Origin of the sequence: uncultured Eubacterium sp. (assembly GCF_934295145.1) — a bacterium.
Lineage (GTDB): Bacteria > Bacillota > Clostridia > Lachnospirales > Lachnospiraceae > Eubacterium_I.
This window is the reverse complement of sequence record NZ_CAKRAS010000019.1, coordinates 1-48,511: the sequence shown is the minus strand read 5'-3', so window position 1 is coordinate 48,511 and position 48,511 is coordinate 1. Positions and strand designations below refer to the sequence as shown.

Here is a 48,511-nt window from a genome sequence, read left to right as displayed (position 1 = left end):
TAGTACGATGGTCGTTCGAAGGAACTTAATGAGAGCGAGCCGTAAGGCGAAGGTCGAATTTAGTGAATCGAACTTCCGTATGAACAAAAGTGAGAAATTGAATAGTGACGGCAAGATATGGTCTCAACTGTATGAAGTTTTGAAGGTATATATCTTCAATAAAATATAGGGATATAGTTCAGTTGGTAGAACGTTGGTCTCCAAAACCAAATGTCGAGGGTTCGAGTCCTTCTGTCCCTGTGATGAAAAGACATTCAGAGTATTCTGGATGTCTTTTTGTTTTAGCTGTCTTTTGTCTAAATAAAAAAATATATGAGAAAGAAATATATGCTATTTCTTACTTTTGTTTTAAACTTTATGAAAATTTCTTCCATAAAAGGCTGACATGTTGTATCATAAAAATAGACTGGAATAAGTCTGAGATATGAAAATAGACAAAGGAGAAGACGGATGTACGACGAAGAAAACAAATTTACTGAGGAAAGCAAAGCAACCGAAGAAAACAAAAACACTGAGCCGTATCAGTATGGAGAACCATATCAGTATGGACAAAATGCACAGTCAACAAATACTGAGTATACTCAACAATATCAGGATACCTACAGAAATATTCCACCGGAAGAACCGGCAGGATTTGCAATCGCATCCCTGGTACTTGGAATTATTTCCCTTGTATTATCATGCACAATGATCAATATCATTACTGGTATTTTAGCCTTGGTTTTTGGTATTGTTCATATGGTAAAATATCAGAGCCGCAAAGGTATGGCAATCGCCGGTATTGTTTTAGGTATCATTTCCATTGTGATTATGATTATTCTGATCGTAGTGGGGGTTGCTGTGATGGCTACACCAGAATGGCAGACGATGATAAATGAGTTATAAAAGCAACTCAGATCATAAAAAATAAGTAAAAATCGTTTCAATCCTATGTAATAAGAAGCATTTTTCCTGAAACAAGGTTGACAACCGGTAAGCGAATACTTATAATTGCATTGTTAAAATTTATTCAAAATACAAAATGCAAAAACTATGATGAAGAGAGTACGCTGACTGGGAACATCGCAGAGAGCCGGGAGGGTGGAAGCCGGTATCAGTACCGTTCAGTGGAAAATCACTTCTGAGTTGCAGTTCTGAAACGGAAAGCATGGCATGTATGAGTTCGTGATTCTATGAAATGATACAGGTATCATAAATGCTTTTTAACTGAGTAAGAGCTGACGGTGTTTCCACCGTTACAGGGAACTGGTATCCGGCAAATGTGTCGCGTACTTCGAACAGGTGGTTAAAACGATTGTTAAAAGCTTTCGTCCTTTTCGGGACGAAGGCTTTTTATTTTGCAGGAAATTCTATACAATTTTCTGTAAATTATAGAAAAAAGAAAGTTTGGTTTTCTATAATAAATGCGTTCCTGGGAGAATCATAAATGAGCAGAGACAATCTGCAAAGAAACATGAAAGAAATATAACATGAAATGAGGAGAACAGAATGTACGAAAAAGTTTCAACAAATCTGAATTTTGTGGATCGTGAGAAAAAGACAGAAGAATTCTGGAAAGAAAATGACATTTTCCGCAAAAGTATGGAAAATCGCAAAGAAGGTGAGACATACACTTTCTATGATGGACCGCCAACAGCAAATGGTAAACCACATATCGGGCACGTTCTGACACGTGTTATCAAAGATATGATCCCGCGTTATCAGACCATGAAAGGAAAAATGGTTCCGAGAAAAGCTGGATGGGATACCCATGGACTCCCGGTCGAGCTGGAAGTAGAGAAACTGCTTGGCCTTGATGGAAAAGAGCAGATCGAAGAATACGGTCTGGATCCATTTATCAAAAAATGTAAAGAGTCTGTATGGAAATACAAAGGCATGTGGGAAGATTTCTCCGGAACCGTTGGCTTCTGGGCAGATATGGATAACCCATACGTTACCTATGACAATAACTTCATTGAGTCCGAGTGGTGGGCACTGAAAAAAATCTGGGACAAAGGTCTGTTATACAAAGGTTTCAAGATTGTTCCTTACTGCCCACGTTGTGGTACTCCGCTGTCATCCCATGAGGTAGCACAGGGATACAAAGATGTCAAAGAACGTTCTGCAGTAGTTCGTTTCAAAGTAAAAGGCGAGGACGCATATTTCCTGGCATGGACTACAACTCCATGGACACTGCCGTCCAACGTAGCTCTTTGTGTAAACCCGGAAGAGACTTATGTGAAAGTAAAAGCTGCTGATGGATATACTTATTATATGGCAGAGGCACTGTGCGACACTGTTCTTGGCAAACTTGCGGATGAAGAGTCCGGTACAAAAGCATACGAAGTACTTGAGACATACAAAGGAAAAGACCTTGAGTATAAAGAGTATGAGCCATTATTTGACTGCGCGGTAGAGATCTGTGAGAAACAGCACAAAAAAGGCTACTTTGTTACATGCGCAGATTACGTTACACTGACCGATGGTACCGGTGTGGTTCATATCGCACCTGCATTTGGTGAAGATGATGCCCAGGTAGGACGTAGATATGACCTTCCGTTTGTTCAGTTGGTAAACGGCAAAGGTGAGATGACAAAAGAGACACCGTATGAAGGTGTATTTGTAAAAAAAGCTGATCCGCTGGTATTAAAAGACCTGGAAGAAAAAGGACTGCTCTTCGACGCACCGAAATTTGAGCACAGCTATCCGCATTGCTGGAGATGTGATACTCCGCTGATCTACTATGCAAGAGAATCCTGGTTCATCAAAATGACAGAAGTCAAAGATGATCTGGTTCGCAATAACGCTACGGTAAACTGGATTCCGGAATCCATTGGAAAAGGACGTTTCGGCGACTGGCTGGAGAATATCCAGGATTGGGGTATTTCCCGTAACCGTTACTGGGGAACACCGCTGAACGTATGGCAGTGCGAGTGCGGTCATATGGAATCTATCGGAAGCCGTGCAGAGCTGGCTGAAAAGAGTGGAGATCCGAAGGCTGCAGAAGTAGAACTTCACCGTCCATATATTGATGCTGTAACCATCAAGTGTCCGCACTGTGGCAAAGACATGCACCGTGTACCGGAAGTTATTGACTGCTGGTTCGATTCCGGAGCAATGCCGTTTGCACAGCATCATTATCCGTTTGAAAATAAAGAAGTATTTGAGCAGCAGTTCCCGGCTCAGTTCATTTCAGAAGCTGTAGACCAGACCCGTGGATGGTTCTACTCCCTGATGGCAGAGTCCACACTGTTATTCAACAAAGCACCATACGAGAACGTTATCGTTCTGGGACACGTTCAGGATGAGAACGGACAGAAGATGAGTAAATCCAAAGGAAATGCTGTTGATCCGTTTGATGCACTGCAGAAATATGGCGCAGATGCGATCCGCTGGTATTTCTACATCAACTCCGCACCGTGGCTGCCGAACCGTTTCCACGGAAAAGCCGTTATGGAAGGACAGCGTAAGTTCATGGGAACATTATGGAATACTTACGCATTCTTTGTTCTGTATGCAAACATTGACGGGTTTGATGCAACAAAATACAATCTGGAATATGATAAATTATCCGTTATGGATAAATGGCTGCTGTCCAGACTGAATTCTACCGTAAAAGCAGTAGATGACAACCTTGGAAACTACAGAATCCCGGAAGCTGCAAGAGCACTGCAGGATTTCGTAGATGATATGAGTAACTGGTATGTAAGAAGAAGCCGTGAACGTTTCTGGGCAAAAGGCATGGAGCAGGATAAGATCAATGCATATATGACACTGTATACTGCACTGGTAACCATCTGCAAAACAGCCGCTCCGATGATCCCGTTCATGACAGAAGATATTTACCAGAACCTGGTAAGAAGCATTGACAAAGACGCTCCGGAAAGTATCCATCTGTGTGACTTCCCGGTAGTTGACGAGGCAATGATCAATCCGGAACTTGAGAAAAACATGGCAGAAGTACTGAAAATCGTTGTACTTGGCCGTGCGGCAAGAAATAGTGCAAACATCAAAAACAGACAGCCAATCGGCGATATGTATGTCAAAGCACCGTTTGAAGTACCGGAGTTCTTTGTGGAGATTATCGAGGATGAGCTGAACATCAAGAAAGTAAGCTTCATCGAGGATGTCAGCGCATATACAAATTACAGCTTCAAACCGCAGCTTCGTACCGTTGGACCGAAATACGGTAAATTCCTTGGCAAGATCAAAGCAGCTCTGGAAAACATCGACGGACACGCAGCTATGGCACAGCTGAAAAAAGAAGGTTCCATCACCTTATCTGAAGTGGACGAGAGCATCGTTCTGACAGAAGAAGATTTATTGATCTCCGTAGCTCAGACAGAAGGATTTGCTACTGAGACAGGAAATGACATCACTGTTGTACTGAATACAAAACTGACACCGGAACTGATTGAGGAAGGCTTTGTCCGCGAGATTATCAGTAAGGTACAGACAATGCGTAAAGAGGCTGGATTTGAAGTTATGGATAAAATCGTCCTTTCCTTCAAAGCAGAGAAAACAATCTGTGACGTATTTGCAGCACACAAAGAAGAAATTCAGAGTGAAGTACTTGCTGTAGATATCAAAGAAGGCGCATTAGAAGGTTACCAGAAAGAGTGGAATATCAACGGTCACAAAGTTGAGTTAGGAGTGGAGAAACAGTAATGAAGAATATTTTATTTGACAAAAAAGAATTCATTAAATGCGTAAAAGACAATGTGAAAACACTTTACCGTAAAACCATGGAGGAGGCTTCCGAACAGGAAGTCTTCCAGGCGGTATCCTATGCGGTAAAAGATGTTATCATTGACAACTGGCTTGCTACCCAGCAGACGTTTGATAAGGAAGATCCGAAAATGGTATATTACATGTCCATGGAGTTCCTGATGGGTCGTGCCCTTGGTAACAACCTGATCAACCTGACTGCATATAAGGAAGTAAAAGAAGCATTGGATGAGATGGGATTTGACCTGAATGCCATTGAGGATCAGGAGCCGGATCCGGCACTTGGAAATGGTGGGCTGGGTCGTCTGGCTGCATGTTTCATGGAGTCACTGGCTACTCTGGGTTATCCGGCATACGGCTGCGGCATTCGTTACCGTTATGGTATGTTCAAACAGAAGATCAAGGACGGTTATCAGGTAGAGGTACCGGATAACTGGCTGAAAAACGGCTATCCGTTTGAACTGCGCAGACCGGAGCATTCTTTTGAAGTCAAATTTGGCGGTTATGTACAGGCAGAGCCAGCTGAGAACGGACATACAAAATTCGTTCAGAAAAATTATCAGTCGGTACTGGCTGTTCCATATGATATGCCGATCGTTGGTTACAACAACAACATGGTAAACACTCTGATGATCTGGGATGCTGAGCCGATGGAGTGTTTCGAGCTGGATTCCTTCGATAAAGGTGATTACAGAAAAGCCGTTGAGCAGGAAAATCTTGCAAGAAACTTAGTAGAGGTTCTGTATCCAAACGACAACCATATCCAGGGTAAAGAGCTGCGTCTGAAACAGCAGTATTTCTTCGTATCTGCAAGTGTACAGCGTGCCGTAGCCCGTTATAAAAAATATCATCCGGATATCCACAAACTTTCTGAGAAAGTAACCATCCAGATGAATGATACCCACCCGACCGTAGCTGTTGCAGAGCTGATGAGAATCCTTCTCGATGACGAAGGACTGACATGGGATGAGGCATGGGCGATCACAACAAAAACATGTGCATACACAAACCATACCATCATGGCAGAAGCTCTGGAGAAATGGCCAATCGAGATCTTCTCCCGTCTGCTTCCGCGTATTTACCAGATCGTTGAGGAGATCAACCGCAGATTCCTTCTGGAGATTGAGGAGGAGTATCCTGGAAATCAGTATAAAAAAGACAAAATGGCGATCATTCATGATGGTCAGGTCAAAATGGCACACCTTGCCATTGTTGCAGGTTACTCTGTAAACGGTGTAGCGAGACTGCATACAGAAATCCTGAAAAAACAGGAATTAAAAGATTTCTACGAGTTATTCCCGCAGAAATTCAATAACAAGACAAATGGTATCACACAGCGTCGTTTCCTGTATCACGGAAATCCACTGCTGGCTGAGTGGGTATCCAACAAGATTGGAAACGACTGGGTCACAGACTTAAGCCATATGGAAAAACTTGCTGTCTATGTAGATGATCCGAAAGCACAGCAGGAATTCATGCAGATTAAATACCAGAACAAACTGCGTCTGGCAAAATACATCCAGGAGCACAATGGTATCGAAGTAGATCCGCGCTCTATCTTTGATGTACAGGTAAAACGTCTGCATGAGTACAAACGTCAGCTGATGAACATTTTGCATGTTATGTATCTGTACAACAAGATCAAAGAGCATCCGGAGATGGAGTTCTACCCAAGAACATTCATTTTTGGTGCAAAAGCAGCTGCAGGTTACAAAAATGCAAAACTGACGATTAAGCTGATCAACTCCGTAGCTGATGTGATCAACAACGATGCAAGTATTAACAACAAACTGAAAGTTGTATTTATCGAGGATTACAAAGTATCCAACGCTGAGTGGATCTTTGCAGCAGCAGATGTCAGCGAGCAGATTTCTACTGCAAGTAAAGAGGCATCCGGAACAGGTAACATGAAATTTATGTTAAACGGTGCTGCAACCATCGGAACAATGGACGGTGCAAACGTAGAGATGGCTGAGGAAGTCGGCAAAGAGAATATGTTTATCTTTGGTATGAGTTCTGATGAGGTTATCGCACATGAGCAGAACCGTGATTACAACCCGATGGATATCTTTAACCAGGATCAGGAGATCCGTCAGGTACTGATGCAGCTCATCAACGGATTCTATTCCGGAAACGATACCGAGCTGTTCCGTGATCTGTACAACTCACTGCTGAATACACAGTGCACACAGTTCGCTGATACTTACTTCTGCCTGAAAGACTTCCGTTCTTATGCAGAGGCTCAGGAGCGCGTAGAAAAAGCTTACAGAGACGAGAAAGGCTGGGCAAAACTCGTTATGCTGAATGTGGCTCATGTTGGAAAATTCTCTTCTGACAGAACCATTCAGGAGTACGTAGATGATATCTGGCATCTTGACAAAGTAAAAGTAACTGTAACAGAGTAGTAGAATCACTGTGCATCTTAAATTGGAAGGCTGTCTGCCGTACACAAAGTGCCCCACCCGATATAGGGATTGGGGTATTCTGTGAAGGCAGGCAGTTTTTTTGTGCCCCGAATCAGATAAGCTTTTACTTTTTCACTGTACAGGTAGGGATCATTGCCTTGCACAATCCCCCATTCCATCAGCAGGGCACAGCTTCCGGTGACAAAAGGAGCAGCCATGGAAGTGCCGCTTTTTGAGGTATAGCCACCGCCGGGAGCCGCAGAGATGATATTGACACCGGGAGCGGCCAAATCCGGTTTGATCCGGTGCTCCATCCGGGTAAATCCACGACCGGAAAAGGAGGCATAACTATTGAAAGCAGCATTGTAGGCACCTACCGAAATAACTTTGGCAGCGGTAGAAGGAATCGTGAGCGTAGTGTCATCTGTCGGATATAAGAATCCGGTGCCGCTGCCGATTACGGACTGTCCCGGAAGCCAGAGGTCATAAGACCCGGCGGTAATACGGCGTGGGGTAAGTGTCAGTTCCCACAGACCTGCATCGATATAACTTCCACGGGGGATAAAATCCAGATAGATTTCCTGGCTGGTGCTGTAGGGGCTTGGTTTTCCATAATAGACCAGAAGTTCTGTCATTCCGGCGGTAAAGCGATAGGTACCAAGCCGCTCCTGAAAGGGTCCAATGACGGTGCCACTTGGGTGACGCAGGGTTACTTCAAATTCATCCGAATATGACTTCCAGAGCTGTAGATTCAGACCGGATTCATAATCACTGACTGAAAACGGAATGGAAACGGGAGAAAACTGCCCCGAAGTAACTGCGGATGGTGCTCTGGAAATATTCGATGCAGACTTTTTGAAAGTATCTGAGTCAGACAATCCGGAAGTATTTGTGAGAAATGATCCGGAAGTGTGAATCCGGGAAGCACCTTCGTTTCCGGTGCCGGTGACAATGCAGGATTTCCAGTAGGTAGATACATTGTCAAGGTAAGTTTCCAGCAGACTTGCACCATCATGGGAACCGTAATTATTGCCAAAACTTAAGTTAATGGCCACGGGCATCTGCCATAAAAACGCTTTTTGCAGCACATAATCTACCGCACGCATCAGTTCCGTCGTGCGGGGAAAGCCATCCGGATCGGAAATGCCAAGTTTTACGATCAAAAGGGAACTTTGCGGAGCAACACCGCGGTATTGACCGTTTGATGCACGTCCGTTTCCGGCAGCAATTCCGGCAACGTGTGTGCCGTGGCCGGACAGATCACGGCTTGGGACAAGTTGGTAACGTTCCTGAGAAGAAGGAGCCTGCAGGGCTTCGTTGATTTCAGATTGCGTAAAAATGCGGTCAAGGCTCTGATCCCAGAGTTCGATGATACGAGTGGTGCCGTCTGCGTTGCAGAAATCCGGGTGGGTGTAGTCAATTCCAGAGTCGATGATGGCAATGAGGATGCCGGAGCCGAAGAGATTGTTTCGTTCTGGAGCAGGTGTTGTCTGAAGTGGCGTGATACAGGAAGCCGATCGCCCGTTATTGACAGCAAAAAAGAGTCGTTTTGGTTTTTCCATATATTCGATTTCCGGGCGTTCTGATAAGGCATCCAGGAGAGCGGCAGGTACTGTCAGAATTCCGTATCCATTTAATAACGGTTTGACAGTAATCTGTGGAAAAAGCTCCAGAAGCGTATCAAAGCCGCCGGAGGCTTTCACAATCACTTCCCAGCTGCGGGAAGCAGTATCATATCCAATATTCAGTTCCAGGGATTTTTCCCGTTCTTCCAGTGTGGCATTCAGTGCCAGATTCAGGAGATTTTCTAATTTTTCATTATTCATGATAGCAGATTCCTTTCCTAAAAGTTTTAGAATATTATTGTATATGTGCAAAATGTAGAAAATACATCTGGAACATAATAAATGAAAAAGAAAAGGTATCGTTGAGTTTATGGAACAGCAATGTTATACTGATAATAATACAGAAAGGCAGGTGCAGCACTGAGATGACAAAAACAGTCAGTATAGGAAAACAGGATTTTGCGAGTCTGAGAGAACAGAACAGTTTTTATATAGATAAGACAGATCTGATCCGGGCATGGTGGGAATCCCAGGATGATATTACGTTGATCACACGTCCGCGTCGTTTTGGAAAAACTCTGAATATGGATATGCTGAAATGTTTTTTTTCAAATCAGTACGCTGACAGAGGAGATTTGTTTGAAGGTCTGTCTATCTGGAACGAAGAAAAATGGCAGGCCTTGCAGGGCACGTATCCGGTACTTTTCTTAAGTTTTGCGGCAGTGAAAGCAGATCAGTTATCAGAGGTAAAAAAACAGATCAATATGCAGATCGCACGCTTATATGAGGAACACCGCTATCTTCTGGATGGGGATCTGCTCAGTGAAAATGAGAAAGCTATGTATCGAAACGTATCGATGTATATGGAAGATGCGGAAAGTTCATTTTCTATCAATTTACTGTGCCAGTATCTGTATCGCTATTACGGGAAAAAAGTGATCGTGCTGTTAGATGAATATGATACACCCATGCAGGAGGCTTATGTACACGGATATTGGGATGCGTTTACTTCTTTTTTGAGAAGTCTTTTCAATGCGACATTTAAATCAAACCCATATCTGGAACGTGCAGTTTTGACAGGAATCACACGGGTATCGAAGCAGTCTATTTTTTCTGATCTGAATAATTTGAATGTGATTACGACGACGTCAGAGGAATATGCCACTTATTTTGGTTTCACGGAACAGGAAGTATTTCAGGCATTGGAAGAGTTTGGCCTGGCAGATAAAAAAGAGCTGGTGAAACAGTGGTATGATGGCTTTACATTTGGCAGTCATACGGATATTTATAATCCATGGTCAATCACAAATTATCTGGATAAAAAAAAGATCGGGGCATATTGGGCGGCGACCAGTTCCAACACGCTGATCAACAGTTTGATCCAACAATCGGCAACGGATATTAAAGAAAAAATGGAAACTCTTTTGCAGGAAAAAGAGATTTTGGTTACCTTTGATGAGCAGATCGTTTTTGAACAGTTACAGCAGGATAAAAATGCAATTTGGAGTCTGCTGCTTGCCAGTGGATATCTGAAAGTGCTGGAAGTGGAACAACGTGGCATTTTGCTGGAACCGTGGTATCATCTGAAAATTACAAATCTGGAAACACTGGGAATGTTTACCGGAATGTTTAAAGGCTGGTTTTCTGCTTCAGATTGTAATTATAATGCGTTCGTTCAGGCATTGCTGCAAGGAAATCTGAAAGAGATGAATGTATATATGAATGATGTGGCATTGATTACATTCAGCAGTTTTGATACAGGGCGGCATCCATCGGGAAAGACACAGCCGGAACGATTTTATCATGGATTTGTACTTGGATTGCTGGCAGAACTTCGGGACCGGTATGTGTTGAAATCTAACCGGGAAAGTGGATATGGCAGATATGATGTGATGCTGATTCCGCGAGATTTCGCAGAACAGGCGTATGTGCTGGAATTTAAAGTGCATGATCCGGAAGAAGAGGAATCTTTGCAGGAAACAGTGCAGGCGGCATTAATACAGATTCAGGAAAAACAGTATGATGCGGAGTTGTCGGAGTTTCATATAAAACCGGAGCAGATTCATCATTATGGACTTGCATTTGAGGGGAAAAAAGTATTGATCGGGGGACAATAAAGAATGAATATAAAAATCATAGACAAAAAAGAGCAATTTGCACAGTGTGAAACCTTTGAAATCACACATCTTTTATGGGGGACAAAAGCAATTCCAACAACGTATGGAAAAATTGCCTGTTGGAAAGATCATGGTTTCCTGGTAGAAATGACCTGTGAAGAAAAAGACCCGCTGCGGACTTATACCAAAATGAACGATCCGGTGAGTCTGGACAGCGGAATGGAGGCATTTTTATCCTTTTGGGCCGACGATACGCCGTTATATGTAAATGTGGAAATGAATGCAAACGGAGCAGCACTGATGCAGTATGGGACAGAGCGTGCGGACCGGACATTTTTCACGGAAGAACAGATTAGAATTTGTCAGCCGCAGGCGGTCATCGAAGAAAATTGCTGGAAAATCAGTTTCTTTTTGCCATTAGAATTTTTAGAAGAAATTGGTGGTCCGATTCCACAGATATCCGGTACAAAGATTTCCTGTAATTTTTACAAAGTATGTGAAGGTGGCAATGCCGAACAGATTCATTATGCAAGTTATGCACCGGTAGATGTGACGAAACCGGATTTTCACAGGCCGGAATTCTTTGAAATCGGAGAGTTGCAATAGAGAGGTATGGAAGAACAGTAAATTTAAATTAAAAAACAGTATTTTTCTTGCGAAAAAAATACTTCTATAGTAAAATATATCTGTTCGCGATCAAGGAGATTTTCAACAACCATACAGGTTTGCCTGTGTGCATGTAAATCGAAAGAGGGATAAAGAATGAATAAAAAATTATACAAATCAGAGGATAACAAAGTATTGTGTGGCGTGTGCGGCGGTCTTGGAGAATTTCTTGGCATTGATCCGACCATTGTCAGACTGATCTGGGTCGTACTTGCGCTGGCAGCAGGAAGCGGACTTCTGATCTATATTCTGGCAGCAATCATTATGCCGCGCAGACCATTAGACTAAAAAGAATGATCAGAGTTGGAATTAAAAAATATGAGCAGTGAAAGGACAAAAGTCTTTTCGCTGCTCTTTGCGTTTATGGAAAAACCAAGAGAAATGCTAGGATATAAAAACCAAAATCCAATATCGGAATAAAAAATTCTGAAAAAGACGGAATTGAATGATTAAAAAAACAGAAAGAGAGAAACAAAATGCTGGAATTGAAAAATGTGTCTTTTGAAGTATCAGACGAGAAAGCACAAAAAGAGATTATCAGAGGAATTAATCTGAAAATTGATGACAATAAGTTTGTGGTCATTACAGGACCGAACGGTGGCGGTAAGTCCACCCTGGCCAAACTGATCGTTGGTATTGAGAAACCAACTTCCGGTCAGATTTTTTTTAACGGAGAGGACATTACAGAAAAAAGTATTACAGAGCGTGCAAAAATGGGTATCAGTTTTGCTTTTCAGCAGCCGGTACGATTCAAAGGAATCCAGGTGCTGGATCTGATCCGTATGGCAGCAGGACGCAGAATGAGTGCAGCAGATGCCTGTCAGTATCTGTCCGAAGTAGGACTCTGCGCAAAGGATTACATCAATCGTGAGGTAAATGCAAGCCTTTCCGGTGGTGAGTTAAAACGTATCGAGATTGCTACGGTGCTGGCAAGAGGCACACAGCTTTCTGTATTTGATGAGCCGGAGGCAGGTATCGATCTCTGGAGTTTCCAGAATCTGATCCAGGTATTTGAGCGTATGCAGGAGAAGACAAAAGACGGTTCCATCCTGATCATTTCCCATCAGGAGCGTATTCTTGATATTGCAGATGAAATCGTTGTGATCTCTGCCGGACAGATTTTAAAACACGGACCGAAGGAAGAAATTTTACCACAGTTACTTGGTACATCTTCTGCTGTCAATATGTGTGACAAGTTTAACAAGTAGAAATCTATAATGAAGATAAACGGCTAACATTATTAGTTAAAAAGTGTTGTATTGTTTTATATAGAAAAAAGACGAATGGTATTAGTTAAAAAATTAAGATTATGGATGAAAAACGAATGGCATTCGTTGAAATTTAGTTAGTATATAATATGCAGGAAAGAGTGAGGAATAGATAGATGATGGATGAGATTCAGAAAAGACTTCTGGCCGAAGTCGCTGATCTGCACGGCGTTCCGGAAGGAGCTTACAACATCCGTGCAAACGGTCAGATGGCAGCCAGAAATACTACAGCAAATATTGATATTGTATCAAAAACAGATGTCAGCGGTATCGACATTTACATCAAACCAGGCACAGTAAACGAGAGCGTACACATTCCGGTTGTACTCAGCCAGAGCGGTATGAAAGAAATGGTTTACAATGATTTCCATATCGGAGAGGGCAGTGACGTAGTCATCGTGGCAGGCTGCGGCATTGACAACTGCGGCGATCAGGATGCAGAGCATGACGGCATTCACCGTTTCTTTATTGAAAAAAATGCGAAAGTGAAATATGTGGAGAAGCATTACGGAGCAGGCGATGGCAAAGGAAAACGTATCCTGAATCCGGGCACGGAAGTGTACATGGAAGAGGGAAGCTACATGGAGATGGAAATGGTTCAGATCAAAGGTGTAGACTCTACCGACCGTGATACAAAAGCAGAGCTGGCAGCAGGTGCAAAATTAGTCGTTCGTGAGCGTCTGATGACGCATGGAGATCAGAGCGCAGTCAGCGGATATTCTGTCAGCCTGAACGGAGAGGGCGCCAGTGCGGATGTTATTTCCCGTTCCGTAGCAAAGGACAATTCCTACCAGAAATTTGATTCCAGAATCATCGGAAATGCACCGTGCAGCGGTCATACAGAGTGTGATGCCATTATCATGGATAAAGCAAGAATCCTTGCAATTCCGCAGCTGGAGGCCAATGATCTGGATGCAGCACTGATCCATGAGGCAGCCATCGGAAAAATTGCCGGAGAGCAGATCATCAAGCTGATGACGCTTGGGTTGACAGAAGAAGAAGCTGAGGAGCAGATTGTCAACGGATTCCTGAGATAAGATATGTTTCCAGCAATTTTTGAAATAATGTATTAAAATCTGTACAATAAAACAGTAATCCGTTTTTTGCATAACAAAAGTGGAATACTACGGATTTTTCGTGAAATATTGTTAAAAAATATACGAGATTTTAGAGCCCCGGACCAGTCGCCGGGGCTTTTTGATGCAAAATGTACATTTGACTACGAAATAAGATGAATTTATAATAAATTTACACAAAGAGGAACAAGATTGTGGTATAATACGAGTAACTGGTCAAATGGTAAAACCAAAGCGGTTACAAACATTTGGCATGCGCGAAAACAGGCGCCAAAATGTCAGAAACGATTTAGGATAGGATACATAGGTTTGGTTTCGTTATAATGATATGATAGAAGAATAGCTTCTAATTATTTCTGAAACAGAAATGCAAAGGCATTTTTGAAACACAGGGGAAAGTATTATATCTATATCATCAAATGTATTTAAAATTTAGGAGGACAAGTATGAAGATTTTAGGTGTTTCACTCGGAACAAAAAACGGTAACAATGACACAATGTGTCGTGTAGCTCTGGAAGCAGCAAAAGAAAAAGGTGCAGAGATCGAATTTATCCACCTTCTTGACTGGGATATCCAGTACTGCTCCGGTTGTGTTGCCTGTTCCCGTGGTCTTGTAATGGGCAAAGGTATGATCTGTTCCCGCCAGGATGATTTCAAAGCTTTCTATGAGAAAGTTATTGAGGCTGACGGAGTTCTGTTCGTAGATCCGATTTTTGAGTCTGGTGCAACTGGTTTATATCATTCCATCACAGACCGTATGGGACCGGGACATGATACAGGTATGATGAAAATGCTCGATGGAAAACTCAAAGAAGCTGGAAAAGAAGGTCTGAACCCAAGATACTTCCGCCAGAAAGCACTTTCTTTCGTAGGAATCGGTGGATCTGACTGGGCTGTTCGTTGTGAGACAGACCATGCAATGTTCGCTTTAAGTCCAGGATGGAAAGTAGTAAACAACGAGTTCTTCTCCTGGTGTAAAGACGTTATCATGCAGGATGACAAAGTTGAGCGTATGAAAGAAATCGGACGTAACCTTGTAGATGCTGTACAGCAGATTATTGATGAGGATATGCAGATTGAAGGATCTGAGAATACATCTCTCTGGAAAGGCAAAGAAGGCGCTTGCCCGCATTGCCAGGGTAATAACTTCTACATCTACCCGGGTACAACTCACTGCGTATGTGAGCTGTGTGGTCTTGAGGGAACACTTGAAATCGTTGACGGAGCATTTAAATTCAAATATGATCCGGCTACAGAGCATCATGCACATGATATTCTTTCAGGCAAATTCTTACATGGACAGGATATCTTTGAGAATGAGGGTCGTCTGATGAACCTTTACAAAGATCCTGAGTTCAAAAAACGTAAAGAGCATTATACAGCAGTATGCGAGCCGACACCAGCTCCATCCAAACAAAAATAATATATCAATTATAACAGGCGGGGACAAAGATGGTTCCCGTCTGATATAAATTATAGAAATAAGAGAAAAGAGGGTATTTAGAAATGGCAGATTTCAAATTCGAACCAATGAGAAGTCTTATCTACGTTGACTGCGTAAGTGAAGACTACAGACCAAAACTTCAGAGATGGCTTTACAAAACACATATTCCGGACAGTATCTCTCAGTTTGAGCCGTACGTAACAAAATATGCATTTTATCCGTCCTTCCCGATTCCGCCACAGGGTGATCGTTTCGGATACGTAAGAATGCAGCTGACAGAGCATCACTGGTTAGTAAGCGACCTTGATCCTCGTCTTGAGATCAAAGCAATTGCTGAGACATTCCCGATGGATGTACTTGTATGGCAGGGACAGATCCCGGCAGCAGCTCATACTGATGCTCAGATCGATTCTGATGGAGATGCAGGAAACGCAGCCCGTAAATCCAATAATGCAGAAGGAAATCCATTTATCTTTGCATTCCTTCCGATGTGGTGGGAGAAAGACCTCAAAGGAAAAGGACGTACAATTGAAGATGGCGCAAACTATCGTTTCAATATGACTATTGGTTTCCCGGAAGGCGTAGACAAAGCAGAGGGCGAGAAATGGTTATTTGAGAAAGTTGTTCCGATCCTTCAGGCAGCTCCGGAGTGTACCCGTGTACTCGCAAGTGCAGTAAAGAAAGACATTAACGGATGCGCAATGGATTGGGTACTTGAAATCTGGTTCGAGAACCAGTCCGGATGGTACAAAGTAATGGTTGATGATATGAAAGCACTTGAGAAACCGTCATGGGCTCAGCAGGATGCTTTCCCATTCCTGAAACCATACCACAATGTTTGCAGTGCAGCTGTAGCTGATTATACACCAAGCAATAACCTTGCAAACTATCGTGGATACATTACCATGAGATAATAGCTTCCCGGGTGGCTAAACCGTAAGGTTGTGTTGGGCCGGTGGCTCAGAAAAGAATACCGCAGACTAAGATGTCTGCCTGTATTCTTTCCTGAGACCACCGGCCCTTTTACTGTATACCGTGACATATATGTATGCATATGGTATACTAGACGGCAGAGACATTAAGAAGAATCGAATTCAGAGAATTGAGGAGTACCATATATTATGAACGTAGGGATTATTACAGCCAGTGATAAAGGTGCGTGCGGAGAGCGGGAAGATCTCAGCGGAGCTAAAATCGCAAAGATCATGGAGTCGCATGGTTACACGATCCGAAAAAAAGTGATACTGCCGGACGATCAGCAGAAATTACAGGATGAAATGATCGCCATGTGTGAGGATGATGTGCAACTGATCCTGACCACGGGTGGAACCGGCTTTTCGAAACGGGATGTGACACCGGAGGCAACGAAAGCGGTGATCGAACGGGAAGTTCCGGGAATTCCGATGGCGATTTTGCAATATTCACTGACAATCACGGAGCGTGCGATGCTTTCAAGAGCTGCCGCAGGTATCCGTGGAGAGACATTGATCGTTAATCTGCCAGGAAGTCCGAAAGCCGTGGATGAGGCATTGAATTATATTTTACCATCATTGAAGCATGGATTGGATATTTTGCTTGGCAATGATGCTGAGTGTGCAAGGAAGTAATAAAAAATTAGGAGATATTAGGATATTATGAAACTGATTAAAACGGAAGAGGCAGTCGGCCATGTGCTCTGCCACGACATTACACAGATTATCAAAGGTGTGACGAAAGATGCGGTGTTCCGTAAAGGACATGTGGTAACGGAAGAGGATATTCCGGTGCTGTTGTCCGTTGGAAAAGAGCATTTATATGTCTGGGAAAAGGACGACACAAAGTGGCATGAGAATGAGGCCGCACAGATCCTGTATGAAATCTGTGCCGGAGAGCATATGCATCCGTCAGGAATCAAAGAAGGAAAAATCGAGCTGATCGCGGATATTGACGGACTGCTGAAAATCAATCGTGAGGCCCTGGTGGCGGTAAACAGTCTCGGCGAGATGATGATCGCCTCCAGACATGGCGATTTCCCGGTACATGCAGGAGATAAACTGGCAGGAACCAGAATTATTCCATTGATCATTGAGAAAGAAAAAATGGAGCGTGCCAGAGCAGTCGGCGGTACAAAACCGATTTTTACATTAAAACCGTATCAGAAGAAAAAATACGGTATCGTGACAACCGGAAGTGAAGTATTCAAAGGACGGATCAAAGATACGTTCAGCCCGGTCATCCGCGAAAAACTGGCAGAGTATCCTTCAGAGGAGATTGCGCAGATTTATGTGGACGATGATAAGGAACATATTTTAGAGGCCATCAAAAAACAGATTGCGGCAGGTGCAGACCTGATCATTTGTACCGGAGGCATGAGCGTGGATCCGGACGACTGTACACCGGGGGCTATTATGGCAACCGGAGCGAGAATTGTAAGTTACGGTGCACCGGTCCTTCCAGGTGCCATGATGCTTGTTTCTTATTATACAAACGAGGAAGATGGCAGAATCATCCCGATTCTCGGACTTCCGGGATGCGTCATGTATGCAAAACGCACCATTTTTGATCTGGTGCTGCCGCGTGTGATGGCAGATGATGAGATTACAGCAGAGGATATCGCAAACCTTGGTGAGGGCGGTCTGTGCCTGAACTGTGATGTTTGTACTTTCCCGAACTGCGGTTTTGGCAAGTAAGGAGAAAGAAATGGCAGAATTAACACATATCAATGAGCAGGGCAGGGCCAAAATGGTGGATGTATCCGAAAAAGCAGATACAAAGCGCATTGGCGTTGCTTCCGGCCGTATCTGCATGCAGCCGGAGACCTTTACCCTGATCACAGACGGAAAAATAAAAAAAGGTGATGTATTATCTGTTGCACAGGTGGCAGGTATCATGGCAGCAAAAAAAACATGGGAGATTATTCCAATGTGCCATCCACTGCTTCTGACCGGTGTGGATATCCACTTTGAACTTCATCCGGAAGTGTCAGAAATCGAAGCAATTGCTTCCGTGCGCACCACAGGAAAAACCGGAATCGAGATGGAGGCACTCCATGCAGTATCCGCAGCATTACTGACAATTTATGACATGTGCAAGGCAGTAGACCGCGGTATGGTGATCAAAGATATATTACTTTTAGAAAAAGATGGCGGAAAATCCGGTCATTATATCAGAAAATAAATAAAAAATTTGTTTGTAACATATTTCTTCAAAGAATTGAAAACTTTACGAGAAATTGAAAAAACATTATCATTAACCCTCTTGACGAAACAAGAGGGTTAAAGTATACTAACCACATATGAAAGATATCTGAGCAAACAACTAGGATATCAAAAAACATTTAATATTTAATAAGGAAACAACGAGAATAAAAGAAACTTCAGGCGGGTCATACCGCTTTCTTTTAAAACTAATGGTTAGAAAATACTAATAAAAGATGAAGGAGGCTAACATGAGCGTAGTAATTATCGGCGGACACGAGAGAATGGAAACACAGTATAAGCAGATCTGCAAGCAGTACAAATGCAAAGCAAAAGTATTTACCAAAATGAAAACAGACCTGAAAAACAAAATCGGATGTCCGGATCTGTTAATCCTCTTTACATCCACAGTGTCCCACAAGATGGTGCATTGTGCAGTAGCAGAAGCGGAGCGTAAAAACATCATCGTAGAGCGTTCCCACAGTAGCAGCGCAAGCGCATTAAACGGGATTTTAGAGCAGTATGCATAACTTCAGAACCAAGATGCTTGGTTATGAAGTCGTCGTTTAAGGGAGTATAGATCAGGGAGGATCGAAAATGCCAACAGAAGCCGTATTAAACCGCCTTTCCAGCAGAAAGGTAACAGAAAGCCTTACGATGCAGATCATCCTGCATTGTGCTCCGGTTTTAAAAAAAGTAAAAATGTCGAGCATGTTTACCGTTCCGGCGGCATACATGAGGTTTGTACGGTCACTGTTTCAGGGAACCGGCATACAGGTAAAATATCTGTGTCAGGGTGCAGGCCGTGCCGTGGTGTATGTTTACCGGGAAGAAGAAGTACAGCAATGTCTGGAAGACCCGCAGGTATCTGCATTTTTGATGCAGTATGGATATGACAGCACGCAGGTAGAAAAATGCCTGAATTACCTGAGCAGAAGAGTGTCATTGTCGACACAGGGCATGGAAAACTACCCACATGAAATGGGAATTTTTCTCGGCTATCCGCTGGAGGATGTCCGGGGATTTATCCGGCATGAAGGAAAAAACAGCCGATACACCGGATATTGGAAAGTATACGGTGATGTAGACAGGGCGAAAGCAACCTTCCGTGCATACGACAACGCAAAAGAAAGCGCCGTTGTAGAATATATGGCAGGAAAGCAGATGCAGGAGATAGCCTGCTAAAACATGTTAGAAACTGTAAGCAGATCAGAAAGCAGAGGGCATTCTTGAAACTGTGTACTGAACTGTGTACAGAAAAAAATAAAAAGTTAAAATCAAGGAGACAAAGAAAATGGCAGAAGTTAAAATCATTTACTGGAGTGGCACAGGAAATACAGCATCTATGGCACAGAGCGTTGCAGATGGTGTAACAGCAGCAGGTGCTGAGGCAAAAATCATCCCGGTTGAGAACGCAAGCGCAGCAGATATCGCAGACGTAAAAGCATTTGCACTTGGATGCCCGTCCATGGGAGCAGAGCAGTTAGAAGAGTCCACGATGGAACCATTCGTAGATGAGATTCTTGGCAGCGTATCCGGCAAAAAAATCCTGTTATTCGGATCTTACGGCTGGGGCGATGGCGAATGGATGCGCAACTGGGTTGAGCAGATGACAGGCGCAGGCGCTGAGATGATCGAAGCAGAAGGTATCATTGCAAACGAAGCTCCGGACGCAGATGCACAGGCAGCATGCGAAGCAGCAGGAAAAGCACTTGCAGCAAACGCATAATAAAACAACAACAGAATCCTATAAACTAAAACCAAAAGATAAAAAATAATGTAACATAGAAACAAACGTAACTAGAATTCATTCCACCCGAAAACCCCACTTGCATTGGCAGTAGTCTGTCCGTGTAAGTGGGGTTTTATCTCAGTCGGGAAGACTCCCACTTTCTTTTGCTTTTTACTCTTGCATTTATTTATAATCTAAGCTATGATAACAATTAAGTTGTCTGACAGAAAGGAAAAACCTCAGACAACAGAGTTGACCTATGCAACAGGAGGAAAAAGTGATGAATTTAGAAGAATTAAAAGTAGTTGATGCAGACGTAGCAGCTGCCATTGAAGCAGAGTTGGATCGCCAGAACAGCCATATCGAGCTGATCGCATCCGAGAACTGGGTCAGTGACGCAGTGATGGAAGCCCAGGGAAGCATCATGACAAATAAATATGCAGAAGGATATCCGGGAAAACGTTACTATGGCGGATGCCAGTGCGTGGATATCGTAGAAAACCTTGCCATCGAGCGTGCAAAAGAATTATTTGACGCTGAGTACGTAAACGTACAGCCGCATTCCGGTGCACAGGCAAACATGGCAGTACAGTTCGCATTGCTTCAGCCGGGTGACACCGTAATGGGAATGAACCTGGATCACGGCGGACATCTGACACACGGAAGCCCGGTAAACTTCTCCGGAACATACTTCCATATCGTACCTTACGGAGTAAATGACGAAGGCTTCATCGATTACGATAAAGTAGAAGAAATTGCGATGGAGTGCAAACCGAAGATGATTATCGCAGGCGCAAGCGCTTACGCAAGAACCATCGATTTCCCACGTTTCCGTGAGATCGCAGACAAATGCGGTGCATATCTTATGGTAGATATGGCGCACATCGCCGGTCTGGTGGCAGCAGGACTTCATCCAAGCCCGATCCACTACGCAGACGTAGTTACAACCACAACTCATAAGACACTGCGTGGACCGAGAGGCGGAATGATCCTTGTTTCCAAAGAATCCATGGAGAAAAATAACTTCAACTTCAATAAAGCCGTATTCCCGGGAATCCAGGGTGGCCCGCTGATGCACGTCATCGCAGCCAAAGCTGTCTGCTTCAAAGAGGCATTACAGGACAGCTTCAAAACCTATCAGCAGGGAATCGTAGATAACGCACAGGCACTTTGCAAAGGCCTGATGAACCGCGGTATCAAGATCGTATCCGATGGTACAGACAATCATCTGATGCTGGTTGATCTGACACCATTTGACCTGACAGGAAAAGCCATCGAGAAACTTCTGGATGAGGCTCATATCACAGCAAACAAGAACACGATCCCGAACGATCCGAAATCCCCGTTTGTTACAAGTGGTATCCGTCTCGGAACACCGTCCGTTACATCCAGAGGCATGAACACAGAGGATATGGACCAGATCGCTGAGGCAATCTCCATCGTCATCAAGGAAGGCGAAGAGGGTGTAGCAAAAGCACGTGCCATCGTAGATGCACTGACAGAGAAATATCCGCTGAAAAAATAACAACAAGATGTATTGATAAAAATACAATAATGCGACAGATATACGTTACATCAAAGGAATCTCATTGAAATATGGGATTCCTTTTTTAATGAAAAACGCCGGATGTCCGGGGATGACAAATGTTCTCAACAGATTGACAAAACCCATCGGGGGGGGGGTAAAATGAAACCAAATGCACAAATAAAAGTAGGTGGATACAGGAGAAGTTAGCACGTTTGTCCATTGACAATGTGACTAAAAATATATATCATAGATATGTTTGATTATTATTTCGACAAGGAGTGACAATCTATGACAGGATACTGGGATATACACAATCACATACTTCCGGGCGTGGACGATGGATCCGGCAGCCTGCAGGAGACATTGGAATTAGTACAAAACGAGCATGACCAGGGAGTACGGCATATCGTATTTACCCCGCATTTCAGACGTGGCATGTTCGAAGTATCGCAGGAAGAGAAAGCGGCTGTGTTTGCACGCGTATATGACAAACTTGCGGATGAATTTCCTGACATGCATTTCTATCTGGGCTGTGAGTACTATGCAGATCCGCATATGATGCGGAGGATCGGACCGGATGACAGTTATCGTATGCCGGGCGGAGACGCAGTACTGACCGAGTTTGGCTATGAGATGAAATTCGGAACGCTGATGAATGTGGTCAATGCTCTGCGCAAAGAGGATATCATCCCGATCATGGCGCATATCGAGCGTTATCAGTGCCTGTTGAAAGACATGGATCTCCTGACAGAGTTAAAAGAAGCGGGAGCAAAACTGCAGATCAATTGTGACAGTATCATAGGAAAAAGTGGGTTTAAGGCAAAAAGATATTGCATGAAAGCACTGGAAGCAGGATTGATTGATTTTGTGGCCAGCGATGCGCACAATACCGGATCGCGGAATGTCCATATGGGAGAAGCCATAAAGACCGTCCGCAGCAAAATCGGAGAAGATGCGGCAGAAAAACTGTTCCGTATCAATCCGGAACGCTTATTTGCCGGATATGAGATGCACCGCTAAGGATCCTGAAAGCAGATAGATCAAACATCACAAGATAAATACTATGAAATAAGAAGTGGAAAGGAGCATAACAGATGCAAGAACTGACGTTAAACGAAAAGACGACACTGTCTCCTGTTATGAAAGAGGTATACCGCAGACTTCGTATCAACATTGAATTTACCGGGGTAGAGAACAAGGTACTCATGTTTACGAGCTGTTCTTCCAATGATGGAAAATCAACCGTTACCTACAATCTTGCCAAAATCATGGCAGAAAACGGAAGCCGTGTGCTGTATATTGACGCAGATATGAGAAACTCTGATCTGGCAAAAAGAATGGGATTCCATACTTCCCAGACAGGCCTGAGCCATTATCTCGCGGGCAAAAATTCGGCCTCCGAAATTATTTATTCGACCAATATTAAAAATCTGTATCTGATTCCAACCGGAAGATTTCCGAAGAATCCGGCAGAACTGCTGAGCAAAGAGAGATTTGCGACACTGATCGAAGGTATGAAGCAGACCTTTGACTATGTCATCATCGATCCGCCACCACTTGGTATGGTTGTAGATGCTGCCATTATTGCGCAGTGTGCAGACGCAGTATCCATGATTATTTCCCCGAACGTTGTCAGCCGTAAAGCGGCTCAGATCGTAAAGGAGCAGCTGATTACAGCAAACCCGAACTTCATGGGCGTGGTACTGAACAAAGCAAATACCAAGAAGAAAAAATACGGCTACGGTTATGGCTACGGCTATGGCTACGGTTACGCCAACGAGACAGACGAATAAGGCACAGTTAAAGGAAACTTAGACAATGAATGAGACAAATATAAAAGAAGAAAAAGAGATGGAGATCGACCTCTTGAGTCTGTTCTCCTATCTGATTGGAAAGTGGAAAACTTTATTGATCGCAGCAGTCATTGGCGGAGTACTTGCTCTGGCCTACACCATGCTGCAGACTCCGATGTATCAGTCTTCATCCATGCTGCTGATACTTTCAAGAACATCTGACACAGCAAACAACAACGCAACCGCATCGACTTCTGACTTCCAGATCGGTACTCAGCTGATCGAGGACTTAAGTGTCATCGCGACCAGTGATGCAGTTATGGAAGAAGTGGCAAAAGCAGTGCAGGAGCAAAACGACCTGACACTGACCACAGCAGAAATCACAGATATGGTAACGGTCAAAGTACAGGACAACACACGAATCCTTGAGATTTCCGCAGAAAATGCAGATCCTGACGTGGCATACACCATCGCAGAGACCATGACGACCAAGACATCCGAGCAGATGGCAGAGATCACTCAGACAAACCCTGCAACCGTTATCGCAGAGCCGAAGATTGCAGATGAACCGGTAGACAATGGCATGACAAAGAATCTTGCCATCGGTATCTTACTGGGACTGGTTCTGGTCGGTGGTATCTATACCGTGAAATTCCTGATCAACGACCGTATTCAGGATGAGGATGATATTGAGAAATATCTGGAGACAAGCGTACTTGCAGTAATTCCGCTGGATAAAGAACTGGAGCAGTTCAGCAAAGCTCAGGACAGAAAAGGAAGCAGACATAAGAGATAAGAGCGAATAAGAAGATAGAAATTGAAAGAAGAAGATTGAGTATGAAAAAAAGACTTATGATAATGATTGCGGATATCCTTTCCGTAATAATTGCATATGGACTGTCTTTACTGTTACGTTTTGATATGCGCTATTCCAAAATCCCAGAGCAATATCTGGTAGGATATGGATATTATATTGTGCTGGCAGCAATCGTGACCGTTGCAGCCTATATCGTGGCAAAACTATACCGCAGCGTATGGACTTATGCCGGAATCTCAGAAGTACTGCGCACCTGCGTTGCTTCCCTGATTGCAGCAGTTGTTACTGATGCAGTATTTTCCATCAGCATCATTCCGATGCCATTTTCTTTCTACTTTGTAGGATGGGGGCTGACGTTCGGTGCTACTGCAGCCATTCGAATGACTTATCGGCTGCTTCGCCGCTGGAATATCCGAAACAACGTGGCGGAAGGTGCCGGTGCACCAAAGAACATCATGATCATCGGCGCAGGCGCATCCGGACAGGTGCTTCTGCGTGAGTATCGCAGCAGCTACTACCTGACGGATAAAGTATGTGTCCTCATTGATGACAACAAAAACAAATGGGGCAAATACCTGGATGGCGTACACATCGTAGGCGGCCGTGACAAGATCATGGAGAGCGTAGAAAAATACCAGATCAACAAAATTGTTCTGGCTATGCCATCCGCAGACCGAAAAGACATCAAAGACATTCTGGAAATCTGTAAAGAGACAGACTGCCAGATCCAGACAGTACCTGGTGTATACCAGCTGCTGAACGGCGAGGTAAACGTCTCCAAGCTGAGAAACGTAGAAATCGAAGACCTGCTCGGCCGTGACCCGATCAAGGTAAACTTAGACGAGATCCTTGGCTATGTCAAAGGAAAGACCGTACTGGTAACCGGAGGCGGCGGCTCCATCGGAAGTGAGATCTGTAATCAGCTGGCCGGACACCAGGTAGGACATCTGGTCATCTTCGACATCTATGAGAACAACGCATATGAAATCCAGCAGAAATTAAAATGGGAGCATCCGGAACTGAAACTTACCGTGCTGATCGGATCCGTTCGAAACCAGCACCGTATCAACAGTGTTATGAAACAGTATCGCCCGGATGTCGTATTCCACGCAGCAGCACATAAGCATGTACCGCTGATGGAGGACAGCCCGAACGAAGCAATCAAAAATAATGTATTCGGTACATACAAAACTGCATCCGCAGCAGGACGTTATCACGTAAAGAAATTCGTTCTGATCTCTACGGACAAAGCAGTAAACCCGACAAACATCATGGGAGCTTCCAAACGTATGTGTGAGATGATCGTTCAGACACTGAACCATTTCTACGCAACAGACTTCGTAGCAGTACGTTTCGGTAACGTACTCGGAAGTAACGGAAGCGTTATCCCGTTATTCAAAAAACAGATCGCAGCAGGTGGCCCGGTTACGGTCACACATCCGGACATCATCCGTTACTTTATGACGATTCCGGAGGCAGTATCCCTGGTACTGCAGGCAGGCGCTTACGCCAAAGGCGGAGAAATCTTCGTCCTGGATATGGGTGAGCCTGTCAAAATCGCTGATCTGGCGAAAAACCTGATCCGTTTATCCGGTTACAAACTGGGCGAGGACATTGAAATCAAATACACAGGCCTCCGTCCAGGTGAGAAACTTTACGAAGAACTTCTGATGGATGAGGAAGGACTTCAGGATACCGAAAACAAACTGATCCACATCGGTAAACCGATCGATATGGATGAGGAGAAATTCATGCATCAGCTGATCAAACTGCGGGAAGCAGCCGATCAGGACAGTGATGCAATCCGCAGCATGGTAAAGGAAATCGTTCCGACTTACCAGTTGAAGCAGGAAAATTAAAATTTTACTAATGGTAAATCGTCGCTTTGTCGCGTTTATCGGCGTAAATGTCATAATGGAGAACGCACACAATCTGCCTGAATGAAGACAGAGTGGCGAAGCACAGGCATTTATACGATATGGCAACAAGATGAAGTTGCATATTGTGTAAATGCCTTTCTTTGCGTTAAAATAGATATAGGTAACTATCCGGAACAAAAAACAATAAATTATGCGAACAAATTGCCCTATGATATAGGAAATCCGTTCCGGGTAGTTACTTATAATGTGATTTGGGTGTCAAAACACCCAAATCTTGATTACAAGGATTGTTCCGTGCTTTGCACTCCCACAATCCTTCCCGCTATTCGCATATCGTGGGATAAAAATCCCACTTTTATGCTCATATCGGGGCGTGCCCCAAGGTCATTCATCCACCCTTGTGCAAGCACAGGTGGACTCAGACCTTTTGACACTGTAATCATAATATAAACAAACCATAATGTTCTCCTTAATGATGTTTTTGAAAAAATAAAGGGAGGACATATGTGGTACGTGATTCAGACAACTTCCGGTAAGGAAGAAAATATCAAATTACAATGCGAAACCTATCTGCCAGATGGGTTAGTAAAAAAATATGTCATTCCTTTGTATGAAGAACAGCGCCGTTTCCACGGCGAATGGCATATCCTGCAGAAGAAACTATTTCCGGGATACGTCTTCTTCATATCTGATGATGCAGAAGAATTGTTTCTGCAGTTGAAAAAAGTACCTGCCATGACAAAGATGCTTGGCACCGGAGATGAAATCGTCGCACTGACACCACAGGAAATCGAATTTATCCTGCGATTCTGCGGTGAGGATGATATCGCGGAAATGTCGGAAGGTGTTATTGAAGATGATCAGGTACACATTTTGTCCGGTCCGTTGATGGGACTGGAAGGAGCCATCCGAAAGATCGACCGCCATAAGCGGAAGGCCTGGCTGGAACTGGAGATGTTCGGCAGACAGCAGCAGATCGAAGTAGGGTTGGAAATTATAAAGAAGATTGAAAATAAGTAGATAAGACATATTACTGAAGATAAATATAGAAGTTGAAATAATAAGATGAATGAATGGGAGCCGAAAGGCTCTTATTTTTATACAAAAAATTAGCAAGGGAGCGATAAATCATTATGAAAATACCATTTTCACCACCAGATATGACGGATTTAGAAGTAGAAGAAGTAATTGCGGCAATCCGTTCTGGATGGATCACTACAGGTCCAAAGACAAAAGAATTTGAAAAAGAGATTGCTGAGTTTTGTGGAGTAAATCGGGCAGTATGTCTGAATTCCCAGACAGCCTGTGCAGAGATGGCTCTCCGACTGTTAGGAATTGGTGAAGGCGATGAAGTAATCGTTCCGGCTTATACCTATACAGCATCTGCATCTGTCGTATGCCATGTGGGAGCAAAACTGGTATTTGTGGATGTGCAGAAAGATAATCTCCAGATGGATTATGACCAGCTGGAAACTGCAATTAATGAGAATACAAAGGTAATCATTCCAGTAGATCTGGGTGGTGTGCCATGTGACTATGACAGAATCTATGAAATTGTGGAAAAGAAAAAACATCTGTTCCAACCGAAAAATGAGATTCAGAAAGCTATGGGACGTATTTCTGTCAATGCGGATGCGGCTCATGCATTCGGGGCAACCTGGCATGGTCAGAAAGTTGGATCCATTGCAGATTTCACAAGCTTTAGTTTTCATGCTGTCAAAAATCTGACAACAGCAGAAGGCGGTGCATTGACATGGAAGTCCATTCCGGGAATTGATGATGAAAAACTGTACCATCAGGTTCAGCTCTTTTCTTTGCATGGTCAGTCCAAAGATGCGCTGGCAAAAACACAGCTTGGAGCATGGGAATACGACATTGAAGGACCTTGGTATAAATGCAATATGACAGATATCATGGCTGGCATTGGTCTGGCACAGATGAAACGTTATCCGGGACTTCTGAAACGAAGAAAAGAGATCATTGGTCGTTACGATGCTGCATTTAAACCGTTAGGTATTGAAGTGTTGCCACATTATACCGATGAGTGGCAGAGCAGCGGACATCTCTATATTACAAGAGTTCCAGGAATCGGCACAGAACAGCGTCAGGAAATCATTGTAAAAATGGCAGAGGCTGGTATTGCGACAAATGTGCATTACAAACCACTTCCGATGATGACCGGATACAAAAAGATGGGATTTGATATCAAAGATTATCCGAATGCGTATGCGAGATTTGTAAATGAGATTACATTGCCGCTTCATACAAAACTGACAGATGAGGAAGTGGAGTATGTGATTAAGAATTACTGCAGAATTGTCGGTGAATATATCAAATAAACGGAGAGAAAGTTATGAGAAAGTGGGAAAACCTTCCGAAGTTTATGCAATGCGAGGAAGTGCGGGAATATTATGACATTCTGGCAAAAAAGAAGTTCAGCCTGCGCCTGAAACGGATCTTTGATGTGGTGGCTGCAACAATTGTCCTGATCATCACAGCTATTCCAATGCTGATCATTAGCATTAAGATCGCAACGGAATCCAAAGGCGGCGTGTTCTATCGTCAGGAGCGTGTGACGGCGTATGGAAAGAAATTCCGTATCCATAAGTTTCGGACAATGGTGGCAAATGCGGATCAGATTGGTTCTGCAGTTACCGTATCCGGTGACAGCCGCGTCACACCAACCGGAGCATTCCTTCGGAAATATCGTCTGGATGAACTACCGCAGGTGTTCGACGTGCTGAATGGTGACATGAGTTTTGTGGGAACCAGACCGGAAGTACCGAAGTATGTCAAAAAATATACGAAAGAGATGCGTGCAACACTGTTGCTTCCAGCAGGAATTACAAGTGAGGCAAGCATCCGATATAAAGATGAGGCTGAATTGCTGGATGCGGCCGAGGATGTGGATCAGGTGTATGTGAAAAAGGTATTGCCTGGAAAGATGAAATACAATCTGGAAAGTATTCGGAAGTTTAGTTTCATAGGTGAATTAGCAACAATGGTGAGAACTGTGTTAGCAGTTTTAGGGAAAGATTATGAGTAAAAAAAATATTGTAGATGGATTAGTTTCTATTATTATGCCGTCATGGAATACAGGAAAATTTATTGCTGAGTCAATACAATCAGTACTTGATCAGACCTATAAAAATTGGGAGCTTTTAATCGTAGATGATTGTTCCACTGATAACACTGATGAGGTAGTGGCTTCCTTTCATGACGAGAGAATCAAATACTTTAAAAATGAAAAAAACAGTGGTGCTGCATTGACAAGAAATAGAGCTATGCGTGAGGCAAAGGGTGAGTGGATTGCGTTTCTTGATTCTGATGATTTGTGGGCACCGAAGAAATTGGATCATCAAATTAAATTTATGAAAAAACATAATCTGGTGTTTTCATATCATGAATATGAAAAAATTGATGAGAAGTCCAAACCATTACATATTTATGTATCTGGTCCGCGGGTGGTTACAAAAAGAAAAATGTATAACTATGGATATCCAGGATGTCTGACATTTATGTATAGTGCAAAAGCCATGGGACTGATCCAGATAAAGGATATTAAGAAGAATAATGACTATGCTATCTTATTACAGCTTTGCAAAAAGGCAGATTGTTATTTGTTACGGGAAAATTTGGCAGAATATAGAATTCGTAAAAAATCAATTTCACATGATAAGTTGAGTAAGAAATTAAAGAGTCATTATGATTTGTTCCATTATTGTGATGAAAAGGCAGCACCAATTGCTTTTTGGTATGCGTGCTGGAATATGTTTTATGGTGTATTAAAAAAGAAAAATTATGAAAAATCATTTGAGGAATAATTTATGAGAATATGTTTTTTAGCTCCTGCGAGTAATTATCATACAAAGAAGTGGTGTAAGTGGTTTACTGAGCATGGTCATGAGGTTCATGTTGTCTCATTTATAAATGATGAAATTAATAATGTAGATGTGCATTTTATCGATACTGGAGCATCTGCTGATTCTAGTGATTCACAAAAATTAAAATATTTATTAAAGGCAAGAACAGTAAAGAAAGTTGTAGATGAAATAAATCCAGATATTGTAAATGTTCATTATGCTACAAGTTATGGTACAGTTGCTGCTCTTTCTGGGATAAAAAATTATGTGTTATCTGTGTGGGGAATGGACGTATACGATTTTCCGCAAAAAAGTCTTATACATAAAACAATGCTTAAGTTTAGCTTGTATCGGGCAAAAAGAATATTTTCGACAAGCAAAGCGATGGCAGAGGAAACCTCAAAATATACAAGTAAAAAAATCGAAGTTACACCGTTTGGCGTGGATATGGATCTATTTAATCCAGACAAAAGAAATAGACAAAATGAGAATGAATTTATAGTAGGTACAGTTAAAGCAATAACACCAAAATATGGTATTGATTATTTACTTAAAGCGGTTGCTTTGATTAAAAAAGAGCGTCCAGATATACCAATTAAACTTCGTATTGCCGGAAAAGGTGAGAAATTAGAAGAGTATAAAAATTTGGCAGCACAGCTTGGAATCGATAATTTGACAACTTGGCTTGGATTTATTTCACAAGAAGAAGCAGCAAAAGAGTGGGCTAATATGGACGTAGGGGTTATTGCATCGACTTTAGATTCCGAGTCATTTGGTGTTTCAGCTGTTGAAGCTGAGGCTTGTGAAACTGCTGTTATTATTTCTGATATTCCTGGACTTATGGAAGCAACTAAACCTTGTGTAAGTAGTAAAGTGATTCCGAGATGTAATGAGTATGCCTTAGCACATGCAATTATTGACCTGTTTGATGATGAGAATTTAAGAAAAAGAATGGGAAAAGCGGGGAGAGAATATGTTTTTTATAACTATGAGGTAAATCATTGTTTTTTACAAGTGGAGAAATTATTTAATAATTTTATAAGATAACAATATGTAAAAGTTTTATTTCGCATTATTTCAAAAAAGTAGTTGATAATAGGTAGATGTATAAAAGGATAAAAAAGGAGATGATAAGATGCAAAATTATGTACAAAGTGTTAATAAGAAAAAGGCAATTTTGTATGGGATGTCCTTTTTTTTCCTGATGAGAGTATTTACACCAGAGTTCATTAACGAAAATGCTATATTAAACTTGTTATATGTTTCTATATCTGAAATTTTAACTATATGGAATGTATTTAATTTTTGTTACAAAGTTGGACGGAAAGATCATTGTTATACTTCTCAAATTAGTTTGATAATAGTGGTAATAATATACTATCTATATATGCTGTTTATAACATTTTGTGAAGATGGAAATATTAGAAGAATGTTAATGATGGCGTATCCGACAATAGGATCATTATGTTTTTTACATAATCATGTAGAAAAAAGATTCAAAGAATTATTAGTTGGAATTAGTTGGATGTTTGAATTTTTTACCGTATTAAATTTTGTGGATATGGTTTTTGTAAGACATGCTTATAGAATGGATCAAGATACGTTTTTGGTTGGTGGAAAAAATCAAATGGCCATTTTTTTGGCGTTATCGCTTTGCTTTTATTTTGCCGATAAACTAAATGAGGAAAAACGAATTAAATTTTCGATTAGGGATTATATATTTATGTTGATAATTATTTGCTCAACGCTTTTTTCGAATTCAAGTACTTGTATAATAACAATGTTTATAGTTTTCACTATGCTTTTTGCGAGTGAGTTTAGAAAAAAAGGTTTAGTTATAAATATAAAGCTTATAACAATAGTATATATTATAGTATGGTTTATGCTAATTGTATTTAGAATGCAATATCTTGTTTCGCCATTAGTTCATAATGTTTTTCATAAGGATTTGACATTCTCTCACAGAACAATTATTTGGGATACCGCATTGCAAGAAATTTCAAAAAAGCCATTTGTTGGATATGGAATTACAGATTCGGGAGATGTATTTCATGTGCATCACGACTATACTGGCGGTAATAATAACGTGTGGGCAAATATGAGTGCACATAATGAAATATTACAATTATTGTATTATGGTGGAATAATTTTAGTGATTTTATTTTTTCTTATTTATTTGGTTGCATTAAATCTGAAAAAAGGAGAGCATTATAATAAAAAATTTTTTATATTTTTTTTAAGTATAATCGCTATTTTGATTAATTGGTTATCAGAAGTACCAGGTGAATATACAATGATTTTTGTATTGGCGATGTGTTATTATTCAAAGAGGATAAAGTGTAATTATGAGTGATGAATTAGGTGATTTAATTAGCGTGATTGTGCCTGTATTTAATGTTGAAAAATATTTAGTACAATGCTTAGAGTCTATTATTAATCAAACATATAAGAATTTAGAAATTATATTATGTGATGATGGGTCTTTTGATTCGAGTTCAGAAATTTGTGATAGATATAAAATACTAGACAATCGAGTACAGGTTATTCACAAAAAAAATGGTGGCTTATCGGATGCTAGAAATGCGGGGATTGATATTGCAAAAGGAAAATATCTAACTTTTGTTGATAGTGATGATTTTATTTTACCTAATATGATAGAACTGTTATATGATATATGCATTACATATCAAACCGATTTTGCGATGTGTCAATGTATGGAATGTAATGATGAGGATGATATAACATGTCTATGCTTAAATCCTAGCAAAAAAAATGTAGTAATATTTGAGAATATTAAGAAAATGGAAGCTTATCTTGTCACTAATAAAATAGAAACAACAGCATGGAAAAAATTATATAGGAAAAACCTTTTTGATGATTTAAGATTTCCCAAAGGAAAAATCCATGAGGATGCGTTTACAACATATTTATTAGTGGATAAGGCTAAGAGAATAGGGGTTACAAATGAGATTGGTTATGTTTACAGAAGAAATCCATTAAGTATTATGAATCGAGGGTTTTCATTAAAGCGATTAGACATAATTGAAGCGAAGAACAAACAACTAAAATTTATAAAAAATAAATATCCTAAGTTATATAAATATGGATGTACTGATTTGATTTATGCTTGTAATTTTTGTTTAAAAGAAATGGAATTAGGCGATTTTTATGATGAAAATATAGAAAAAATGATTCAAAAAACATATAGGCAATATTCTAAGTACTATTTAAAAGCACATAATGTCAGTTTTAAGGGAAAATTGTTTACATTATGTGCTTTTATTAAAACAAAATTTGCAAGAATGGTTTTAAAAGGTATAAATAAAAATTGAATCAAAAATATAAGGTATATATTTATTGATAAATGAAATAGATTATGAATGGGAGCGAAATATGACAAAAACAAGTAACATAGAAAAAAAAATGATGAAAGAAGATTGTATACCTAAAACTATTCATTATTGTTGGTTTGGTAAAGGTCCATTGCCTGAACTTGCACAGAAGTGTATAAATTCTTGGAAAAAATATTGCCCAGATTATAAAATTGTGGAGTGGAATGAGGATAACTTTGATTTAGAAATTAATGAATATGTGAAAGAAGCTTATAAAGCAAAAAAATGGGCGTTTGTTAGTGATGTAGCTCGATTATATGCACTAACTTATTATGGTGGAATATATATGGATACAGATGTAGAAGTTATAAAATCCTTGAATGATTTATTGGGGTATGAGGCAGTAGCTGGATTTGAAACAAAAAATCAAGTTTCAACAGGGTTAATGGCTTGCAAAAAAGGGCAAAAAACATATTGTGAATGTTTAGATGGGTATGAAAACATACATTTTATTAGAAGTGACGGAAGTATGGATTTAACAACAAATGTCACCAGAATGACAAATTTGTATACAAAATATGGATTAAAAAAAAATAATCTAAAGCAATGTATAAATGGAATCACAATATTTCCAAAAGATTTTTTTTCACCGAAAGATCTCGAAACAAAAGAAATTACTATCACAGACAATACGTATGTAATACATCATTTTGATGGCTCTTGGCATAGTGAAGAGGATCGATATGTTGACAAGTTGACTAAAAAAATAAAAGTTCCAGGGGGAAGTTATTTGGCTAAAATCATAGGAGTAATAAAATATAGGGGAATCAAATCAGCAATTATTGAAAGTATCGGATGGATAAAACGAGTTAGTTGACAGAAAGGATTAATGTGATGATTATCAAAAACATCATATAGAAAAAATATGTATTATGCACCAATATTAATTCCTACATTATGTAGATATGAGCATTTTGTGAGATGTATAGAAAGTTTAAGAAAAAATAGCTGGGCAAGATATACTGATGTATATATTGCATTGGATTATCCGACAAAAGAAGAACATACGGAAGGGTATGAAAAAATTTTAGATTATTTAAAAGGTGAATTTAAAGAATTTTCCAAGTTTATAGTTATTAGGCGGCCATATAATTATGGCGCTGCAAAGAATATGGTAGATCTGCGAACAGATATTTTGAAAAAGTATGATCGATTTATTCGTACAGATGATGATTGTGAGTTTTCACCAAATTTTATAGAATACATGGATATATGTCTAGAAAAATATAAAGATGATCCTAATGTGTTAGGGGTGACAGGTTATTCATATCCTGTGCAATGGAAAGTTTCAGAAGGATGTAATGCATTTAGGAATAGAGCCATTTTTCCTATGTGGGGAACTGGTTTTTGGAAAGATAAATTTTTGGAAATGCAAAATCAAATTCATGGAGGATGTATAAAAAGCGCATTTGTGAATGGAAAGATAAAGAGATGTAAGATGACAGATGCAAGATATATTGACGTTATGAATAATGTTTTGAAAAAAGATAATTTATTATATGATTTCTGCGATGTAGCATGTGGATGTTTTATTCAAATAAATAATAAATATGTCATTACGCCAGTTAAGTCATTGGTTAGAAATTATGGATTCGATGGAAGCGGTATATATTGCCAAAATACAATTAATTTAAAAGTAAGAAAGAAAAATGCTTCTGAATATGATTATAGAAAACAAGAAATTAGTGAAAATAGTAACTTTGAACTTAAAATAGATAGTCAAGATTATTATAAAGAAAATCGTGTCATTCTGAATGCATTTGATAAAAGGGAAAAAAGTATAATTCTCAAAGCAATTATAAAAAGTAAAATTTATAAGATTGGGTTAAAAGGAGAATTGTAAAGGTAGATGGAAAAGAAAATTGATAGAAATACGACTATAGGAAATTTTTTCTGGCGTTTTGCCGAAAGATGTGGAGCGCAGTTAGTACAGTTTATTGTTTCAATCATTTTAGCGAGATTGTTAGCACCAGAGGTGTACGGAACAATTGCACTTATTACTGTATTTACAACGATATTAAATGTATTTGTAGATAGCGGTATGGGAAATGCTTTAATTCAAAAAAAAGATGCGGATAATTTAGATTTTTCGACAGTGTTCTTTTTTAATGTGTGTGTGTGTGCAGTATTGTATGGAGTGATGTTTTTTGCGGCAACAGGAATTGCTAAATTTTACCATGATGTATCATTAATTCCTGTTATTAGGGTTTTAAGTCTGACTTTAGTTATTTCAGGAGTTAAAAATGTACAACAAGCATATGTTTCCAGAACAATGCAATTTAAAAGATTTTTTTTCTCGACACTGGGTGGAACAATTGGAGCTGCAATTATTGGCATTATTATGGCGTATAACGGTTTTGGTGTATGGGCGCTTGTTATGCAACAAATATTTAATGCAGCAGTTGATACGGCTATTTTATGGATTACGGTTAAGTGGAGACCTCAAAAGAGTTTTTCTTTTAAACGATTGAAGGCATTGCTTTCTTTTGGATGGAAACTATTAGTATCTGCATTATTAGATAATATATATACAAATATACGTCAGCTGATTATTGGAAGAATGTATTCAGCATCGGATTTAGCGTTTTATAATAGAGGAAAACAATTTCCAGATTTGTTAATTACAAATATTAATACATCTATCGATAGTGTTTTACTTCCAACAATGTCAAGGGAACAAGATGATTTAGTTCGACTAAAAGCGATGATGCGTAGAGCAATAAAAACAAGTACTTATATTATGGCACCATTAATGATGGGATTAGCATTTTGCGGTACACCACTTATACGATTCATTTTAACGGAAAAATGGTTGCCATGCGTACCGTTTATGCAAATTTTCTGCATCACAAGTATGTTTTACCCAATTCACACAGCTAATCTTAATGCCGTTAATGCAATGGGAAGAAGTGATATATTTTTAAAATTAGAAATAGCAAAAAAGACAGTAGGTATGGTGCTATTAATTTCTACGATGTGGTTTGGAGTTATGGCAATGGCATATAGTTTATTAGTGTCTAGTGTTTTGAATCAGATTATCAATAGCTGGCCAAACAAAAAATTATTAAACTATGGATATCTTGAACAATTAAAAGATATATTACCAGGAATTAGTCTTGCGGTTGTAATGGGAATTTGTGTGTATCTGGTGCAACGGATAGGATTACCGGATATATTAACATTATGTATTCAGGTTGTATTAGGAATAACTATTTATTTGGGAGGATCTAAATTATTTAAATTGGAATCATATGAATATTTGTTGGAAACAATAAAGCCATATATAAAAAACAAGCTATATCACAAGTAGGGGACATATGTAACGTATTGATTGTTCAATAAAATTAATCGTTTTGTTGAAATTGAATGGAAATAGAATTGAGAGTAGATTATGAATAATAGTATTTTAGTAACACGTTCATCCATGCCAGAATATCAGGAATACATAGATGAAATAAAAGAGATTTGGGATTCTCACTGGTTAACAAATATGGGAGTCAAACATAAAGAATTGCAAGCTGAATTAGTGAGTTATTTGAAAGTTCCATCCATTGACCTGCTTACGAACGGTCATATGGCTCTGGAACTTTCTTTGCAGGCATTACATCTTCCAAAAGGAAGCGAAGTGATTACTACACCGTTTACTTTTGCATCTACGACACATGCAATTGTTAGAAATGGTTTGGAACCGGTATTTTGTGATATAAACCCAGTGGATTTTACCATGGATGTTACAAAAATTGAGGCGTTGATCACTGATAAGACCAGTGCAATTATGCCGGTGCATGTATATGGCAATATTTGTGATGTAGAGGAAATTCAGAGAATCGCAGATAAATATGGACTGAAGGTAATATACGATGCAGCACACACATTTGGTGTTGAGTATAAAAAGAAGGGAATAGGTTCCTTTGGGGATGTTTCCTGCTTTAGTTTTCATGCTACAAAGGTATTTAATACAATTGAAGGAGGCGCAGCTTGCTTTGCAGATCAAGATTTTGGACTGGACTTATATCGTCTGAAAAATTTCGGCATTAGAGGACCAGAAACAGTAGATGGTGTTGGTGCAAATGCTAAGATGAATGAATTCTGTGCTGCAATGGGATTATGTAATCTACGCCATGTGGATGAAGAAATTGCAAAGCGAAAAGCTGTTGTAGAGAGATATATGGAACATTTGGATGGAGTAGATGGCTTACAGATGAATCCGATTCAAAAAGATGTAAAACCAAACTATGCATATTTCCCGGTGATTTTTGAGGAAAATGTATTTGGCGCTACCCGAAATGAAGTGATGGAAGCATTGGCGGAGCAGGGAATTGGATCCAGAAAATATTTTTATCCATTAACAAATACATTTGATTGTTTCCATGGAAAGTATGATCCGAGTCAGACACCAGTTGCTTTACATTTGAGCAAGCGAGTGCTGACGTTGCCGTTATATGCAGATTTGTCCTTAGAAGATGTTAACCGGATTTGTAAAATTATTTTGAATTGTAAGAGGTAGAATTATGAGAGGAATTATTCTTGCAGGGGGATCTGGGACCAGATTATATCCATTAACAAGAGTTATATCAAAACAATTATTACCAGTATACGATAAACCAATGATATATTATCCATTAACTACATTGATGATGGCAAATATTAGAGATATTCTCATTATCTCGACACCGGAGGACACACCACGTTTTAAATCACTATTAGGTGATGGCCATCAATTTGGTATTAAACTTTCCTACGCTGTACAACCAAAGCCTGAGGGATTAGCACAAGCATTTATTATTGGTGAAAAATTTATTGGTAATGATGCATGTGCAATGATTCTTGGAGATAATATTTTCTATGGGAATGGTCTTGGAAATATGCTAAAAAATGCAGCTAAAAGAGCAGAAGCAGGGAGAGCATCTGTATTTGGCTTTTATGTTAATGATCCAGAACGTTTTGGGGTAGTTGAATTTGATAAAGATTATAAAGTACTTTCCCTGGAGGAAAAACCGATTAATCCTAAAAGTAATTATGCGGTAACAGGTCTTTATTTTTATCCTAGCAATGTAAGTGAAATGGCAAAACATGTTTTGCCAAGTGCACGAGGAGAATTAGAAATTACATCACTTAATCAAATGTATTTAGAAAAAAATTTATTGGATTGTGACATTATGGGACGAGGATTTTCTTGGCTTGATACAGGAACAATGGATAGTTTAATGCAAGCTGCTGGTTTCATTCAGACAATTCAGAATATGCAAGGAATTATTGTAGCATCACCAGAAGAAATTGCATATAGATATAACATGATTAGCAAGGAACAATTATTAAATTCAGCTGAAAAGTATGGAAAAAGTCCATATGGTAAACATTTGAAGAAGGTTGCTGATGGAAAAATGCCGAGATAGCAGGAGTTTGAGGGAGCATGGATTTAAATAATACAGGCAAGACAATAGCTAAATTAAGAAGATCTGCTGGATTTACACAAGCTTCTCTGGCTGAAAAATTGGGTATTAGTGATAAGGCTATATCAAAATGGGAAAGAGGAATTACCTTTCCGGATACATCATTACTAAATCAATTATGTATTTTATTGGATACAGATATTGAAAGCATAATGTATGGTCATGAACAGACAAGTCAATGGATCGGTGTATTAGTGCTAAATGATATTATTCCAGCGGAAACTATTATTTATAATAAAAAGATGATTGAATATTTAATATCACAATTTTTACTTGTTGGAATAAAGGATATTGAGATAATAGGAAAATGTAAGCCAATACAAGTTGAAGGTATTAATATTACAATTAGTTCAGAGCTAAACCACAAGTTTACAAAGAGTGTATTTATTATTTATGGAAATCAGTTTATATATGGACCTAATCTGACAAAGTATTTTTTGAGGGCTATGTCGCGGGATACAGTTACTGTGATAGCTGCAATGAAAGCTAAGGGTGAGTATCCATTGCTGGTTGATAGTGATAAGAAAGGTATATTATCTAAAGGTAATATATCTAAATATTATGCATTGCCATATATATTTGATTCACATAACAAAGAGATAGATTCTTTTGAAGAGATAATTCAACAAAAGGTAAATGTTGAAACGATGGTCAGGGGAATGGTTTGCTTTAATTTGGATAGTTACGAAATGGTTTATCAAATGGCGGGGTTTATCAAAATGATGGAAGAAAATACAGGAGAGAAGATTGCAGATATTGCAGATATTATTGCAAGAAGAAGGATAAATATAAACTAGTAGTTGGTTTAAACAGAGTAATTAGATTTATATAATATAAAGCGATGATATTTAGAACTGAATAACACATATAGATAAAAAGCAAAGATAGAACAGAAGGTGGAGTATGAAGAAAATACTTGTTTTAGGCAGTGCATCTGTACATGTAAAATTAATAAAAGCAGCTCAGGAAATGGGAATATATACAATTACTACAGATAATGTTTCATATGAAGATTCACCAGGAAAAAAGGTTGCTGATGAGTATTGGAATTTGAATATTTATGATGTTGATGGCATTGTAAAAAAGGCAAAAGAAAAGGGAATTGATGGTGTTATAAGTGGGTGGCTTGATCCATGTCAGCGCCCGTATTTTCAAATCTGCAGAGAATTGAATTTACCATGTTATGGCAATGAGGAACAATTCTTTAAAATGACGGATAAGCATGCTTTTAAGAAAATGTGTAAGGAAAACGGTGTTGATACAATTGATGAATTTAGTGAAGAGGATATAAAAGGTGGAAATGTGGAATTCCCAGTATTTGTAAAACCTGTTGATAGTAGAGGGTCAAGAGGACAGGCTGTTTGCTATACAATGGAAGAGTTGATTTCGGCAATGGAATTTGCAAAGTTGGAGTCTTCAAATGGGGATATTTTAGTTGAAAAATATATCAGGGGAAGTCAAGAATTTCATGTAACATACTTTTTTGTGGATGGAGAGCCATATTTACTTAGAACAAGTGATAATTATTGTGGTTCTGAAGATATGCATATGGAAAAAGTTGTTTCATGTGCGGTAATGCCTTCTAGATATACAGATCGATACATAGAAACAGCACACGCTAATGTAGTAAAGATGTTCAAAAAACTCGGGATAAAAAATGGTCCAATTTTTATGCAAGGTTTTGAAGATAATGGGGTTTTCAGATTCTTTGATCCGGGCTTGAGATTCCCAGGTGTAGATTATGAATTAGTATTTAAAAAAGTATTCAATGTAGATTTAATGAAAGCAATGATTCAAATTGCGTTATCTGGAGAAACAGATATCGTGATACCAAAAGATGCAGCTTTTATTAATGGGTTTAGAGCATCTGTTTTATATTTGACAATTCGTGCCTGTACAATTGCATATTTAGGTGGCGAGGCGGAAGTAAATACTAATGATTATGTTATTTCTTATTTGCCGAGGTGCAAAGAAGGTGAAGAAATTGTCTGGGCATATAATGTAAACCAAAGATTGGGAGAAGTTGATTTATTGTGTCCGAATACAGAAGAATTGATAAATACGATAAATTTTGTTAACTCGACACTTATTGCCAAGGATACAAATGGTGAGGATGCTATTTTTGCAAGATTTGATACAGATAGAATTGATAGATAGTGATTGGAGAGGAAAATAATGAGTAGCAATGTAGAATTTATTTATTTGAATGAGCAGGATATGATTCAGGCTGGCGTTAAGAATATGGAAAAATGTATTGATTCCATTGAAGACATGTTTGTTCTTTTACATAGAGGCGATTACAGAATGGGTGGTGAAAATGCTAATGAACATGGCATACGTGTTTCATTCCCAAAAACAACAACTATTAAGGGAATGCCAACACACAAACCAGATTTTAGATTTATGGCAATGCCAGCATATTTGGGTGGAAGATTTAAAATGTTTGGAATTAAGAGTTATGGATCAAACCCTGATAATGCACAGAAAGGATTGCCAAGATCTATTCTTATGATGCAGTTAATGGATGCAACAACAGGAGCTCCTTTAGCATATATGTCAGCAAATATTCTTAGTGCAATGAGAACAGGAGCAACAACAGGTGTTGGAGTACGGCATCTTACCGTAAAAAATCCGAAAACAGTAGCAATTATTGGACCAGGAACAATGAGTCGCTATACGATGAAGGCATTTATATCAGCACAACCGACGATTGATACTGTAAGAATCAAAGGTAGGAGTCAAAGAGGAATAGATTCTTTTGTGGCTTATTGTAAAGATAATTTCCCAAATATTAAAGAGTATATTGTGTGTGATGATTTAGCAGATGTATGTCAGAATGCAGATATTGTATTTTATGGTACTACTAATGCAGCAAATTATGAAGATAATCCAACAGTAAAAAAAGAATGGCTCAAAAAAGGTGCATTAGTAATTGCTGCATCTGCATTATTAGTTGATGCCGAGTTTTTGGCAGATAAAGATGTAAAACTTATATCTGATAATTATGCAATGTATGATGGATGGGGCAGCGGACAACCACTTCCTACACAGAAGAATGTATCTACACTTTTGGGAATGGGATTCTACGATGCTGTAACAGAAGGCAAAATTTCTAGAGAGTCAATTACTGAGATTGGCGAAATCCTTTCAGGAGAAAAAAGTGGAAGAGATAGTGATGAACAAATTATTCTTTATGCTGTTGGAGGAATGCCTATTGAAGACGTTGCATGGGGATATGATGTTTATAAGAATGCACTAAAAAATGGGATTGGCACTAAATTGAAAGTTTGGGATACACCAGCTCTTTAATGAAAGGTTTGTAGATGAAAACAAAGACGAATGAAGATGGTCTGAAGAAGGTATTAAATACAAGTGATGTTCTTGTTGTTGCTTTTGGAGCGATGATTGGATGGGGATGGGTAGTTTCATCTGGCGGATGGATACAAAGTGCAGGTACAGTGGGAACAATGGTTGCATTCCTAATCGGTGGAATAATGATATACTTTGTTGGATTAGTATATGCAGAGCTTACGACTGCTATGCCAGAAAGCGGTGGAGCAAAAGTATTTAGCCAGAGAGCATTTGGACCAATAGGGTCATTCATCTGTACATGGGCAGTTGTACTGAGTTATATTGGAGTGGTATGCTTTGAAGCATGTTCGCTCCCTACAATCATTCAATATATTTTCCCTGATTTTTTAAAGGGATATCTATATACGGTTTGTGGATTTGATATATATTTAAGTTGGTTAATGGTGGCAATATTTTTTTCCATTCTAATTACCTGGATAAATATAAAAGGTGTCAAAGCAGCAGCAGTTTTGCAAAAAGTTCTTACAATCGCAATTGCTGGAGTTGGCATAGTTCTTATTGTTATGTCTGCTTTAAAGGGTGAACCATCAAATTTGCGTGGACAAATGTTTGTGGGGGCGGATATGAGAAGTATTATTGGAAGTATTTTGTCTGTAGCAATGGTTGCACCTTTCTTTTTATTCGGTTTTGATGTTATTCCTCAGGCAGCAGAAGAAATTAATGTTCCCTTAAAAAAACTTGGAAAGCTCTTAGTTTTTTCTATTGCCCTGGCAGTAGCATTTTATGGGTTGGTTGTACTGGCAGTTGGATATGCAATGAATGTATCTGAAATTGCTGATTCAGTTGATGGAAGTGGACTTGTAACTGCCGATGCAATGAAAAAAGTTTTTAACAGTGAAGTGATGGCAAAAGTGCTTATACTGGGTGGTATGTGCGGAATTGTGACGAGCTGGAATTCCTTTATGCTTGGTGGAAGCCGAGCTTTAATGGCTATGGCTGATTCATGTATGATTCCTCATGTTTTTTCGAAAACACATCCTAAATATAAAACACCGTATCTTTCTTTAATACTTATTGGAGTGTTGTCAATTATATCAGTTTTCTTTGGTCGAGAAATGTTGATTTGGATTTCTAATAGTGCAAGTTTTGCATGTTGTTTAACATATTGTATTGTTTCGATGGCTTTTGTAAAATTAAGAAAGACTGAACCAAATTTAAAACGTCCGTATAAAGTAAAAAATTATAAATTTATTGGTTTTATGGCTGTTATTATGTCTGGAGTTATGTGTGTGATGTATTTAATTCCTGGAACGGGATGTACATTATCTCCCCAAGAATTTGTTATAGCAGGAGGTTGGGCTTTACTGGGATGCATATTTGCATTTTTGTGTAAACAAAGATATAAGGATAGCTTTGGTAAATAAAATCAATGTTTAATTATAAATAAAAGTGCAAATAGTAAATAGTAATTTTAATGAGCATCTGTCTTTTAAACACAGTGCTAGAAGGCAGATGCATTAGTATATTATGATTTTATTTGAGTTTCAGAGTAGCTGGGGTTGAAATAAAATTATAATAAACAATAAAAGATAAATATAGTACAATACAAATCAAGGATAATGAAGTATAATAACGTATATAGTAGTTTGGTTAAAATGACGAAAGATGTATGATTTTTATGGAAAAGGAATTAATATGCATATTATTGATTTTTAATAGGATTGGTCATTTTTTTGAAAATGTAAGTGGAATTGCCAATTTTTGTACAATATTGTTGTTCGTTATTTTTGTTATTGGAAAAATATGGATTTTATTTAGGAACAGAAATTTGTATGATGAGAATTTTGAATATCGGATGATTGAGGCTTCAGATGAATTTAATCGTGAGTTTGTTTTAGAGGTAGATGCGCAGGAGGTAATAAAAATATCTTCTCCGGATGGAATATATGATATAAAGATTAGACATATTTTGGAACGAGATGAGAAAACGGGAAACATAGCAAAATCCCAATTGATTTCAAAAAGTCGGGAAGATAATATTCAACATCCGCTGAGGTTGAATAAAAACGAGGATATTTATATCAGAACAGATTTGCCAGGTGGTATGCCAAAGTATCAGATTGAAATTACCAAGTACGATTATACAAAAATTACAGCGGAGCTTTGTGTGAATGGAAAAGTGGGAGGGTTCACATTGGTTAATCAGAAGATAAAGCGAGGATTTCGAAGTTGGCTCTATTATCTTTGCCAGTAGATAAAGATATGACATTATTAAACATAAAAAATAGTTGATGAATACACCATCAGATGCTACACTCAGTGTAAGCATTAATATTCTTCAATTCATATTTGGCACAAGCCGATCTGTATTCTAATATATTCGACAGAATTTCTTAATGCTTGAATTTCAGGAAACAAGTAAAGATAAGCAGAAGGAATTTTGCGATGGAGTTGTAAGTATTTGCAGGCAGTGAATAATATATATTATTTTTGCAGAATACAGCCAGTCAGACAAGTGTTCTTTCTGCTTACACGGAGGAGGACAATGGATGGCAAAAGCGACAGAGTTGACAAAAACTGAAGGAATCACAACGGAATACATTCAGGAGATTATGAAAGATATTCTGAAGATACTTGGTGAACCAAGCCGGGAGTACAAGGACCGGGTATTTCGGATGCTTTTGAATGATCCGGTTGTGGCATTGAAAGTATACAATGCCATGAATGATTCGGAATATGATAATCCGAATGATCTGAAAATTACGACGCTGGAGAATGCAACATACATGGGGATGCGAAATGATGTATCGTTTGTAATCGCATCACAGTTATTATTGTATGAGCATCAGTCAACGGTGAATAAAAATATGCCGTTGCGAAATCTGATTTATGTAACCTGTGTATATGCGGTGTTGGTCAAAGATGATAACTTGTATGGCAGGAAGATGATTGAACTTCCGGAACCGAAGTTTGTAGTGTTTTATAACGGAACAGAGAATCTTCCGGACGTGTCAGAGCAGCGTTTATCAGATGCCTATCAGATACATACGGGCGAGCCGGATCTGGAACTGAAGATTACAGTGTTGAATATCAATGAAGGGCACAATCAGGAACTGGCAGCAAAGAGTCCGACTTTGCATCAGTATATGATTTTTGTAGATACGATTCGGAAGTATCAGGAGTATATGGATTTTGATGCTGCGATGGAGCTGGCCGTGAATGAATGTATTAAAAATGGCATTTTAGCAGATTTTTTGAAGCGCAACAAAGCGGAGGTGTTGAAAATGAGTATTTTTGAGTATGATCAGGAAGAACATCTGAGGATGGAGAGAGAAGAGTCGGAGGCGATTGGCAGGGAGATTGGACGCAAAGAAGAAAAACAGGCCACATCTTTACGGTTAGCAAATATGGGATTGTCTCTTGAAAATATTGCAGAAGCAGTAAAAGTAAGTGTGGACACAGTTGCACAATGGTTAAGCATAGAAGGAATATCAGTAAAGCAGTAGTTTAAAATTGAAATTTACAGGAATGAGAGCCAGAATGAGGAATTTCCTCAAGAGGCTCTTATTTTTGTGCATATAAATAAAATGGTAAAGGAAGTAATAGAGTATGAAAATTGCAGTAGCAGGAACAGGATATGTAGGTTTGTCAATTGCAACGCTATTATCTCAGCATCATGAGGTTATGGCAGTCGATATTATCCCGGAGAAGGTGGAACTGATTAATCAGAAGAAGTCACCGATCCAGGATGATTATATTGAAAAATATCTGGCTGAGAAGGAACTGAATCTGACAGCTACGCTGGATGCGGAAGCAGCATACAAAGACGCAGATTATGTGGTCATCGCAGCACCGACGAATTATGACAGCAAGAAGAATTTTTTTGATACATCAGCAGTGGAAGCAGTAATTGAGCTTGTAATCAAATATAATCCGGATGCGATCATGGTGATCAAGTCCACAATCCCGGTTGGTTATACTGCCAGTGTGCGTGAGAAATATCATTGTGACAATATTATTTTCAGCCCGGAATTTTTACGGGAATCCAAAGCATTGTATGATAATCTGTATCCGTCCAGAATTATTGTCGGTACAGATGTGGAGAATGCGAGACTGGTGAAAGCTGCCAATACATTTGCAGGATTGCTGCAGGAAGGCGCCATCAAAGAGGATATCGATACCCTGATCATGGGATTTACAGAAGCAGAGGCCGTGAAGTTATTTGCCAATACGTATTTGGCACTTCGGGTCTCTTATTTTAATGAGCTTGATACTTATGCGGAGATGAAAGGCCTGAATACACAGCAGATCATCGACGGTGTGTGTCTGGATCCGCGTATCGGTTCTCATTACAATAATCCATCCTTTGGATATGGTGGATATTGCCTGCCGAAAGATACGAAACAGTTGCTGGCAAATTATGCGGATGTACCGCAGAATATGATGTCTGCCATTGTTGAGTCCAATAGAACCCGTAAGGATTTTATTGCAGACCGTGTATTACAGATGGCCGGATATTATGCGTATGAGGATGAAAATAATTACGATGCTTCTATGGAAAAAGAGGTTGTGATCGGTGTGTATCGTCTGACGATGAAATCTAATTCTGATAATTTCCGTCAGTCTTCCATTCAGGGCGTTATGAAGCGGATCAAAGCAAAAGGCGCAACGGTTGTTATTTATGAGCCAACATTAGAGGAGGGTTCCACATTTTTCGGAAGTAAAGTGGTAAATGATATGGTAAAATTCAAAGAGATGAGCCAGGCCATCATTGCAAACAGATATGACAGCTGTCTGGATGATGTCAGAGAGAAAGTTTACACAAGAGATCTGTTCCAGAGAGACTAAATCAAGTTGTGATGCAGGAGGAATATAAAATGACCATTATTGTAACCGGCGGAGCCGGATTTATTGGAAGTAACTTTGTGTTTCATATGTTAAATAATTATCCGGATTACAGAATCATCTGCCTGGATAAACTGACTTATGCGGGAAATTTGTCCACACTGGCACCGGTGATGGAGAATCCGAATTTCCGTTTTGTAAAGGCTGACATTTGCGACAGAGATGCTGTTTACCAGTTATTTGAGGAAGAGCATCCGGACATGGTTGTAAATTTTGCAGCAGAGAGCCACGTAGACCGTTCCATCGAGAACCCGGGTATTTTTCTTGAGACAAATATCATGGGAACTTCCGTATTGATGGATGCCTGCAGAAAATATGGCATCAAACGTTATCATCAGGTTTCTACTGATGAAGTGTATGGCGATCTGCCGTTAGACCGCCCGGATCTGTTTTTTACAGAGGAGACTCCGATCCATACAAGTTCTCCGTATTCTTCTTCCAAGGCAGCAGCAGATTTGCTTGTACTTGCATACTACAGAACTTATGGTCTGCCGGTTTCTATCAGCCGCTGCTCCAATAACTACGGACCGTATCATTTCCCGGAGAAACTGATTCCGCTGATGATCGCCAATGCGCTGGCTGATAAACCGTTGCCGGTATATGGTGAGGGCCTGAATGTGCGTGACTGGCTGTATGTGGAGGATCACTGTAAGGCTATTGATCTGATCATTCATAACGGACGTGTTGGTGAGGTCTATAATGTCGGTGGACACAATGAGAAGAAGAATATCGACATTGTAAAGATTATCTGCAAGGAGCTTGGCAAGCCGGAGAGCCTGATCACACATGTGACAGATCGTAAAGGTCACGATATGCGTTATGCGATCGATCCGACCAAGATTCATAATGAGCTTGGCTGGCTTCCGGAGACAAAGTTTGAGGATGGTATTAAGAAGACCATTCAGTGGTATCTGGATAACCGTGAGTGGTGGGAGACTATCATCAGTGGTGAGTATCAGAATTATTATGAGAAGATGTATGGCAATCGTTAGGATTGTTGTGGTGGAAGGCCGTCTCGGGAGAGGCGGTCTTTTTCTTTAGAACAACCCAACTAAAAACGACAGAATAAAGAAAAATATGCTTTTTATGATATAAAGTGACGGTAGTATATCAATATGTTATCATTAGTTTATAAAAGTGAAGACATGAAGAGTGCTATTTCTTATTTTCAAGAAAGAAGGTAGTAAAGAATGTTAAGATTTTCAAAAGAGTGTGACAGATTTGCATTTGAGATTGATGAACTCTTGGCTAAGAAAGATTTTGATGGGCTAACTTCATATCTTTCAAGTTTGAAAGCTTTTGCAAAGGAACATGATACGCAAGAATATGCCCCTATTTGAATATTCTTGTGCGATGAAATCGCACTTCCGGAAATTTGGGAATCAGATGTCCGGAAGTGGAAATCACCTAT

43 protein-coding genes and 1 tRNA gene are annotated in these 48,511 nt (G+C 39.8%); 43 read left to right on the top strand and 1 reads right to left on the bottom strand.

The features are described from left to right. The first annotated feature begins 167 nt into the window (after nucleotides 1-167). The 4 genes from Q0I54_RS05605 to Q0I54_RS05590 all read left to right on the top strand — a co-directional run bounded on the left by Q0I54_RS05605 (nucleotide 168) and on the right by Q0I54_RS05590 (nucleotide 7,112). Nucleotides 168-240: transfer RNA gene (locus tag Q0I54_RS05605), tRNA-Trp, on the top strand. Nucleotides 241-450: 210 nt separating this feature from the next. After that, on the top strand, nucleotides 451-885 hold the full coding sequence (locus Q0I54_RS05600; protein WP_177976257.1) for a DUF4190 domain-containing protein: 435 nt from the start codon (nucleotides 451-453) through the stop codon (nucleotides 883-885). Nucleotides 886-1,488: 603 nt separating this feature from the next. Beyond that, nucleotides 1,489-4,647: an isoleucine--tRNA ligase gene (gene ileS / locus Q0I54_RS05595; protein WP_296117146.1), complete on the top strand. Its 3,159-nt coding sequence runs from the start codon at nucleotides 1,489-1,491 to the stop codon at nucleotides 4,645-4,647. After that, nucleotides 4,647-7,112, top strand: a complete 2,466-nt coding sequence (locus Q0I54_RS05590) for a glycogen/starch/alpha-glucan phosphorylase (protein WP_296117145.1) — start codon at nucleotides 4,647-4,649, stop codon at nucleotides 7,110-7,112. The genes ileS and Q0I54_RS05590 overlap by 1 nt, the downstream gene beginning before the upstream one ends. 17 nt (nucleotides 7,113-7,129) lie before the next feature. Here the strand turns inward: Q0I54_RS05590 and Q0I54_RS05585 are convergent, their stop codons facing one another. Beyond that, nucleotides 7,130-8,938: a S8 family peptidase gene (locus Q0I54_RS05585; RefSeq protein ID WP_296117143.1), complete on the bottom strand. Its 1,809-nt coding sequence runs from the start codon at nucleotides 8,936-8,938 to the stop codon at nucleotides 7,130-7,132. A gap of 164 nt (nucleotides 8,939-9,102) precedes the next feature. Here Q0I54_RS05585 and Q0I54_RS05580 point away from each other — a divergent pair, with 164 nt between their 5' ends. From Q0I54_RS05580 to Q0I54_RS05390, 39 genes are all read left to right on the top strand, one after another. Further along, nucleotides 9,103-10,794: an AAA family ATPase gene (locus Q0I54_RS05580; protein WP_296117141.1), complete on the top strand. Its 1,692-nt coding sequence runs from the start codon at nucleotides 9,103-9,105 to the stop codon at nucleotides 10,792-10,794. 3 nt (nucleotides 10,795-10,797) lie between these two features. After that, nucleotides 10,798-11,400: a carbohydrate-binding family 9-like protein gene (locus Q0I54_RS05575; protein ID WP_296117140.1), complete on the top strand. Its 603-nt coding sequence runs from the start codon at nucleotides 10,798-10,800 to the stop codon at nucleotides 11,398-11,400. Between the two features lie 156 nt (nucleotides 11,401-11,556). Continuing rightward, entirely contained in the window at nucleotides 11,557-11,748 is a 192-nt protein-coding gene (locus Q0I54_RS05570; RefSeq protein ID WP_296117139.1) for a PspC domain-containing protein, read from the top strand. A 188-nt stretch (nucleotides 11,749-11,936) separates the two neighbouring features. Beyond that, the gene (locus Q0I54_RS05565) at nucleotides 11,937-12,668 is read left to right on the top strand and encodes an ABC transporter ATP-binding protein (RefSeq protein WP_296117138.1); all 732 of its coding nucleotides are present in this window, start codon (nucleotides 11,937-11,939) and stop codon (nucleotides 12,666-12,668) included. Between the two features lie 179 nt (nucleotides 12,669-12,847). Then, complete coding sequence (locus tag Q0I54_RS05560; protein ID WP_367270786.1) at nucleotides 12,848-13,765, top strand: SufD family Fe-S cluster assembly protein; 918 nt, start codon at nucleotides 12,848-12,850, stop codon at nucleotides 13,763-13,765. 485 nt (nucleotides 13,766-14,250) lie between these two features. Continuing rightward, entirely contained in the window at nucleotides 14,251-15,228 is a 978-nt protein-coding gene (locus tag Q0I54_RS05555) for a flavodoxin family protein (RefSeq protein ID WP_294783685.1), read from the top strand. An 83-nt stretch (nucleotides 15,229-15,311) separates the two neighbouring features. Further along, complete coding sequence (locus tag Q0I54_RS05550; RefSeq protein ID WP_296117133.1) at nucleotides 15,312-16,163, top strand: acetyl-CoA hydrolase; 852 nt, start codon at nucleotides 15,312-15,314, stop codon at nucleotides 16,161-16,163. 204 nt (nucleotides 16,164-16,367) lie between these two features. Next, nucleotides 16,368-16,856, top strand: coding sequence for a molybdenum cofactor biosynthesis protein B (locus Q0I54_RS05545; protein ID WP_296117149.1), 489 nt, complete (start codon nucleotides 16,368-16,370; stop codon nucleotides 16,854-16,856). 27 nt (nucleotides 16,857-16,883) lie between these two features. After that, a complete protein-coding gene (locus Q0I54_RS05540; protein ID WP_296117131.1) occupies nucleotides 16,884-17,918 on the top strand; it encodes a molybdopterin-binding protein in 1,035 nt (344 codons plus the stop codon). 10 nt (nucleotides 17,919-17,928) lie between these two features. Then, entirely contained in the window at nucleotides 17,929-18,405 is a 477-nt protein-coding gene (gene moaC / locus Q0I54_RS05535; RefSeq protein WP_296117129.1) for a cyclic pyranopterin monophosphate synthase MoaC, read from the top strand. Between the two features lie 271 nt (nucleotides 18,406-18,676). Then, the gene (locus Q0I54_RS05530; RefSeq protein ID WP_294783672.1) at nucleotides 18,677-18,955 is read left to right on the top strand and encodes a DUF2325 domain-containing protein; all 279 of its coding nucleotides are present in this window, start codon (nucleotides 18,677-18,679) and stop codon (nucleotides 18,953-18,955) included. 67 nt (nucleotides 18,956-19,022) lie between these two features. Further along, the gene (locus Q0I54_RS05525; protein WP_296117128.1) at nucleotides 19,023-19,610 is read left to right on the top strand and encodes a DUF3793 family protein; all 588 of its coding nucleotides are present in this window, start codon (nucleotides 19,023-19,025) and stop codon (nucleotides 19,608-19,610) included. A gap of 109 nt (nucleotides 19,611-19,719) precedes the next feature. Further along, the gene (locus Q0I54_RS05520) at nucleotides 19,720-20,154 is read left to right on the top strand and encodes a flavodoxin (protein ID WP_296117127.1); all 435 of its coding nucleotides are present in this window, start codon (nucleotides 19,720-19,722) and stop codon (nucleotides 20,152-20,154) included. Between the two features lie 280 nt (nucleotides 20,155-20,434). Continuing rightward, entirely contained in the window at nucleotides 20,435-21,682 is a 1,248-nt protein-coding gene (gene glyA / locus Q0I54_RS05515; RefSeq protein WP_296117126.1) for a serine hydroxymethyltransferase, read from the top strand. 291 nt (nucleotides 21,683-21,973) lie between these two features. Then, on the top strand, nucleotides 21,974-22,705 hold the full coding sequence (locus Q0I54_RS05510) for a CpsB/CapC family capsule biosynthesis tyrosine phosphatase (RefSeq protein ID WP_296117124.1): 732 nt from the start codon (nucleotides 21,974-21,976) through the stop codon (nucleotides 22,703-22,705). A gap of 74 nt (nucleotides 22,706-22,779) precedes the next feature. After that, nucleotides 22,780-23,478: a CpsD/CapB family tyrosine-protein kinase gene (locus tag Q0I54_RS05505; protein WP_296117123.1), complete on the top strand. Its 699-nt coding sequence runs from the start codon at nucleotides 22,780-22,782 to the stop codon at nucleotides 23,476-23,478. Nucleotides 23,479-23,503: 25 nt separating this feature from the next. Further along, entirely contained in the window at nucleotides 23,504-24,274 is a 771-nt protein-coding gene (locus tag Q0I54_RS05500; RefSeq protein WP_296117121.1) for a YveK family protein, read from the top strand. Between the two features lie 41 nt (nucleotides 24,275-24,315). Next, nucleotides 24,316-26,154: a nucleoside-diphosphate sugar epimerase/dehydratase gene (locus Q0I54_RS05495; RefSeq protein ID WP_296117120.1), complete on the top strand. Its 1,839-nt coding sequence runs from the start codon at nucleotides 24,316-24,318 to the stop codon at nucleotides 26,152-26,154. Between the two features lie 525 nt (nucleotides 26,155-26,679). Then, the gene (gene loaP, locus Q0I54_RS05490; RefSeq protein ID WP_296117118.1) at nucleotides 26,680-27,195 is read left to right on the top strand and encodes an antiterminator LoaP; all 516 of its coding nucleotides are present in this window, start codon (nucleotides 26,680-26,682) and stop codon (nucleotides 27,193-27,195) included. Between the two features lie 113 nt (nucleotides 27,196-27,308). After that, nucleotides 27,309-28,514 carry a DegT/DnrJ/EryC1/StrS aminotransferase family protein gene (locus Q0I54_RS05485; protein WP_296117117.1) on the top strand — a complete coding sequence of 402 codons (1,206 nt, stop codon included), beginning with the start codon at nucleotides 27,309-27,311 and terminating at the stop codon, nucleotides 28,512-28,514. 14 nt (nucleotides 28,515-28,528) lie between these two features. Then, on the top strand, nucleotides 28,529-29,221 hold the full coding sequence (locus Q0I54_RS05480) for a sugar transferase (RefSeq protein ID WP_296117115.1): 693 nt from the start codon (nucleotides 28,529-28,531) through the stop codon (nucleotides 29,219-29,221). After that, entirely contained in the window at nucleotides 29,214-29,999 is a 786-nt protein-coding gene (locus Q0I54_RS05475) for a glycosyltransferase family 2 protein (protein WP_296117113.1), read from the top strand. Before Q0I54_RS05480 ends, Q0I54_RS05475 begins: the two co-directional genes overlap by 8 nt. 3 nt (nucleotides 30,000-30,002) lie before the next feature. After that, nucleotides 30,003-31,085, top strand: a complete 1,083-nt coding sequence (locus tag Q0I54_RS05470) for a glycosyltransferase (RefSeq protein ID WP_296117112.1) — start codon at nucleotides 30,003-30,005, stop codon at nucleotides 31,083-31,085. Nucleotides 31,086-31,173: 88 nt separating this feature from the next. Then, nucleotides 31,174-32,391: an O-antigen ligase gene (locus tag Q0I54_RS05465; RefSeq protein ID WP_296117111.1), complete on the top strand. Its 1,218-nt coding sequence runs from the start codon at nucleotides 31,174-31,176 to the stop codon at nucleotides 32,389-32,391. Continuing rightward, entirely contained in the window at nucleotides 32,384-33,370 is a 987-nt protein-coding gene (locus Q0I54_RS05460) for a glycosyltransferase (RefSeq protein WP_296117110.1), read from the top strand. The genes Q0I54_RS05465 and Q0I54_RS05460 overlap by 8 nt, the downstream gene beginning before the upstream one ends. Before the next feature lie 61 nt (nucleotides 33,371-33,431). Beyond that, on the top strand, nucleotides 33,432-34,247 hold the full coding sequence (locus tag Q0I54_RS05455) for a glycosyltransferase family 32 protein (protein WP_296117107.1): 816 nt from the start codon (nucleotides 33,432-33,434) through the stop codon (nucleotides 34,245-34,247). Between the two features lie 99 nt (nucleotides 34,248-34,346). After that, nucleotides 34,347-35,273: a hypothetical protein gene (locus Q0I54_RS05450; RefSeq protein WP_367270785.1), complete on the top strand. Its 927-nt coding sequence runs from the start codon at nucleotides 34,347-34,349 to the stop codon at nucleotides 35,271-35,273. Between the two features lie 6 nt (nucleotides 35,274-35,279). Then, nucleotides 35,280-36,740 (top strand): lipopolysaccharide biosynthesis protein, encoded by a 1,461-nt coding sequence (locus Q0I54_RS05445; protein ID WP_296117102.1) that lies wholly within the window; start codon nucleotides 35,280-35,282, stop codon nucleotides 36,738-36,740. An 81-nt stretch (nucleotides 36,741-36,821) separates the two neighbouring features. Next, nucleotides 36,822-37,937, top strand: coding sequence for a DegT/DnrJ/EryC1/StrS aminotransferase family protein (locus Q0I54_RS05440; protein WP_296117100.1), 1,116 nt, complete (start codon nucleotides 36,822-36,824; stop codon nucleotides 37,935-37,937). 4 nt (nucleotides 37,938-37,941) lie between these two features. After that, nucleotides 37,942-38,826 carry a glucose-1-phosphate thymidylyltransferase RfbA gene (rfbA, locus tag Q0I54_RS05435; protein ID WP_296117098.1) on the top strand — a complete coding sequence of 295 codons (885 nt, stop codon included), beginning with the start codon at nucleotides 37,942-37,944 and terminating at the stop codon, nucleotides 38,824-38,826. Between the two features lie 17 nt (nucleotides 38,827-38,843). After that, nucleotides 38,844-39,680, top strand: a complete 837-nt coding sequence (locus Q0I54_RS05430) for a helix-turn-helix transcriptional regulator (RefSeq protein ID WP_296117097.1) — start codon at nucleotides 38,844-38,846, stop codon at nucleotides 39,678-39,680. Between the two features lie 106 nt (nucleotides 39,681-39,786). Continuing rightward, nucleotides 39,787-41,040: an acetyl-CoA carboxylase biotin carboxylase subunit family protein gene (locus Q0I54_RS05425; protein ID WP_296117095.1), complete on the top strand. Its 1,254-nt coding sequence runs from the start codon at nucleotides 39,787-39,789 to the stop codon at nucleotides 41,038-41,040. A gap of 18 nt (nucleotides 41,041-41,058) precedes the next feature. Beyond that, a complete protein-coding gene (locus Q0I54_RS05420; RefSeq protein WP_296117093.1) occupies nucleotides 41,059-42,192 on the top strand; it encodes a tyramine oxidase subunit B in 1,134 nt (377 codons plus the stop codon). Nucleotides 42,193-42,206: 14 nt separating this feature from the next. Next, entirely contained in the window at nucleotides 42,207-43,619 is a 1,413-nt protein-coding gene (locus tag Q0I54_RS05415) for an APC family permease (RefSeq protein ID WP_296117092.1), read from the top strand. A gap of 254 nt (nucleotides 43,620-43,873) precedes the next feature. Then, complete coding sequence (locus Q0I54_RS05410) at nucleotides 43,874-44,449, top strand: hypothetical protein (RefSeq protein WP_296117091.1); 576 nt, start codon at nucleotides 43,874-43,876, stop codon at nucleotides 44,447-44,449. A gap of 295 nt (nucleotides 44,450-44,744) precedes the next feature. After that, nucleotides 44,745-45,701 (top strand): hypothetical protein, encoded by a 957-nt coding sequence (locus Q0I54_RS05405; protein ID WP_296117090.1) that lies wholly within the window; start codon nucleotides 44,745-44,747, stop codon nucleotides 45,699-45,701. Nucleotides 45,702-45,804: 103 nt separating this feature from the next. Then, complete coding sequence (locus tag Q0I54_RS05400; protein ID WP_296117088.1) at nucleotides 45,805-47,043, top strand: nucleotide sugar dehydrogenase; 1,239 nt, start codon at nucleotides 45,805-45,807, stop codon at nucleotides 47,041-47,043. A gap of 29 nt (nucleotides 47,044-47,072) precedes the next feature. After that, nucleotides 47,073-48,092, top strand: coding sequence for a dTDP-glucose 4,6-dehydratase (gene rfbB, locus Q0I54_RS05395; protein WP_296117087.1), 1,020 nt, complete (start codon nucleotides 47,073-47,075; stop codon nucleotides 48,090-48,092). Between the two features lie 198 nt (nucleotides 48,093-48,290). After that, nucleotides 48,291-48,440: a hypothetical protein gene (locus Q0I54_RS05390; protein ID WP_296117086.1), complete on the top strand. Its 150-nt coding sequence runs from the start codon at nucleotides 48,291-48,293 to the stop codon at nucleotides 48,438-48,440. Nucleotides 48,441-48,511: the final 71 nt, after the last annotated feature.

Bases quoted from the DNA above. Each gene is read 5' to 3' on its own strand.
- Q0I54_RS05440 (WP_296117100.1), top strand. From the start codon at position 36,822: ATGAATAATAGTATTTTAGTAACACGTTCATCCATGCCAGAATATCAG.
- Q0I54_RS05500 (WP_296117121.1), top strand. From the start codon at position 23,504: ATGAATGAGACAAATATAAAAGAAGAAAAAGAGATGGAGATCGACCTC.
- Q0I54_RS05485 (WP_296117117.1), top strand. From the start codon at position 27,309: ATGAAAATACCATTTTCACCACCAGATATGACGGATTTAGAAGTAGAA.
- moaC (WP_296117129.1), top strand. From the start codon at position 17,929: ATGGCAGAATTAACACATATCAATGAGCAGGGCAGGGCCAAAATGGTG.
- Q0I54_RS05585 (WP_296117143.1), bottom strand. From the start codon at position 8,938: ATGAATAATGAAAAATTAGAAAATCTCCTGAATCTGGCACTGAATGCC.
- Q0I54_RS05510 (WP_296117124.1), top strand. From the start codon at position 21,974: ATGACAGGATACTGGGATATACACAATCACATACTTCCGGGCGTGGAC.
- rfbB (WP_296117087.1), top strand. From the start codon at position 47,073: ATGACCATTATTGTAACCGGCGGAGCCGGATTTATTGGAAGTAACTTT.
- Q0I54_RS05560 (WP_367270786.1), top strand. From the start codon at position 12,848: ATGGATGAGATTCAGAAAAGACTTCTGGCCGAAGTCGCTGATCTGCAC.
- Q0I54_RS05455 (WP_296117107.1), top strand. From the start codon at position 33,432: ATGACAAAAACAAGTAACATAGAAAAAAAAATGATGAAAGAAGATTGT.
- Q0I54_RS05575 (WP_296117140.1), top strand. From the start codon at position 10,798: ATGAATATAAAAATCATAGACAAAAAAGAGCAATTTGCACAGTGTGAA.
- Q0I54_RS05410 (WP_296117091.1), top strand. From the start codon at position 43,874: ATGGAAAAGGAATTAATATGCATATTATTGATTTTTAATAGGATTGGT.
- Q0I54_RS05520 (WP_296117127.1), top strand. From the start codon at position 19,720: ATGGCAGAAGTTAAAATCATTTACTGGAGTGGCACAGGAAATACAGCA.
- Q0I54_RS05525 (WP_296117128.1), top strand. From the start codon at position 19,023: ATGCCAACAGAAGCCGTATTAAACCGCCTTTCCAGCAGAAAGGTAACA.
- Q0I54_RS05495 (WP_296117120.1), top strand. From the start codon at position 24,316: ATGAAAAAAAGACTTATGATAATGATTGCGGATATCCTTTCCGTAATA.
- Q0I54_RS05565 (WP_296117138.1), top strand. From the start codon at position 11,937: ATGCTGGAATTGAAAAATGTGTCTTTTGAAGTATCAGACGAGAAAGCA.
- Q0I54_RS05430 (WP_296117097.1), top strand. From the start codon at position 38,844: ATGGATTTAAATAATACAGGCAAGACAATAGCTAAATTAAGAAGATCT.
- Q0I54_RS05415 (WP_296117092.1), top strand. From the start codon at position 42,207: ATGAAAACAAAGACGAATGAAGATGGTCTGAAGAAGGTATTAAATACA.
- Q0I54_RS05530 (WP_294783672.1), top strand. From the start codon at position 18,677: ATGAGCGTAGTAATTATCGGCGGACACGAGAGAATGGAAACACAGTAT.
- Q0I54_RS05465 (WP_296117111.1), top strand. From the start codon at position 31,174: ATGCAAAATTATGTACAAAGTGTTAATAAGAAAAAGGCAATTTTGTAT.
- Q0I54_RS05475 (WP_296117113.1), top strand. From the start codon at position 29,214: ATGAGTAAAAAAAATATTGTAGATGGATTAGTTTCTATTATTATGCCG.
- Q0I54_RS05470 (WP_296117112.1), top strand. From the start codon at position 30,003: ATGAGAATATGTTTTTTAGCTCCTGCGAGTAATTATCATACAAAGAAG.
- Q0I54_RS05405 (WP_296117090.1), top strand. From the start codon at position 44,745: ATGGCAAAAGCGACAGAGTTGACAAAAACTGAAGGAATCACAACGGAA.
- Q0I54_RS05480 (WP_296117115.1), top strand. From the start codon at position 28,529: ATGAGAAAGTGGGAAAACCTTCCGAAGTTTATGCAATGCGAGGAAGTG.
- Q0I54_RS05600 (WP_177976257.1), top strand. From the start codon at position 451: ATGTACGACGAAGAAAACAAATTTACTGAGGAAAGCAAAGCAACCGAA.
- Q0I54_RS05400 (WP_296117088.1), top strand. From the start codon at position 45,805: ATGAAAATTGCAGTAGCAGGAACAGGATATGTAGGTTTGTCAATTGCA.
- Q0I54_RS05550 (WP_296117133.1), top strand. From the start codon at position 15,312: ATGGCAGATTTCAAATTCGAACCAATGAGAAGTCTTATCTACGTTGAC.
- Q0I54_RS05460 (WP_296117110.1), top strand. From the start codon at position 32,384: ATGAGTGATGAATTAGGTGATTTAATTAGCGTGATTGTGCCTGTATTT.
- Q0I54_RS05390 (WP_296117086.1), top strand. From the start codon at position 48,291: ATGTTAAGATTTTCAAAAGAGTGTGACAGATTTGCATTTGAGATTGAT.
- Q0I54_RS05425 (WP_296117095.1), top strand. From the start codon at position 39,787: ATGAAGAAAATACTTGTTTTAGGCAGTGCATCTGTACATGTAAAATTA.
- Q0I54_RS05420 (WP_296117093.1), top strand. From the start codon at position 41,059: ATGAGTAGCAATGTAGAATTTATTTATTTGAATGAGCAGGATATGATT.
- Q0I54_RS05580 (WP_296117141.1), top strand. From the start codon at position 9,103: ATGACAAAAACAGTCAGTATAGGAAAACAGGATTTTGCGAGTCTGAGA.
- Q0I54_RS05505 (WP_296117123.1), top strand. From the start codon at position 22,780: ATGCAAGAACTGACGTTAAACGAAAAGACGACACTGTCTCCTGTTATG.
- ileS (WP_296117146.1), top strand. From the start codon at position 1,489: ATGTACGAAAAAGTTTCAACAAATCTGAATTTTGTGGATCGTGAGAAA.
- Q0I54_RS05445 (WP_296117102.1), top strand. From the start codon at position 35,280: ATGGAAAAGAAAATTGATAGAAATACGACTATAGGAAATTTTTTCTGG.
- Q0I54_RS05555 (WP_294783685.1), top strand. From the start codon at position 14,251: ATGAAGATTTTAGGTGTTTCACTCGGAACAAAAAACGGTAACAATGAC.
- loaP (WP_296117118.1), top strand. From the start codon at position 26,680: ATGTGGTACGTGATTCAGACAACTTCCGGTAAGGAAGAAAATATCAAA.
- Q0I54_RS05570 (WP_296117139.1), top strand. From the start codon at position 11,557: ATGAATAAAAAATTATACAAATCAGAGGATAACAAAGTATTGTGTGGC.
- Q0I54_RS05540 (WP_296117131.1), top strand. From the start codon at position 16,884: ATGAAACTGATTAAAACGGAAGAGGCAGTCGGCCATGTGCTCTGCCAC.
- Q0I54_RS05590 (WP_296117145.1), top strand. From the start codon at position 4,647: ATGAAGAATATTTTATTTGACAAAAAAGAATTCATTAAATGCGTAAAA.
- rfbA (WP_296117098.1), top strand. From the start codon at position 37,942: ATGAGAGGAATTATTCTTGCAGGGGGATCTGGGACCAGATTATATCCA.